The sequence below is a fragment of the Enterobacter cloacae complex sp. GF14B genome, assembly GCF_004136805.1.
Classification (GTDB): Bacteria; Pseudomonadota; Gammaproteobacteria; order Enterobacterales; family Enterobacteriaceae; genus Enterobacter; species Enterobacter hormaechei_C.
This window is the reverse complement of record NZ_QFRV01000019.1, coordinates 1-57,397: the sequence shown is the minus strand read 5'-3', so window position 1 is coordinate 57,397 and position 57,397 is coordinate 1. Positions and strand designations below refer to the sequence as shown.

Below are 57,397 nucleotides of genomic sequence, written 5' to 3'. Positions count from 1 at the left end.
CAATCAGTTCGATTTTATAACCGTCCGGATCTTCCACAAACGCAATGACGGTGGTACCGCCTTTAACCGGACCGGCTTCACGGGTGACGTTACCGCCATTGCTGCGGATACGTTCGCAGGCTTCGGCGGCGTTATCCACTTCCAGCGCGATGTGTCCGTAAGCCGTACCCAGCTCATAGCTGTCCACGCCCCAGTTGTAGGTCAGCTCGATGACCGCTTCATCAGATTCCGGGCCGTAACCGACAAACGCCAGAGAGTATTTATATTCCGGATTTTCGCTGGTGCGCAGCAGCTTCATGCCCAGAACGTTAGTGTAGAAATCGATGGAACGTTGCAGGTCGCCAACGCGCAGCATGGTGTGAAGTAGGCGCATAATTTCCTCATTAACCAGTGGAATGGATTATCTTTTTGAACAGAAACGATGTTTTAGTATAGCGGCGAAAGGTCGCCGCTATCAATGTACAAAGCGGGATTACAGTGAAGGGTAGTCGGTATAACCTTCCGCGCCGCCGCCATAGAAACTTTCAGGGCGCTGCGGGTTCAGTTCGGCTTTCTTCTGCAAACGGGCAACCAGATCCGGGTTAGCAATGTAGTCACGGCCAAAGGCCACGGCGTCGATCAGGCCTTTCCCGATCAGATCTTCAGCTTTCTCTGCCGTATACGCGCCCGCCCCGATAATCACGCCGTGGAAGCGCTCGCGCACTTTCTGGCGGAAGGCTTCACTATAAGGCTTGCCGCCTGCCCAGTCCGGCTCGGACATGTGCAGATAGGCGATACCACGTTTCGCCAGCTCTTCAATCAGATACAGCGCGTCTGCTTCTTCGTTCGGACCGTTGTCGACGTTCTGGAAAGTACCGATCGGGGAGACACGAATACCAATGCGGTCTGCGCTCCACTCATTACAGACAGCATCCACCACTTCAAGCACCAGACGCGCGCGGTTTTCAACGCTGCCGCCGTACTGGTCGGTACGCTGGTTGGAAGAAGGGGACAGGAACTGATGCAGCAGGTAACCGTGCGCAGAGTGCAGCTCAACCAGGTCGAAGCCCGCTTCACGAGCGTTGGCGACGGCCTGACGGAAATCATTCACAATACCCGGGATCTCGTCTAGCTCCAGCGCGCGTGGCGTGGTGGTGTCAACGCGGATCGCATTACCGTTTTCATCGCGCAGGGAAGTGCGGGTATTGGCGTTCAGGGCAGAAGCAGAAACCGGCGCCTGACCGCCAGGCTGGATGCTGCTGTGTGAGATACGACCGGTGTGCCACAGCTGAACCGCAATACGGCCATCTTCAGCATGAACACCTGCGGTGATTTTTTTCCACGCGGCGATCTGTTCCGGGCTGTGCAGACCCGGCGCACCGGCGTAGCCTTTTGCCTGGGCAGAAATCTGCGTGGCTTCGGAAATAATCAGGCCCGCGCTGGCGCGCTGACGATAATACTCACCCATCAATGGCGTTGGGATATCGCCCGGCTCGATGCTGCGCAGACGGGTGAGTGGGGCCATAAACACGCGGTTTGGGGCAGTAACGGCACCCACTTTCAGTGGGGTAAACAGCTTTTCAGCGGACATAATGGCTCCTGAGTAGACCAGTCGACTAGTAAAAGGGTAAATAAAAACGCCGGCTACACGCCAGGCGCGGTTATACAGTTTTTCACGTGCGCCAGCGCGCTTTCGAGCGGCACGGCGCTGCGAGACATTTTTGCTTGCAGGTTGGCGCCTAACCAGAGGGAATAGAGCACCTGTGCCTGCGTGAGCGGATCGCCGGAGAAGGAGAGCGTTTTTTCATTGCGCCCGCTCTCCAGCGCCTGAGCCAGCAGGGCAATCACGCCGCTGGCCCCTTTATCCATGGCGGTGCGCATATCTTCGGAGAGATCGCACACTTCGGCAGACAGTTTTACCGTCAGGCAGCCGCTGATGATGCCCTGCTGACAGAACTGCGTCAGCGTTTCCTGATAGTAGTTCAGAACACGATCCCGGTAGTCACCTTCACCGCTGGCGAAGTGGGCTGCCAGGCGCTGATGGTAGCTGGCGTAGTGCCGCTCCAGCATGGCAACGCCGAACGCCTCTTTGGAACGAAAATAGTGATAAAACGATCCCTTAGGTACTTCAGCGGTTTTTAACAACTCGCTAAGCCCCATCCCGGTAAACCCGCGATGCATGCAAAGGCGCTCGCCGGTAGCCAGCAAATGTTCTCGTGTATCGTGTTCAGTGTGTCTGCTCATGCCCTTACTCTAATAGACCGTTCGGTCTAATGCAAGCCCGCTTGGCGACGACACTGTGACAGAATATCCAGCTGCGGCTGATAAACCGCTGATTTCACGTCCATCATGCCCAGAACGGTGGCGAATAAATTGTCCTGTGAAACCGCCTCTTTTGCGGCATGGTCACGCAGGCAATCCGTGTTTACGCCGAAGTTTTTCGCATAATCCGGGGAGAGCCAGAACATAAAAGGAATATGCGTTTGCTGCTCCGGGGCCAGCATATACGGCGTACCGTGCAGGTAAATTCCGCTTTCGCCCAGCGATTCACCGTGATCGGAGAGGTAAATGAGCGCCGTGTTCATGTTGGCCTGCCGGGCTTTCAGTGCGTCGATGGTTCGGCTGACGACGCTGTCGGTATACAGAATCGTGTTGTCATAGGTATTGATCAGCGACTGATGATCGCAATCCTGAATTTCATTGGTATCGCAGGTTGGGGTGAACTTGCGGAAGCTGTCCGGGTAGCGTTTGTAATAGGCCGGACCGTGGCTGCCCATCAGGTGAATAACCAGAACCGTATCCTGCTTTATTCCATCCAGCACGTTGTCCAGGCGGTACAGGTTAACGTCGTCGATACAGGATTTGTCCTTACAGAACTGATCCAGTTTCCACTGGGTCATGTCCGTGTGCGGCACGCGGTCGCAGGCGCCTTTACATCCGCCGTCGTTGTCGCGCCACAGCAGGTTGAACCCGGCGTGGTTAAGCACATCAAGCAGACCTTCCTGATGATGGGCGAGGTCCGCGTCATATTTTTTCCGCGTCATGCCGGAGAACATGCAGGGGACGGAAACAGCGGTTTCCGTGCCACAGGAGGAGGCCCGCGGGAAGTTGATGACATCCTGCTTTTTCAGCTCGGGGTTGGTTTCACGCGGGTAACCATTTAACGAGTAGTTTGCAGCGCGGGAGGCTTCGCCCACCACCACAACCAGCACGGTTTTCTTGCGTTGGCTGGCAATCAGCGCGCCTTTATGAGCATCTTCGCCAATGCGGACCAGCGTCTGGTCGCCGGCAAACCAGCGCATTTTGCTGTATTTCACCACGGCGCTCACGTAATTCGCCGGGGTGACCATTTTTACGATGCTTTTGTTATTGCGGAACAGCGAAGCATAGTCTTTATAGAACACTGACGCGACCAGGATGATCACCAGCAGCGCACCCAGCATAGCGGCGAGGCGCGTCAGGAGGGCATACCACCATTTTCCGGTGCGAATGCGCGTCAGGGCTAACACAACAGATGGAACCAGACCCGCTACGACCAGCCACAGGATCATCTGCGGCGTCACCAGGGCTGTCGCTTCCTGAGAATTAGTCTCGAACACGTTCACAATCATGTTCTGATCGATAACCGCGCCATAGGTATACATAAACCAGGTCGCGGCGGCGCATCCCAGGGTCAGGACAATCAGGAGCGGCTTACGAATATAGGGGATATTTAACAGGCTGAAGACAATCACCCAGCCGCAGAACAGTACCAGCGGCACGCTGGCAGCAAACAGGACATCGTGCAGATGCGCAGGCGCAATAATTGACCAGCTGCGCTGGATAAACAGTGCATTCAGTACGGTAAAGAAAAATGCACAGCCCAGAGTAAATTTTATATCGTTACAGTGTAACTTTTTTGCGAACCACATGATAAGCAGACCATTCGTTATATCAATGCGGCGAGTATAAGAAGGGAAGATTAGCGAAACCTTAATGTCCTGTTTGTGGCAGACATCCTTGCATGCAAGCCATTTAGGGTCTTCACTGTAGGGAATAATGACGTTCTGGAGGTAGGTGTGGCAGAGCAACTGGAATTTTTCCCTGTCCAGAGCCCGTGCCGGGGTATTTGCCAGGTTGATGAACGAGGATACTGTCGTGGCTGCATGCGCACGCGCGATGAACGTTTTAACTGGCAAAATTTCAGCGACGCGCAAAAGCAGGAGGTCTTACGGCTTTGCCGACAGCGTCTGCTGCGTAAAATTCGTGCAAACAAAGCGGTTGAACCCGAAGAACCTCAGCAACCTTCACTGTTTTAGCAGGGTAATTGCGTATACTGGTGACATGACTTCCTTGAGGAAAATGTTATGGTTCAGCGTATTACCCTTGCCCCACAGGGCCCGGAATTCTCCCGATTTGTTATGGGCTACTGGCGTCTTATGGACTGGAATATGTCTCCGGTCCAGCTGGCGGACTTTATAGAAGAGCATCTCGATCTTGGGATCACCACCGTCGATCACGCTGATATTTATGGCGGCTATCAGTGCGAGGCCGCCTTTGGCGAAGCGCTGAAGCGAGCGCCAGCGCTGCGTGAACGTATGGAGATTGTGACCAAATGCGGTATTGCCACCACAGCAAAACCGGAGCATGCGCTTGGACATTACATCACTGACAGCGCGCATATCGTTAAAAGCGCCGAGCAGTCACTGGTCAACCTGGCCACCGATCGTATCGACCTGCTGCTGATCCACCGTCCCGATCCGTTGATGGATGCGGATGAGGTCGCGGAAGCCTTCCTGACGCTGCACCAGAGCGGCAAAGTGCGCCATTTTGGCGTGTCTAACTTCACCCCGGCACAGTTTGCGCTATTGCAGTCTCGCCTGCCGTTTACGCTGGCGACGAATCAGGTGGAGATCTCGCCTGTTCATCAGCCGCTGCTGCTGGATGGCACGCTCGACCAACTGCAACAGCTGCGCATCCGTCCAATGGCATGGTCTTGCCTGGGAGGCGGCCGTCTGTTTAACGATGAGGCATTCCAGCCGCTGCGTAACGAGCTTGAAACGGTGGCGCGCGAACTGAATGCGGAGAGTATCGAGCAGGTGGTTTACGCCTGGATCCTGCGCCTGCCGTCTAAACCGCTGCCAATTATTGGCTCCGGCAAAATTGAGCGTGTCCGCGCTGCGCTTGTAGCTGAGGAGCTGGATATGACGCGTCAGCAGTGGTTCCGCATTCGTAAGGCGGCGCTGGGCTACGACGTACCCTGAGCACGCCTGAACCTGACTTTCCGGTGAAATCTGCGCCTCTGGTATAGACTTAAGGTGCAAAAAATAACCCGTGGAGGTCATATGAAGCGTTTTGCTCTGGCAATGGTCACGCTGGTTGTTTGCGCAGGGGCGCAGGCAGCCAGCGAGGACGTTGAAATGAATCTCGTCACTTCTCAGGGGGTAGGTCAGTCCATCGGGACGGTGAAAATCACCGAAACCGATAAAGGGCTGGAATTTGCTCCCGATCTCAAGGCTCTTCCACCCGGCGAACATGGTTTTCACGTTCATGCCAAAGGCAGCTGTCAACCCGCGATGAAAGAGGGGAAACCAACCGCTGCGGAGGCCGCAGGGGGGCATCTCGACCCGCAGAACTCCGGTAAGCATGAAGGCCCGGAAGGGATGGGGCATCTCGGCGATCTGCCGGTGCTGGTGGTGAATAACGACGGTAAAGCCACCGATCCCGTTGTGGCGCCACGACTCAAAAAGCTTGAAGAGGTCAAAGGCAAGGCGCTGATGGTCCACGTGGGCGGCGATAACATGTCCGATCAACCTAAACCGCTTGGCGGTGGCGGGGCGCGTTATGCCTGCGGGGTGATCTGATCGCCAATCGTTCCGGGTGGCGGCGCCTGTTCAAGCTGTGACAGGGAGCAGTGCAGCCGCCAGATAATGGACGCCAGATCGCGGGCCGCAGGCTGATGATGGTGCGCCAGCGCGTCGCAAATACGCTGAAGCTCGGCGAGCGTGACGCTCAGGGGGCGCTGCTGCACCCCGCGCTCGCTCATCACATCGCGGAGCATGGAAATACAGTTATCACGGACCTGCGACAGCGGATCGGAACGCGTCTCCCAGGCGCGCAGCTGCCACACCACGTGCGAACAGTTTAGCAGCACCACGCCCCAGCGCAGTAGCCAGCGACGGGAGAGTGAATCCTGGCTGTTGTTCAGCTGGCTGACATGATGGTAAACCAGCGATTCATACTCGCTTTCGCGCAGATGCGGCCTGCGGCTCAGCTGATCGACAAAACCCCTGCGCAACTCCCGAATATGCCTGCGGCTTTTACGCGCGTCCGAGCCCGGGCGTAGCACGGCGAAAGCCAGCCACGCCAGCCCCACGCCGAGGATCTTCGCCAGGTTGTCGTTGAGAAAATCAGCGTAATCGTAAACCGGTGGATTCGTTACAGAGATAAATGAGCCCATAAAAACAATTAACTGACCCCACAGACCGGCCAGTTTAGGCATTTGCAGTTTGAGCAACTGCATGGTGGTTAATAGCGGGAAGAGAAACAGCAGAAATTGCCAGAGGTCGGTTATCTGCACCATCAAACCAAATTTCACCACGAAGCTGAACAGCGACAGCAGCACCAGCGTACGCAGCAGAAGCGTCAGGGAGTTAAAGGGGGAAGCGGCGACGGAATAGAGCACGCAGCTGATTGCCGCAAGCGTCAGGGCCGCACTGCCCGCATCCCATTGCGTGGTGATGGCCCATGCGCCTACAGCCGTCAACGCGCAAAACGTACGAAAACCGCTCCATAGCGCCTCCATTGCGTCGGTATGCCGCGCCAGAGCAGGACTACCGGGAACGGAAAATTCGGTGACGAGCGTGGCATTCTCGACGGCTTTTAACCAGCGGCTGCTGCGCAGATACAGGCGGCAGAAATAGTTTAGACGCTGCCAGAAGGCGCGATGCCGGTAGTCATATTCATCCGCTGGGGCGAGCGGCGCGATAATGCGGGCCACGGTATAAATATCGGCATCCGAACGCGCAAGGGTAGCGAGCAGCGCCTCGATAATCTCCCGGGTATGGGCTGGGGGGGTAGGCCAGTTCAGCAACATCCGACGAAGGCTCGAGATCGCGCTCGTCATCCGCAATTGCTGGTGCAGTAAATAGTTCAGAAGCGTGTTCTGGCGACGAAAACGGTAGTGGCTCCAGAAAGCCTGGATGCGCAACAGGTTCATGGTCAGGATCTGGCCGATGACCTTTTCGTGCGCGAGGCGGATGTCATCGCTGCTGTCAGGCTGCCAGAGCAGGCTGGCATGTTCCAGCAAACGTGCGTGCATCGTTTTAAGTGCGGTGATAAGCGTAGTGCCATCTGAGGTACTGGGCAGGATCATCATCATGACGCCCCCGCACAGAATGCCGACCATCACTTCACACACGCGTGCCTGGGCGATATCCCACAGCTCAGTGGTATCCAGCACGTTGACGACCGGAAAGGCGATAATGGCCGCGGTGTAACCCGCCAGTTGAAACGCATAGGCAACGTTATTGGTAAAATGAGCGCAGGCCCAGGTACACAGCCCCAGCCATGCCGACATGCTTAACAAAAAGAGCCAGGGATCGTTCAGAGTATGGCCGGCAAGAAGCAGTGCGGCGGTTGCCCCCAGCAGGCTACCCGCCACGCGCCCGAGGCTTTTACTGATAACGCCCCCGACGGTAGGGAAGCTGACGACCGCCGCAGAGGTCATCGCCCAGTAAGGCTCATCCAGATTCAGATAATAGGCAACCGTAAGCGCAAGGCACATGGCGATGCCGTTACGCAGCGCGTAACGCCACTGCGGCCGTGTCGCTTTTATCCACGGCGTATTGCGCCAGGAGAGAGCTCCCAGGTTCATCATCGCGATCCGATGGCGACAGTGCAGGTTGTGCCAGAGACCAGGGTAATGTCTTTCGGCAGTTGATCAAACTCGACGCGAACAGGCACCCGCTGAGCCAGACGCACCCACGGTACGTTGGGTTTGATGTCGGGCACCAGGCCAGAATCGGTTTCCACGCTCTGATCGTAAATTGCCCGACCTATGCTGCTAACGTGACCCTGTAACGTTTCTGCGCCGCTGTAAAGCGTGATTCGGGCAGGCGCTCCCTCGCGGATATGGCGCAGCTTGGTCTCTTCAAAATAACCTACAACATAGAAAGAGCGGCTGTCGACCAGGGCAAAGACCGGCTGGCCTGTGGTGGCGTAATCCCCCACACGGGTCGACAGGCTCGTGATCCATCCATCCACCGGAGCTTTGACAACGGTCTGGGTCAGTTGCCACTCGGCCTGTTTCAGCGTTGCCTCTGCAACCTTCAGGTTGGCCTGCATGGCTTTTACATTGATATTGGCGGTATCGAGATCTTCCGCAGAGATGTAATTCCTCGACAGATGTCGGCGACGTTCGGCTTCGTTATTGGCTTTTGCCAGATCGGATTGAGCTTTTGCGAGCTGCGCCTGGGCATTGAGCACCGCAATGTGAAAAGGGGTCTCGTCGATGCGGAATAACACATCACCCGCATGAACGAACTGGTTGTCCTTCACCAGCAGCGCGCTGATACTGCCGGACACTTGTGGCGTGATGCTGACCTGTTCCGCGCGGATCTTGCCGTCACGCGTCCAGGGCGACTGCATGTAATAATTCCAGAGCCACCAGCCGGCGATAAGCGCCAGCGCTAAGACGAAAAGAGTGGAAAAATATTTTAACGTTTTCAATGCTATTCTCACCACACGGTTAACACGGCAAGGCCAAGACAGACGGAGAGGGTAAACAGGGAGAGATCCATTAACATCGGGTGCCAGATTTCACCGGAATACATCCAGTCGCGCAGCAGACGATGCGCAATGAGCCAGATCACAAAACCGACCATCACGGCTTTAAACAGTGGCGGAAAGTAGACCGATGCGCCAACAATCAGATCCTGGAGGGGCAACCCTGCGGAGAAGGAAAACAACGTCACAAGCAGCGATCCTTTGCGGTGGAATGAGGGCCACAATGGCAGATTTCAATGCGATGGCGCATTACCGTTCAGTGTAAATCATCCTTTAAGGAATGATGAATACCGTGATTGCATTTGTTTTGGCAATACAAATACTGCAAACTATTCTAAAATCACTATAATCACTTAGCAAGCTAATTATAAGGAGATGAAATTGGAATCGCCATTAGGTTCTGATCTGGCAAGGTTGGTACGCATCTGGCGTGCTCTGATTGACCATCGCCTGAAACCTCTGGAACTCACACAGACGCACTGGGTTACGCTGCACAACATCCATCAGCTTCCGCCCGATCAGTCACAGATCCAACTGGCAAAAGCGATTGGTATTGAACAGCCTTCCCTGGTGCGTACCCTTGACCAGCTGGAAGAGAAGGGACTCATCTCCCGACAAACCTGCGCCAGCGACCGTCGCGCCAAGCGGATCAAATTGACGGAAAAAGCGGCCCCGATTATTACTGAGATGGAAACCGTCATCAGTAAAACGCGAGGGGAGATCCTGGCCGGTATTTCACCCGCTGAGCTGGAGATGCTGATCGGACTCATCGCCCGTCTTGAGCAAAACATCCACGATTTACAGTCGCGCGACTGACGTTGTTCACTGGCCTTGCTCGTGCAAGGCCTTTGTCATGTTCTGAACACCACCACCCGGTTGCGGCCCGTCTCTTTTGCCTCGTACATGGCTTTATCCGCGCTTTCCACACAGGTTTCAGCGCTGGTTTCCGGCGATGTTGCGGTGAATACTCCCATACTAATGGTAATCGGTTCCGGAAGCTGCCCACCGCTGCTGGCCTTGTCAAACCCGCTCAACTTGAGGCGAATACGTTCGGCAACCTGATGCGCGACATCGGACGGTGTATTTGTCAGCATGAGCACAAACTCTTCGCCGCCGATCCGCGCCGCGATATCCTGCGGTCGCACCGAATCGGTCAACAGGTTTGAGACAAACTGTAAAACCCTATCCCCCTGCAAATGACCGTAGCAGTCGTTAATGCGTTTAAAACGGTCAAGATCGCTCACGACCACCGATACCGGATGTGTCACCGTGGCCGTGTTTAGCGCGTGATTTAATGAATCATAGAAATAGCTGCGATTATAAAGACGGGTGAGGGGGTCGCGGATGGAATTTTGATAAGACTGCTGATATTTTACATGCGAGTCACGATACAAATTAAATACGTCGGAAAGTAAGATGAAAATAATCATTAACGTAGCGACAGTTTCGAATAACCGTGCCCGGTACCATGAAATATCTTCAGCGTGTCCGCCTAACAATAGCATGAGCAGAGTGACGATATAACAGACACATAAAAAATTGCCGCCGACCCAAAACAAATTCCTCACGCGGGTAATGGCCAACAGGGTGATTAACGTTACTACCCACAGAACGATCAAAATGATATTGATCGCCTGGCTCCAGAGAACCATAAACTGTCGGGTTTCATTATCCACCAGGTCCAGTGTGAGCAGGGTTGAATGGCTGGAATAGAACAATGCCAGCCCAAGCATACAGCCCGTAAAGAGCGAGGCGCCGACAACGATACCAACATGGGCGCTTCGTGAGAGCGCAGAATTGCGCAGGGTATACAGTAATGCTGCGACGATCATCAGCACCGCCATTAAAAAGTGGCGGAACATGTAGAAAATCATGGCGTCGTTATAGTTCGCTTCGTTGAACTGATAGAGATCAAGCCAGGCCGGGAAGCTGGCCAGTGTCCCCACCATCAGTAACGCCGAACCGGCAAAGGCCAGGGCAATGGGAACAAGATATAATCGCCTTTTGTCGCACCAGTATTTCATTGCCATAAAACAGGCAATAAACAGATGGAACACCAGAAGAAATATCGTCAGCGTAGGGAAAAACAAAGGTGAAAACGAAGGAACCCATTCAACAAGTTTTATAAAAAAACCTTGTAATACGGCAATGATAACAATGCACCCAAGCGCGAAGGCCACAAAGCGGTTCTTTACAAATCGACAGATCGCAAGCATAGAGAATTTAAAAATTAAAAAAGGAAAAAGAGATTGCGAAGAGTCTAAGCGAGGGAAATAAAAAATACTTTGCGCACGGACAAGAACGGGTGAAATGAATAATTCACCATGTGAATATATTGTGCCAATATATTATTGGAAATGATGATTTTGGTAAATGGATGCGGTCTGAAAGACCACATCCATCAGGATATTAACGCGGGGAGACGGTGACCTGGCTGCCGTTGCTTGCAAGAACAACACGCTGGCCAGCAGAGAAGCGGGTGTTACCCTGTTTCTGCACAACCATAATAGTGCTGCCATCGTCTTTGCGGATTTCCAGCTCAACGCCCTGAGTTTTGTTCATCGCACCCTGAACGCCCTGACCCGCTACGCCGCCTGCAACTGCGCCCGCTGCGGTCGCCAGAGAACGTCCGGTGCCGCCGCCAATGGTATTACCCAGGAAACCACCCAGCACAGCACCGCCGATTGCGCCCACCACGTTCGTGTCATCGCCACCCTGAATCTGAACAGGACGGGCATTAACGATAGTACCGTATGTCACGTTCTGTACCTGTTTAGCTTCAGAAGCACTATATACGTCGCCGGAGAGTGAACTGTCATTCACACAACCCGCCAGTGTTAAACCAATCAGCGAAACGCCCAGTACACGTAAAATCATTTGACTCTCCTGTTCACCAAAAAACGCCCGGTTGGGGCATCCGTTATGGCTAAATTATATGGCATTCCTGACCACAGTTCATATCTTTGCATGCCGAATAAATAAATTTTACCTGAACAGGGCTTAACGGGACATAAACAAACATCGCCTGTGCTACAGGTCTGAGATTGTTAAAAATTATTATCACCGCATAGCAAAGCCGCGTTATTTATGATGGAGTGTTTGCACTTAGCCCATGTAACGTAAGGAAAGCGCATGAAATCGGGTCGCTATATCGGTGTGATGTCTGGTACCAGTCTTGACGGTGTGGATGTCGTTCTGGCCGCCATTGATGAAAACATGGTGGCGCAGCAGGCAAGCCTGACCTGGCCAATTCCGGTCTCGTTAAAAGAAGAGATCCTGAACATCTGCCAGGGGCAACAGCTGACGCTTTCCCAACTGGGCCAACTGGATGTGCGTCTGGGGGCGCTGTTTGCTGATGCGGTACTGGCCCTGATGCAGCAGGAAAGACTCCACCCGCAGGACATCGTGGCAATAGGCTGCCATGGGCAGACCGTCTGGCATGAACCTGTCGGCGAGGCGCCGCACACGATGCAAATTGGCGATAACAACCAGATTGTGGCAAAAACCGGCGTAACGGTGGTGGGTGATTTCCGTCGTCGCGATATGGCCCTCGGCGGGCAGGGGGCGCCGCTGGTTCCGGCATTTCATCAGGCGCTGCTGGCGCACCCGGTAGAGCGCAGGATGGTCCTGAACATCGGCGGGATCGCCAACCTGTCGATGCTTATTCCCGGGCAGCCCGTGCGGGGGTACGATACCGGACCCGGTAATATGCTGATGGATGCCTGGATTTGGCGTCAGAGCGGTAAAGCCTATGACAAAGACGCGCAGTGGGCCAGCCAGGGGAAAGTGATCCTTCCCTTGCTGCAAACCCTGTTAAGCGATCCTTTCTTTGCTCTGCCTGCGCCAAAAAGCACGGGGCGGGAATATTTCAACTACGGCTGGCTTGAACGTCAGCTGGCGCGCTTCCCCGGCCTTGCGCCTCAGGATGTTCAGGCTACGCTGACGGAGCTCACCGCGGTGTCGATCTCTGAACAGGTGTTGCTGAGCGGCGGGTGTGAGCGCTTGCTGGTATGCGGAGGCGGAAGCCGAAACCCTCTGGTGATGGCACGCCTTGCCGCCTTGCTGCCGGGCACCGAAGTCACGACCACTGATGAAGCCGGGATCAGCGGAGACGATATGGAAGCGCTGGCCTTCGCCTGGCTTGCCTGGCGTACGGTTGCCGGTCTGCCGGGTAATTTACCCTCCGTAACCGGTGCGCGGGAGGCGAGCGTCCTCGGGGCCATTTTCCCCGCAAACCCGCGCCATAATCAGAGTTAACTGAAATTCAGCGGGAGGCGTAACCCGTAAAATAGGGAAAAACAGGAGGGCGGTTAGGCCCTCCAGGACCAGGATAGTCTTCGGAATCTGCCCATGAAAAAACTTCTTCTCATTGCTGTACCTTTTCTTATGACCGGATGCAGCGTCTATAACCAGTTCGTTGAGCGTATGCAAACCGATACGCTGGAATATCGTTGTGATGAAAAACCGCTGACGGTGAAGCTGAACAACCCGCGTCAGGAAGCCAGCTTTGTTTATGACAATAAGTTGTTGACGCTGAAGCAGGGAATGTCGGCCTCCGGTGCGCGCTACTCAGACGGGATCTACGTCTTCTGGTCGAAAGGCGACAGCGCCACCGTCTACAAGCGTGACCACATTGTGCTGAACAATTGTCAGCTTCAAAATCCGAAGCGTTGAGATTTTTGAAGGGGGCGCGCACAATAGCGCCACCCAATCTCACTTTCAGCTAACGCCATGTCAGATAACGACGAACTACAGCAAATTGCGCATCTGCGCCGTGAATACACCAAAGGCGGTCTGCGACGCCAGGATCTTCCCGCCGAACCGCTGGTGCTTTTTGAACGCTGGCTGAAGCAGGCCTGCGAAGCGAAACTGGCCGACCCGACCGCGATGGTTGTTGCCACGGTTGATGAAAATGGTCAGCCGTATCAACGCATCGTTCTTCTCAAGCATTATGACGAGAAAGGGCTGGTGTTCTACACCAACCTGGGCAGTCGTAAAGCGCATCACCTTGAAAATAATCCGCGTATTAGCCTGCTCTTCCCGTGGCATATGCTTGAGCGCCAGGTGATGGTTACCGGCAAGGCGGAGCGCCTCTCTACGCTCGAAGTGGTGAAATATTTCCACAGCCGCCCGCGCGACAGTCAGATCGGTGCCTGGGTCTCTAAACAGTCCAGCCGAATCTCAGCCCGCGGCGTGCTGGAGAGTAAATTCCTCGAACTCAAACAAAAGTTTCAGCAGGGTGAAGTACCGCTGCCGAGTTTCTGGGGCGGGTTCCGCATCCCCATTGAGCAGATGGAATTCTGGCAGGGCGGTGAACACCGTCTCCACGACCGCTTTTTATACCAGCGCGACAACGGTGGCTGGAAAATCGACAGACTGGCACCGTAATCCCCAAAATTTGTTGATTTAAGCGCTAGCGCACACCGCGCTGGCGCTTTATTCTATGGTCCTTTCGCATCAGGCGAAAAGTCGTGTACCGGCAAAGGTGCAGTCGTTTATACATGGAGAATTTGATGGCAAGCAGTAACTTGATTAAACAATTGCAAGAGCGGGGCCTCGTGGCCCAGGTGACGGACGAGGAAGCGTTAGCAGAGCGACTGGCGCAAGGCCCGATCGCGCTCTATTGCGGCTTCGATCCCACCGCTGACAGCTTGCATTTGGGGCATCTTGTTCCATTGTTATGCCTGAAACGCTTCCAGATGGCCGGCCATAAGCCTGTCGCTCTGGTTGGCGGCGCGACCGGTCTGATTGGCGACCCAAGTTTCAAAGCCGCTGAGCGTAAGCTGAATACCGAAGATACCGTGCAGGAGTGGGTGGATAAGATCCGTAAACAGGTTGCACCATTCCTGGATTTCGACTGCGGTGAGAACTCTGCGATTGCGGCGAACAACTACGACTGGTTTGGTGGCATGAACGTGCTGACGTTCCTGCGTGACATCGGCAAACACTTCTCTGTTAACCAGATGATTAACAAAGAAGCAGTGAAGCAGCGTCTTAACCGTGACGACCAAGGTATCTCTTTCACCGAGTTCTCTTACAACCTGTTGCAGGGGTATGACTTTGCCTGCCTGAACAAGCTGCACGGCGTATCTCTGCAAATTGGCGGTTCCGACCAGTGGGGTAACATCACCTCCGGTATCGATCTGACCCGTCGCCTCCACCAGAATCAGGTGTTTGGTCTGACCGTGCCGTTGATCACCAAAGCAGACGGTACCAAGTTCGGTAAGACCGAAGGCGGCGCGGTATGGCTGGATCCGAAGAAAACCAGCCCGTATAAATTCTACCAGTTCTGGATCAACACGGCGGATGCCGACGTTTATCGCTTCCTGAAGTTCTTCACCTTTATGGATATCGAAGAAATCAATGCGCTGGAAGAAGAAGACAAGAACAGCGGTAAAGCACCACGCGCCCAGTACGTGCTGGCGGACGAAGTAACCAAACTGGTTCACGGCGAAGAAGGTCTGGCGGCGGCGAAACGCATTACGGCGAGCCTGTTCAACGGGACCCTGAGCGATTTAAGCGAAGCGGATTTCGAACAGCTGGCGCAGGATGGCGTACCGATGGTGGAGATGGAAAAAGGCGCCGATCTGATGCAGGCGCTGGTGGACTCCGAGCTCCAGCCGTCTCGCGGTCAGGCGCGTAAAACCATCGCCTCTAACGCGATCACCATTAATGGCGAAAAACAGGCCGATCCGGAATACACCTTTACCGAGAACGACCGTCTCTATGGTCGCTACACGCTGCTGCGTCGCGGTAAGAAAAATTACTGCCTGGTCTGCTGGAAGTAATTAAAAGTATGCAGGGGCGTGGGAAACCACGCCCCTTTTGTTTTGACAGGGTTTGGTAAGTACAACATGAAGAACATCCTCGCCATTCAGTCCCACGTTGTGTTTGGACATGCTGGCAACAGCGCTGCGGAATTCCCGATGCGCCGCCTCGGCGTTAACGTCTGGCCCCTCAATACCGTCCAGTTTTCGAATCACACCCAGTACGGTAAATGGACCGGCTGCGTGATGCCGCCGTCGCATCTGACGGAAGTCGTTCAGGGGATTGCGGATATCGACCAGCTTAAACGCTGCGATGCCGTACTGAGCGGCTATCTGGGATCGGCGGAGCAGGGGGAACATATCCTCGGCATTGTGCGCCAGGTGAAAGCGGCAAACCCCGCGGCGAAATATTTCTGCGATCCGGTGATGGGACATCCTGAAAAAGGCTGCATCGTAGCGCCGGGCGTTGCGGAGTTTCATGTCCGTCATGCATTGCCCGCCAGCGATATTATTGCCCCCAACCTGATTGAACTGGAGATCCTCAGCGAGCATCCGGTTAACAGCGTAGAAGAGGCTGTAAGCGCCTCTCGCGAGCTGATCGCCCAGGGGCCAGAGATTGTACTGGTGAAACACCTGGCACGCGCAGGGTTGAGCCAGGACCGTTTTGAGAAGCTGCTGGTGACGAAGGATGAAGCCTGGCATATCAGTCGACCGCTGGTGGATTTCGGTGCACGTCAGCCTGTCGGGGTCGGGGACGTGACCAGCGGTTTGCTGCTGGTGAAGCTATTGCAGGGCGCGAGCCTGCGCGATGCGCTGGAGCACGTCACCGCAGCCGTTTATGAAATCATGATTGCGACGAAGACGATGCAGGAATATGAGCTCCAGGTCGTCGCGGCACAGGATCGCATCGCGAAGCCGGAGCACTATTTTAGCGCAACGCAGCTATAGACACTGCCCGGCGGCGCTGCGCTTGCGCGGGCCTACGGAATTTGTAGGCCGGGTAAGCGTCAGCGCCACCCGGCTCCTCAGGCCGCTCCGTTAATTCAACCCTTCCGCTTTCAGCGCCGCCGCCACCGCAGGACGCTCCGCCACGCGCGTCATATACGATGCGACATGGTCTAATCCTTCCATGTTCAACTTAACCGCGCGCGCCCAGCGCAGAACGGTAAACAGATAGGCATCGGCGATAGTGAAACGCGAGCCACAGATCCACTGGTCGTCTTTCAGCGCGTCGTTAACGTACTGCAACTTTTTCTCCAGCAGCGCGCGCACGGTAGGTTTGTACTCTTCTGGCGTGTCCGGGCGGAACAGGGGCGTAAAGCCTTTGTGCAGTTCGGTGGCAATATAGTTCAGCCACTCCAGCGTCTTATAACGCGCAATGCTGCCGGTGGGGGCAAGGAGCTGACGATCCGGTACGTTGTCCGCCAGGAATTGCATAATCGCCACCCCTTCGGTCAGCAGGGTGCCATCATCCAGCAGCAGGGCCGGAACCTGCCCTTTTGGGTTAATCGCAAAAAAGTCATCCCCGTTTTCCAGGCGCTTTTTCATCAGGTCAACGCCGTCCAGCGTGAAATCTTTACCGCTCTCGCGAAGCGTAATATGGGAAGCAAGAGAGCAGGCGCCCGGTTTATAGAACAGTTTCATCGGTAACTCCTTTTTGCTGAGGTTCCAGCTATGTTAGTGCGCGTTCGGATAAAAAAAAAGCCGCTAATCAATTAGCGGCTTCTGTTCAGTCGTTTCCCGATGACATTACGCGTTCGCGGTTTTAATCGCTTTAGCGGATTTGTCGTCGTCCTGCGTCATACGATTCAGTTTAGGTGCGGTCAGCAGCATCAGTACGGCAATCACGGCGGTCGCGATACCAATTTGCATGAACACGGTGCCGTAGACATTCAGGGAAACCAGCGGGTCGGTAACGTTGTCTGGTACCGCCATCAGGTTCGCAATCTTACCTGCGATGATGGCCGCGCCAGCGGTAGTCAGGAACCAGCTACCCATGATGAAGCCCATCAGACGCTGAGGGACCAGCTGCGCAACCATCGCCAGGCCCAGACCGGAGATCATCAGTTCACCGATGGATTGCAGCGCATAGCTCAGGATCAGCCAGTTAACAGAAACGATACCCGCGTCGGTCGCGAATTTCGTCCCCAGCGGCAGCACCAGGAATGCGCCAGAGCACAGCACCATACCGATAGCGAATTTGTGCGGCATAGGCAGACGGTCGCCCATCTTGTTATAGATAGCGGCCAGAATCGGGCTACCAATCATGATCCAGAACGGGTTCAGGGCCTGATACTGCTCCGGCTCGAACGCGATACCGAGGATGGAGTGCTCAACGTTGCGGATAGCGAAGAAGTTCAGAGACGTTGGCATCTGGCTGTACAGAACGAAGAAGATGATTGCTTCCAGCATCAGAATGAACGCCACAATCATCTTACGACGTGCCGCACCCTGCATCGCGAAGGCTTCTTTCGCGAAGATAATCACGATACCCAGCGCAACCACGCCCAGTACGGCACGTGCAACGCCCTGGTTATGCAGCAGCCAGGTGGCGACAGCGGCCAGGATCACGATGCCGACGATGGTTGCCAGCAGTTTGCCCATGTGCACGGGTTCGAAGTCTGGTTTTGAACCATAGTCTTTAACCCAGCTACGGCAGAACAGGAAGTTCACAACGGTGATCAGCATACCCACGAAGCTCAGCGCAAACGCTACGCTCCAGCCGAATTTTGCGGCCAGCCATGGGGTTGCCAGCATAGAGAAGAAGGAGCCGATGTTGATGGACATGTAGTACATGGTAAATGCACCGTCCAGACGTGGGTCATCTTTGCTGTAGCAGGTAGAGAGCAGGGAGGATGGGTTCGCCTTGAAGAGGCCGTTACCTACCGCGATGGTAGCCATGCCCATGTAAACCACACCTGCATCGTGCCCGGACCAGGCAACCAGCCCATAGCCAATCGCCAGAACAACGGCGCCCAGCATAATGACTCGTTTAGTACCGAGGACTTTATCGCCTAACCAGCCGCCGATAGCGACGAGGCCATACACCAGGGCGCTGAAGGAAGAGAATAGCGTGATGGAATCGGCTTCAGACATACCCAGCTGTTTAACCAGGTAAACCGCCATGATCCCTTGCAGGCCGTAGTAGCCAAAACGTTCCCATAATTCGATAGAGAAAATGAGATAGAACGCTTTAGGCTGTTTGAAAGCGTTAAGACTTACGCTCTCATCTGTTGGTTTATTGTTTGCAGTAGACACATATACCTCTTTTTTTACATCCCATATTAACGGGGGTGTTCATAGCGTGATGACCGTAGTACATCCGCTTTATAGTTATATTGGGAGGGGAAACGGCGGGTAATGTTCACTATCCAGCCCCATCTGGCAATACGTTTGTAATAATCTGTTACATATAACTCTGGCGGTATAATCATCGGTTCACGCAAATGTTATGCAGCTTTAAATTTCATTGGTTGAAAATTAGTGGTTTTTTTGACTGTGAGCGACCCTGTTTAATGGCTGTATGGCGATATGTTCTGCTATTTCGGGTGATTGGCAGTGATATAGCCCATGTTCTGAAAAATGACTGGTCTTATGTGCGGTGTTGAATAGACGAAATCTTGTCTGACAAAGGGGTTGGGCGGGTTTTAACAACAAAAATCCAACATCAGGTTATCAGAGTGATCGCGATCACAGATGTATAGAAATTTTTGGTGATGAAAAAACTATTAACCTGTTTGAGTGTTAAATGACCGAAGAATCGACAATGCGTAAAGGAGAAAGAGAGGGCAATTTATGGTCAATCGAGAAGATATCAGAGCCCTTGTTAATTCTAAGGGCTTGAACAGGTAAGAAGTAAGGTGGTTTACGCTCAGGGATAGACTTTTTCTTTGTATTCGCAGAGATCTTCGATAATGCAGGAACCGCAGCGTGGCTTACGGGCAATACAGGTATACCGTCCGTGCAGGATCAGCCAGTGGTGGCAGTCCACCTTAAATTCCGCAGGAACGACTTTTAACAGCTTCTCTTCAACCTCTTCCACGTTTTTACCCGGCGCGAAACGGGTGCGATTTGAGACGCGGAAGATATGGGTATCCACGGCGATGGTCGGCCAGCCAAACGCCGTGTTCAGCACCACATTTGCCGTTTTACGCCCGACGCCCGGCAACGCTTCCAGCGCGGCGCGATCTTCAGGGACTTCACCGCCGTGCTTCTCCAGCAGGATCCGGCAGGTCTTAATGACGTTTTCGGCCTTGCTGTTAAACAGGCCAATGGTCTTGATATAGGATTTCACACCTTCAACGCCCAGCTCCAGCATGGCCTGCGGCGTATTGGCGACAGGGTAGAGCAGGGCAGTGGCTTTATTGACGCTCACGTCCGTCGCCTGTGCAGAGAGCAGCACCGCGATCAACAGTTCAAACGGCGAGTTAAAGTTCAGCTCTGTCGTTGGATGAGGATTCTCATCGCGCAGGCGCGTCAGGATCGCAATGCGTTTCTCTTTATTCATACTGCTTTCTCGGGGATCCCTTCCTGTACGCTGCGTTCAGCGGCGCGGCGTTTACGTTTTTCATCAATCAGGTATTTTAACGCCAGCATCATCCCAAGGCCAATGAAGGCGCCAGGAGGTAGCATGGCCAGCAGGAACGGGGTGTCCGTATGGAACACCTCAATACGCAGCGACTTCGCCCAGCCGCCAAGCAGCGCGTCCGCACCGTCGAAGAGCGTACCGTTGCCCAAAATTTCACGCAGAGAGCCGAGGACGAACATGGCGGCAGTCGCGCCCATGCCGATGGAAAACCCATCCAGCGCGGATATGGCCGGATTGTTTTTCACCGCGAAGGCTTCAGCGCGGCCTACGACAATACAGTTAGTCACGATAAGCGGAATGAAGATCCCGAGCGACTGGTACAGGCCAAATGCGTAGGCGTTAATCAGCATTTGCACGACGCTGACCACCGACGCAATGATCATGACATAAATCGGAATACGGATTTCTGACGGCGTCCAGCGGCGCAAAACAGAAATGGAAAAGTTAGTCAGGGTCAGCACCAGCGTGGTCGCCAGCCCCAGCCCGAGCGCGTTGGTGGCGGTAGACGTCACCGCCAGCAGCGGACATAGCCCAAGCAGCTGCACCAGCGCGGAGTTGTTCTTCCAGAGACCCTGGACGATAACCTCTTTAACCTGGCTCATGGTCACTCCTCACAGGTGGAAAGATGATTGATCTGCGCGGGCAGCGTTTCGGCATACAGCCCGGCGCGCTTTACGGCGTTGACCACCGCGCGCGGGGTAATCGTGGCGCCCGTGAACTGGTCAAATTCGCCGCCATCTTTTTTCACCGCGAAAGCAGGATCGTCCTCGCCATGAATCACCTTTCCGGCGAAGTGTAAGATCCAGTCGCTTAAGCGTGTTTCAATTTTGTCGCCAAGGCCCGGCGTTTCGTGATGTTCCGTCACGCGCGTACCCAGTACGGTGCCGGAAAAATCGCTGCCCACCAGCAGCTGAATCGCACCGGAGTAACCGTCCGGCGCGGTGGCTTCCATGACGGCGCCCACGGGGTTATCGCCCTTGCGGGCAATATAAACGCGATGGGGTCCTTTACCAAGCTGCGGAGCCTGCACGACAAAGCAGCTTTTTTGCAGGTCATTATCGTAGAGATCGGATGGGATCACCTGATCGAACAGCGCTTTTTGCTGCTTCATTGCCTGCTCTGCAATGGTGGTTTTCGTCAGTTCATTTACCAGCGCGGTCAGCCCGGTGAGGGCGGCGGCGAAGATCGCCAGCGTGACGCCGTGTTTTTGCATTGTCTTTAGCATGGCGCGACCCTTAGCGATGACCGTACACGCGTGGACGCGTGTAGTAGTCGATGAGCGGAACGGTGATGTTAGCCAGCAGCACGGCAAATGCCACGCCGTCCGGATAGCCGCCAAAGCTGCGAATAAGCCAGACCAGCAAGCCTGCCAGCGCGCCGAAAATCAGACGACCACGGTTGGTGGTAGAGGCGGTGACCGGATCGGTCAGAATAAAGAATGCCCCGAGCATGGTCGCGCCGGAGAGCAGATGGAGCTGCGGGCTGGCCAGTGACTCAGGTGAGATAACCCAGCCGAGCGTCGAGCAGACGGCCAGCGTCACCAGGAAGCTCACCGGAATATGCCAGCGGATCGCCTTCTGTTGCAGCAGGAACGCGCCACCCAACAGGTAGGCCAGATTGACCCACTGCCAGCCAGCACCTGCCAGTACGCCGCTGTAAATAGACGATTTCATCACCTGCTCCACGCTTTGTCCGGCACGCAGGGAGGTTTTGAAGGTATCGAGCGGAGTGGCCTGACTGATGCCGTCCACGCCCATGCGAAGCGCGTTCATATCTGCGCCCAGCGCGGTGTGGCCGGTAAAGATAACGTGCAGGGCATCCATAAAGCCGGGCACCGTGGCGGCGATCTCATGCGGCGGCAGCCAGCTGGTCATCTGTACCGGGAAGGAGATCAGCAGTACTACGTAGCCAATCATCGCCGGGTTAAACGGGTTATGGCCCAGCCCGCCGTACAGCTGCTTGGCGATGATCACCGCAAACACCGTTCCCAATACCACCATCCACCACGGGGCGAACGGGGGAATGCTGATGGCCAGCAACAGGCCGGTCAACAGGGCGGAGTTATCGCTCAGGATGCGAGTCACCTCCATTTTGCGCAGCTTCAGGATCGCGGCTTCCGCTGCGACGGCACTGGCGCAACCCAGAACTAACTGGAAAAGCGTACCCCAGCCGAAAAACCAACACTGTACGGCAATACCTGGCAGCGCGGCCAGGCACACCAGCATCATAATACGCGATGTCTGGCGCTGGTTATGGGTATAAGGGGAACTTGCAATTCTGAAAACCATTTAATCCTCGTTAACGGCTTGCTGCGCGGCTTTCTTTGCCTGAACGCGCGCAATCGCGGCGGCGACTGCGGCTTTGCGTGGATCGTCATTAGCGGCCGCAGGCAGTTCGTCCTGCTGTGCCGCTTTTCGTGCTTTGGCACGGGCGATGGCCGCTTCAACGGCGGCTTTACGCGGATCGACAGGGGCTTCACTCTCTTCGGCAGGTTGTAGCTGTGCCGCTTTACGTGCTTTGGCGCGGGCGATAGCGGCTTCAACGGCCGCCTTGCGCGGATCCGTCGCTTCCTGTTCAACCACCACTGTCTGCTGACCGGCTTTGCGGGCTTTTGCCCTGGCAATAGCCGCTTCCACCGCCGCTTTACGCGGGTCGATGTCGGCTTCCGGTTTGGCGTTTTGCGCTTTCTCCGCCTGACGCGCGCGTGCTTCGGCTTTCCGCGCTTCGCGGACTGCAATCGCTTCGCTGTTGTCCGGTTTTTCTCCCGGAGCGATCACAACCGTCTGGGCGGCGGTGGCTTTCTTCTCGCGTACGCGGGCCAGGGCTGCGTTAATGGCATCCTGATCTTTCGCCGCAGGCTGCACGGCAGCCTGCTTATGGCGTTCCTGACGGGCTTGTTTCTCGCGCTCCAGTCGCGCCTGGCGCGCTTCAAAGCGGGCCTTCGCTTCAGCGGCACGTTTTTCTTCCATGGAGATGGCGTAGATTTCAGCTTTCTCCTGACGGAAATACTGCACCAGCGGAATATTGCTTGGGCAGACCCAGGCGCAGGCACCGCATTCAATACAGTCAGCCAGGTTATGCGCCTGGGCTTTATCGTGCAGCTGGCCTTTGCTGTACCAGTACAACTGCTGCGGCAGTAAATCTGCCGGGCATGCGTCCGCACAGGCGCTACAGCGTATGCAACCTTTCTCTTCCTGCGTTTCGCCCATCTCCGTCAGGGAAGGGGCGAGCAGGCAGTTGGTAATCTTCACCACCGGCACATCAAGCCACGGCAGGGTAAAGCCCATCAGCGGGCCGCCCATAATGACCAGTTGATCGCTACCCGGGCAGAAGCCAGCCTGTTCCAGCAGATGACGCACCGGCGTACCCAGACGCGCCCAGATGTTGCCGGGACGGGAGACGGACTCGCCGGTCAGTGTGACGACGCGCTCGGTCAATGGCTCGCCGTCAATCACCGCACGTTTCACCGCGTAGGCGGTCCCCACGTTTTGCATCAGCACGCCGATGTCGGACGAACGGCCTCCGTGGGGGACCTGTTTGCCGGTCAGGATCTGCGTCAGCTGTTTTGCCCCGCCGGACGGATATTTGGTCGGGATCACGCGCAGGGCGATATCATGGCTGTCCGCCAGAACCGCACGCAGCATCGAAATGGCCTGCGGTTTATTGTCCTCAATACCGATCAGCACTTCGCGGGGTTGCAGGATATGCGCAAGAATGCGAATACCTTCCACCACCTGCGCGGCACAGTCCTGCATCAGACGGTCATCGGCGGTGATGTACGGTTCGCACTCGGCGGCATTGATGATCAGCGTTTCGATTTTATCGCCGCCGCCATGAAGCTTAGCGCCGGTCGGGAAGCCTGCGCCCCCCAGACCCGCCACGCCGAACTGATGAATGCGTTCAATCAGCGCTTCACGGCTGTGGGAACGGTAGTCGCTCCAGCCGTCACGCTCGATCCAGCGGTCTTCACCATCGGCTTCAATGATCACGCTCAGCTCAGACAACGCCGACGGATGGGCAACGGTATGGGGGGCAACAGCCACCACCTTACCGGAAGTCGGGGCATGTATCGGCAACATCCGTCCGCGACCAAAGGTCAGCGGCTGGCCGCGAAGAACGCTATCGCCTTCTTTCACGCACAATTCGCCTTCCGCGCCGATATGCTGTTTCAGGGGCATAACGTAACGGGTCGCCAGCGGGATCTGGCGCAGCGGCGTGCCGTTAGACTGCGATTTCATCTCAGGCGGATGAATGCCGCCGTCGAAATCCCAGATCTTCTCTTTTCTGAAGGCAGAAAATAACTTAAGCATGTTGTTCCACAGGAATATTGCGAACCGGAATGGTCTGAAGGTCCCACTTCCAGTTTTCGGTAGTCGTTTCAACCGGGCGCAGTTCTATACACTGCGTCGGGCAGGGCGCCACGCAGAGATTACAGCCGGTGCACAGATCCGCCACAACGGTATGCATCGCGCGCGTTGCGCCCACAATGGCGTCAACAGGACACGCCTGAATACATTTTGTGCAGCCAATGCAGTTGGCTTCGTCGATAACAGCAAGGGCACGAACAGGCTCCTGGGCCTGTTCATCGCAGTCGACAGGCTGGGGATCGACGTTCAGCAGGGCAGCTATTTTAAGCATGACCGCTTCGCCACCCGGCGCGCAGCGGTTGATCTTTTCTCCCTGCACGCCCACCGCCTCAGCGTAAGGGCGGCAGCCAGGGTAGCCGCACTGCCCGCACTGGCTCTGGGGTAAAAGTTCATCAATTTTTTCAACCACCGGATCGTCCTCCACCGCAAACCGGCGGGAGGCGTAACCCAGAATGATGCCAAAGACGAGTCCCAGCACGCTGATGGACGCGATGGCAATCCAGATAGCACTCATTACAACTTCACCAGACCACTAAAGCCCATAAAGGCCAGAGACATTAAACCTGCGGTCACCAGAGCGATGGCGTTACCGCGAAACGGCGCGGGAATATCCGCCGCGGCCAGACGCTCGCGAATCGAGGCGAACAGGACCATAACAAAAGAAAAACCGACCGCGGCGGAAAAACCATACAGCGCCGATTGCAGGAAATTATGCCCAAGGTTGATATTCAGTAGCGCCACGCCCAGCACCGCACAGTTAGTGGTGATGAGGGGCAGAAAAATACCCAACAGGCGATACAGGGCAGGGCTGGTTTTCCGCACCACCATTTCGGTAAATTGCACCACGACCGCAATGACCAGAATAAAGGCCAAAGTGCGCAGGTAGAGCATGTCGAGCGGGATTAGGATCCAGGTATCAATCAGCCATGCGCAAATGGAGGCCATCGTCATCACGAAGGTGGTTGCCAGCCCCATGCCCATTGCCGTCTCCAGCTTTTTGGAGACGCCCATAAACGGGCACAGGCCAAGGAACTTCACCAGTACGAAGTTATTCACCAGCACAGTTCCGACAAAGAGCAGTAAGTAATCGGTCATTATTTAGCCTGAAATAAAATAGCCGCCTATTATCGGATAAACGACAACAGGCCACAACAGGTTAACTGTAAGGTTATTACGGGTTGACAAAGGTCTTCTTAACGCGCGTCGAACGCTTGAAATAAGGGACCAGAAGCGCCGTCGCCAGTAGCGGAAACAGTAACTGGCGAACCGCCAGCGCGTCAGACACAGGCGAGAAAGCGAACGCTTTGACAGCCAGCAGCACGGAGACCAGCAGCCAGATAATGTAATGCTTTGGCACGCTTTTGCGGCGTTTGAAGAAGGCGATAGTCAGCCACAGCGTGTAGTACCACATCGCGATCGCGAAAACGAACGACACAAACCACGTCGCAATATTGAGCGCACTCTGGGACATCAGTGTCTGGATAGCATGAGGCGTAACCAGTGCGGTGGTGTAAAGCAACAGCGCCAGTGAAGCGCTTAGTAATGCCACCAGCAGCCATGCCAGCGGGGCGATTAACCAGCCCCCAATTCTCTCTCCAGGCAATGCGGTCATACGCTCTCCCATAGTCTGCGCGAAATGTTATACAGAAATTTGCAGGGCGGAGAGTATATAACATTTCACGCCGAAGGCTACTTTCTTATACAACGTAACGCCATACGGATTTAGGCACTTCCCCCACATTGAACAGACGACCGCCAGAGACCAGTTCGGCGCGACGATGGTCAGCAGCGCGGTACATATTGATGATGTCCTGATTATCCGACAGCGTGTAGTTCAGATGGTCAAACAGTTTTTCCAGGCTTTCAAGGGAATTGATCTTGCGAAATTTTAATAAATAGTCCTGAACTGTCATATTAATAAGTTTCCATATAAAAGGGTAATACCCATAAAGGTAATGCGTTCGAATAATAAACGGATTAATAAAGACGTAAACTGTCCACTCGGGTAACGCGACGAAATTAGGAGTTTTCTTTGCGAAGAATCAGGCATCAGGAGATGCCTGAAAGAGAAGGGTAACCCCGTTCATTACGGCTGGCAATATGTTCCATGACGTAATGTGTCACGCTTTATGACGACACGGCTTACTTTTGTTGTGCGACAGTCACAGGCTCCGGCGGCTGGTAGTTATCGATATGGCTGGCAATGCCGAGCAACACGACTGAAACCCCAAGGACAATCCATCCCGCTAATTCAATGATTCGATTAATTATTGACGTCATAATTTGTGTTTGTAATTTATCCATAAATACAGATTACAAATGTTACAGCGCCCTTTTCTTCAGAGCAAGCGCTTTGGGAACGATTCCCCGGCCCCCTATGCGCACTTTAATGCGAGGTAACAAAAAACGCTGTCGTGAGATGCTATTTTAACTCACAGGGCACATTATTAATGTGTGCGTTAAGCACAAGGCCAGTGATAAATAAGCGCACAGCGAGGGGGCAAACGATGAGTGAAAACATCCGCGTCGGTCTTATTGGCTACGGGTACGCAAGCAAAACCTTTCATGCACCGCTGGTTGCCGGCACGCCGGGAATGGAACTGGCGGCCATCACAAGCAGCGATGAGACTAAGGTCCGCGCCGACTGGCCAGCTGTGCCGGTGGTAACGGAGCCTAAGCATCTGTTTAACGATCCTAATATTGACCTTATTGTCATTCCTACCCCTAACGACACTCATTTCCCCCTGGCGAAAGCGGCGCTGGAGGCAGGCAAACATGTTGTTGTCGATAAGCCCTTCACCGTGACGTTGTCACAGGCGCGCGAGCTGGATGCGCTGGCGCGAAGTCTGGGTCGGTTATTATCGGTCTTTCACAACCGGCGCTGGGACAGCGATTTCCTGACGGTCAAAGCGCTGCTCAACGAAGGCACGCTCGGCGAAATTGCCTTTTTTGAGTCGCACTTCGATCGTTATCGTCCGCAGGTGCGAGATCGCTGGCGCGAGCAGGCGGGACCGGGCAGCGGCATCTGGTATGACTTAGCGCCGCATCTTCTCGATCAGGCCGTTCATCTGTTTGGTCTGCCCGTAAGCATGACGGTCGATTTAGCGCAGCTCAGGCCGGGGGCGCAGACCACCGACTATTTCCATGCCATTTTGAGTTATCCGCAGCGGCGCATTGTGCTGCACGGGACAATGCTTGCGGCGGCGGAATCGGCCCGCTATATCATTCATGGGGCGCGCGGCAGCTATGTGAAGTTCGGCCAGGATCCGCAGGAAGAGCGCCTCAAAAATGGCGAACGCTTACCGCAGGAGGACTGGGGCTACGACATGCGCGACGGGGTGGTGACGCGTGCGGAGGGTGAGGCGCTGGTTGAAGAGACGGTATTGACCCTGCCGGGGAACTATCCGGCGTATTACGCCGCCATTCGTGACGCGCTGAACGGTTCAGGTGAAAATCCGGTTCCCGCAAGCCAGGCAATCCAGATTATGGAGCTCATTGAGCTGGGGATCGAATCTGCCAAACATCGCGCAACGCTCTGTCTGGCATAAGTGCCAAACGCTTTCGTAGGCCGGGTAAGCGCAGCGCCACCCGGCAGTAAAGAGGACTACTGAGCAACTTTATCGCGCAGCGCCTGTTTCTCTTCAGGCGTCAGGAAGGCGATCTCCAGCCCGTTGATTTGCGCCTGACGGATCTGCTCGCGGCTCAGCCCGGCCTGCGGCGCGGCGATGTTGTATTCGTGAATAATATCCACGCCCTGAACCGCCGGATCGTCCGTGTTCAGTGAAGCCAGCACCCCGTGTTCAAGGAAGGTTTTCAGCGGGTGTTGCGCCAGCGATGCCACTGTACTGGTCTGAATATTGGAGGTCAGGCAGGATTCGATTCCAATACGTTGTTCGGCGAGGAAATCCATCAGCGCGCGATCTTCAATGGCTTTCACGCCGTGACCAATACGTTCCGCACCCAGTTCACGAATGGCCTGCCAGATGCTTTCCGGCCCCGCGGCTTCGCCTGCATGAACGGTAATATGCCATCCTGCATCACGTGCGCGGTTGAAATGAGACAGGAACAGGCTGCCCGGGAAGCCCAGCTCGTCACCGGCCAGGTCGATGGCGGTGATCTGGTCGCGATGCGCCAGTAATGCTTCCAGCTCCTGAAGACAGGCCGCTTCACCGAAGGTACGGCTCATAATGCCGATCAAACGCGCCTGAACGTCAAAGGTTTTGCAGCCTTCACGCACGCCTTCAATGACCGCTTCAACCACGCCCGCTACGGGGAGATTGTGGGTCATCGCCATATAGCCCGGGGAGAAACGCAGTTCGACATAGTGCAGGCCGTTGCGCGCGGCATCTTCGATGTTTTCAAAGGCGACACGGCGACAGGCATCGACCGAGGCCAGCATCTTCACGCCCCAGTCGAGCTTGCTCAGAAAGCTCACCAGATCCGGTTCGTTCGACGTGACCTGAACATGAGGGATCAGGGTTTCAAGCGTTTCGGCAGGGAGGGTTAAATTGAACTGGCGACCAAGATCGAGAATGGTTTGGGCACGAATGTTTCCGTCGAGGTGGCGGTGAATATCAGTTAAAGGCAGGCGTGTATCAATCATGGTCGCACTCTTTGCTGGTTAAAGTGCGCCATATTATAAAAACAAAACGGGGTAAAAAGCTATTTGCGCAAGGGAATATTCCGTTGCGCAAATGATTTACAGCAGAGTGTTGATGCCAGCGATAAGGCGCTGAACGCCCTGTTCAAGCTTACTACGGGGGCAACCCGCGTTCAGACGAACGTAGCCTTTCCCTTCGGCTCCATAGGTATATCCCGGCATGATGGCCACTTTTTGCTGCTCAATAAGCACCTTTTGCAGCGTATTGTCGTCAATACCGAGCGGGCTGAGGTCGATCCAGGCGAGATAGGTAGCCTCAGGTGGTTGCCAGCTGAGTGCCGGAAAAGCACTGTTTAATTCGCGAGCAACATACCGCAGATTCTCTTCGAGATAGGTCCGCAGCGCGTCCAGCCAGGGTTCGCCCTGTCGGTAAGCAGCAATATGCGCGGTCAGCGCCAGCACGGAAGGGGAAGAGAGTCCGTCCCGACCTTTTAATGCATTCAGATAGGCGTTACGGCTGGCGTCATCGGCGATAAGCCCCCAGGCGCCCGTCAGCGCCGGAATGTTGAAGCTTTTGGAACCCGAGGTCAGCAGCGCCCATTTACCGCGCGCAACCTCATTCCACGGGGTATGACGATGCGTGCCCCATACCATGTCCATATGAATTTCGTCGCTGATCACCGCTACGTCATAACGTTCACACAGGGCCGCCATTGTGGTCAGCGCCTCCCGAGTCCAGACTTTTCCGGTCGGGTTTTGCGGGCTACACAGCAGCAACACCTTGTTTTCCGGTTTTGATAGCGCCGCTTCCAGCGAGGCCATATCCCCCTCCCAGCCATGCGCTGTTTTCTGCATCGGCACGGAAACAACGGTACGCTGGTTGCCTTCGATGGCTTTATAAAAGGCATCGTAAGCCGGAGTATGGACCACCACGCCGTCGCCAGGCGAGGACCAGAGGCGGATCAGCTCCGAGACCATATAAATGACCGACGGCCCATACACCACGGTTTCGGTATCAATCTGACTGTTAAAGCGTTGCCGGAACCAGTGCGCCACGGCGGCCAGAAATTCGTCATTTTTCCAGCGACTGTAACCAAACACCCCGTGGTTTATTCGCTGGTGCAGCGCATCGGTAATGCAGGGGGCGGTGGCGAAATCCATATCAGAGATGGTGAAGGGCAGCAGGTCGGCAGCGCCAAAACGGTCAGCGACATAATCCCACTGGGTACACCAGGTGCCGTGTCGATCCACGACGGTTGAAAAATCAAACATGACGGTGCTCCGTAAAGTAAAACCCCCTCATGACGAGGGGGGGCGAGGCATCAGGCTTCGACGGTTCGCATCAGGGTTGCCAGCTCATCCTTCACTGACTGTACCTGCGGGCCAATGACGACCTGCAAATTGTGTTGATTTAACTGTACCACCCCAATAGCCCGGTTAGCTTTAAGTGCGTTGGTATCCACTTTGGACATGTCTGCCACCGACAAACGCAGGCGGGTGATGCAGTTATCCAGAGAAGTAATATTATCCGCACCGCCCAGCGCCGCCAGAATAGCCGGCGTGTTATATCCGGATTTCCCAACGGTACCGGCCACCGCCTGTTCAACGCTGGTGGCCGTATCGGTATCGCGGCCAGGCGTTTTCAGGTTGAAGCGGGTGATGGCGAAGCGGAAGATCCCGTAGTAAACCGCGAACCAGATGGCGGCCACAACCGGCACCAGATACCACTTGGTGGACAGGCCGTGCAGGATACCGAATACCACGAAGTCAATCACGTTACCGTCGGTGTTACCGATGGTCACACCGAGCACAGCCATCACGGTAAAGCCCAGGCCCGTCAGTACGGCGTGGATGAGGTACAGTACCGGTGCCACGAACAGGAACAGGAACTCGATAGGTTCTGTCGTACCGCCCACCACGCAGGCAATAACGCCGGAGATCAGCAGACCTTTAATTTTATGACGATTTTCCGGACGGGCACAGTGGTACATCGCCAGCGCAGCACCCGGCAGGCCGCCGAGGAAGGCAGGCATTTTACCCTGAGAAAGGAAACGCGTCGCACTTTCAGAGAAGCCGTGAGTGGTCGGGCAGCTCAGCTGGGCCTGGAAGATGGTCAGCGCGCCGCTAACGGAATGACCGCAAACGTCCATGGTGCCGCCTGCTTCCGTAAAGCGGATCAGGGCAACCAGGATGTGCTGTAAACCAAACGGTAGCAGCAGACGTTCACCCGTACCGAAAATCATCGGGCCGAAATCACCCGCGCCGTTGATAATGCGGCCAATCCCGGTGATCCCCATGGCAAAAATCGGCCAAATCAGAGGGATGATCAGACCAAACAGACCCATCACAACCAGCGTAATGATTGGCACAAAGCGGGTCCCGCCGAAGAAGGCCAGCGCATCGGGCAGGCGGATGTTGTGGAAGCGCTCGTGCAGCATCCAGATAATCACCCCCGCGATCACGGCTCCAAGGATCCCGGTATCGATGGACTGAATACCAATCACGCTCTGAATGTTATTGGCTTTCAGTACCGCCGCGTCGGTCGTCGGCAGGATCCCTTTGGCGGTCAGCCAGAAGTTAACCGCAAGGTTCATGACCGCATAGCCAACGAAGCCCGCAAACGCCGCCACGCCTTTGTTTTCGCGCGCCAGACCCAGAGGAATGGCGATACAGAACATTACCGGCAGGAAGCTAAAGGCAAACGATCCGACCTTGCTCATCCAGATGAAGATCGCCTGAAGTACCGGATTTCCCAGGAAAGGGATCAGGGTAATGACGTCATGACTGCTTAACGAGCTGCCGATCCCCAGCATAATCCCGCAAAAAGAGAGAAGCGCCACGGGCAGCATAAAGGTTTTACCCAGTTGCTGGAAAAACTCCCACAGTGATATTTTTTGTGCTGCTTTCGTCGTCATAAAACGACTCCTTAAAGGGTAGAAAGAGATTTAACGACCTCGATGGGGCGAGAAGATAAAACGTTTTATCAAACTTTAGTGCGCGCTAAATCACATTCTCAGGCTTTTACTGGTAGTATAAAGATAACGTATTGATAAAACGTTTTAGCGATCTCATTATCAAGGAGTCACGCCACCACATGGCTGTAGCGAAAAAGATCACCATCAACGATGTCGCGCTGGCGGCGGGGGTTTCCGTCAGCACCGTTTCGCTGGTATTAAGCGGGAAGGGGCGCATCTCTCCTGCAACGGGTCAGCGCGTCAACGAGGCCGTTGAGCAGTTGGGCTTTGTGCGTAATCGCCAGGCGTCGGCGCTGCGCGGTGGGCAAAGCGGGGTGATAGGGCTGATTGTTCGCGACCTCGCGTCGCCGTTTTATGCAGAACTGACCGCCGGGCTTACCGAGGCGCTTGAAGCGCAGGGGCGAATGGTTTTCCTGCTCCACGGTGGGCGCGAACCGGAGCAACTGCTCTCCAGGCTGGATTTGCTGCTGACACAAGGGGTGGATGGGGTAATCGTGGCCGGCGCGTCCGGCGTGGGCAGTGAATTGTGTGAGCGCGCGGCGCAGAAAGGCGTACCGCTGGTGTTTGCGTCGCGCGCCAGCTATCTCGACGAAGCCGATACCCTTCGGCCAGATAACATGCAGGCCGCGCAAATGCTGACCGAGCATCTTATTCATCGCGGCCATCAGCGCATCGCCTGGCTCGGCGGTAAAAGCTCGTCCCTGACGCGTGCCGAGCGGGTGGGCGGTTACTGTTCCACGCTCATCAAATATGGCCTGCCGTTTCACAGCGAATGGGTGGTGGAGTGTGAATCCAGCCAGAAAAAAGCCGCGGAAGCCATCGGCACGCTGCTTCGCAACAGCCCGACGATCAGCGCGGTGATTTGCTATAACGACGTTATTGCGATGGGGGCGTGGTTCGGCTTGATCCGCGCCGGACGCCAGAGCGGTGAGGGCGGGGTAGAAACGTTCTTCGGCCATCAGGTGGCGCTGGGGGCGTTTGCAGATGTCGGTGAAAATGCGTTAGACGATCTCCCCATCGTCTGGGCGACGACGCCGGCTCGTGAAATGGGGTACACCCTGGCAGAACGAATTATGCAGCGCATTGAAAATACGGACGTGCAGGCCGGGCATCAGATTGTGGCTGCGCGCTTAGTGACGGTGAAGTAAACGCTTTGCTTGCACGGGCCTACAACGGCTCAGGATCGGAGGCCGGGTAAGCGTCAGCGCCACCCGGCAATAAAAAACCCCTCATGCGAGGGGTTTTTCGTTTACTGCTGCGGTACTGCCGGCGGCGCAGCCGGTTCGGCCGGTTCAGGCATGCCCAGCGTCGGCATACCAAACATACCGACAAACTCTTCCAGCGGCATTTTGTCGCCGTTGAGCGTCACCTGGCCATTAGCATATTGCAGGCTGGTGGAAATGGTGTTGTCTTCCACCTTCGTGATGCGGAACATCTGGCCCATCGCCGCCAGGCCTTTCACCTGTTGGTTTGCCAGTTTACCTGCATCTTCTTCACCATACCCTTCGAGTTTCGCAATCTGCGTCATGAACTCGGTTGCCATATCCATCGGGATGGTCAGCTTGCTGTCGAGCGATTTCACGCTGCGGTCAACTTCCTGCGCCAGGGTCTGCGGCTCGCCGGTCGTGGCTGCCGGATCCTTCAGGAACAGCGACAGGTTGAAGTTGGTTTCGCCTTTGCCGTTTTTCCAGCTCAGGGGCGCAACGGTAATCACCGGCTCGCCCTTCAGCAGGATCGGCAGGTTATTAAACAGCACCGTCATCGCCTGCTGCTGATAAGCCTGTGGGTTCTGTTGCAGGGCGGCATCGGTCAGCAGAGCCTGGCTCTCTTTACTGTATTTCTGACTGAATTCGTGCCACGCCTGGCCGTCAATGTTGCCGATTTTCAGAGACAACTTACCGGTACCCAGATCCTGATTCTGTACTTTCAGGCTTTTCAGGCTGTAATCCAGCTGGGTGTTGATGCTTTTACCGTCTTTGGACACGTCAGACTTACCGTCCAGATCCATGCCTTCAAGCACCGCCATCTCTTTGCCTTCGATCGCAATGGCGATCTTATCGAGGCTCAGTTTCTGGTCGCCGATACGCTCATCAAAATCAGTCATACGGCTATTGCCGCTGGCTTTCAGGTTGTTGAAGGTAAGCTGCACCTTCTGGTTATATTCATTGACTGAATTCACCAGGCCGCTGGCGGCATCGCCGGTCAGGGAGACATTCTTGCCGTCGCGATCGGCATCAAGCTGGAAATTACCGCCGCTGAAGGCGACTTTATCGGTGCCTTGTTCGTAATTCAGGGCTTTCAGGTCGATGTCGGAATGCGTATCACCGGCATAGCTGATGCGGGTATTGATCTCAAACGGCGACTCATTTTTCGCCATATCGAAAATCGGCTTCGTCACCTCGTTATTCACCAGTACGGTTCTGGCGGATGCCATAGAGGGGATCAGGTTAAACTTTTTCAACTGCGCCAGCGGGAACGGACCGTGGCTGACCACTTCATCCAGCACCACGCTCTGGCCCGGTTTCAGCCAGGCGTTCTGATTACCCGCAACCGGCTTCACCACCACCTGCATATGGCTGGTAAACACGCCACGCTGGTAGTTCTGATAGCTCAGCTCCAGACCTGCTTCAGGCGCGCTGCGCTTAATCTCGCTGTTTGCCTGCGTCATCATCTCTGCCAGACGGCTTTCCAGCTGTTTCCCGGTATACCAGGAAGCACCCGTCCAGATCACGCCTAAAGCAACAATCACTCCTACCGCTACGACCGATTTTTTCATTGCGATTATCCCTAAAATGAAACCAGGCGGTTAAAACCGCCTGGTGTTACAACGCCTGTTACTAGCTTAGCAAGAGTTGTTAAAAAATTCAGTAAGTCCCTAAAGCTTATTAAAAACACGCGCCAGGCGACCGGTGCCGCTCACCCGGACAGGCGACTCGTTTGCTGCGACAAAGGCGGATTCACCCGGTTTGAGCACCAGACGCTCGCTATCTTTGTGCAACGTCGCTTCGCCTTCCACACAGAACAGGATCGCGGCGCTCTCCTGTGCAATGGCGGTTTCGTCTGCGCTGAGGTCGTGCAGGGAGAAGGCAAAATCGTCAACCGGAATCGGGAAGTCCAGCTCTGCGCCGTTTTTCACCGGCTGAGTAAGCAGCTCCGCAGCAGGTTTCGCCACAAACTTCACGTTGGCAACCAGCTCAGGGATATCGATGTATTTTGGCGTCAGGCCCGCGCGCAGTACGTTATCGGAGTTAGCCATCACCTCCAGTGCCACGCCGTTGAGGTAGGCGTGCGGGGTTTCAGCGAACAGGAACATCGCTTCGCCCGGGTTGAGCTTCACCACGTTCAGCAGCAGCGGAGAGAAGAGGCCGCTGTCGTCCGGATAAAACGCGGAAATTACGCGAATGGTGTCCCATGGCTCACCCTGCTGGCTGTTCAGCGCGGCTTTCAGCACCGCCAGCGCGTGGGATTTTTCCTCGGCCTGCATATTCAGCAGGCTGGCAAACAGCTCGCTCAAGGTTTCTGCGTTCGGGTTTTCCAGGAAGTGGGCGATCGCGTTGTGAGCCCCGGCGACCGGTTGCAGCAGGGAGATGATCTCGGAAAACTCGCGGAAGGCATTCATCGCCAGAAAAGGGGTGAGGGCGAAAACCAGTTCCGGCTTGTGGTTAGGATCTTTGTAGTTACGCTCTGCGGCGTCTAACGGAATACCGGCGGCATTTTCTTTGGCAAAGCCCAGCTCAGAGGCTTTTTTGTTCGGGTGAACCTGAATGGAGAGCGGCTGGTCGGCGCACAATACCTTGAACAGAAACGGCAGCTCACCAAAACGATTCGCCACTTTATCGCCGAGCAGTGCGGCTTTGTCGGCGTCGATGACGTCACGCAGGCTGCGAACCTGACCGCTGGCATCTTCAATTTTTGAGCTGCTCTTCGGGTGCGCGCCCATCCACAGCTCTGCCATCGGCAGGTTGTCCGGGTTGGCGATACCGTAGAGATCCGTTAACGCAGTTTTACTTCCCCAGGCGTAGTTTTGCACTGAGTTGATGAGTTTTTGCATTATCAAGCCCTGATTCATATGTGGAATTAACTCCGCGTATTAAAGCAATAAACCGAATGGAAGTAACCTGCGGATGTAAAAAGTCGTACTAGTCTCAGTTTTTGTTAAAAAATTGTGTAGGATAAGCTGACTCGCTTTTAAGCCGGGCAGCGGAACATCTGCCCTGAATAAACAGACCGAAGCAGTAAGTGAGAGAACAATGTCGAATAAACCCTTCCATTATCAGGATCCTTTCCCGCTCAGTCAGGATCAGACCGAGTATTATCTGTTAACCCGCGATTACGTTACTGTCTCTGAGTTTGAAGGGCAGGAGATCCTCAAAGTTGACCCGCAGGCGCTGACGTTGCTGGCGCAGCAAGCCTTCCATGATGCTTCCTTTATGCTCCGTCCGGCGCATCAGCAGCAGGTTGCTGATATCCTGAGCGACCCGGAAGCCAGCGAGAACGATAAGTACGTTGCCCTGCAATTCCTGCGTAACTCTGATATCGCGGCGAAAGGCATTCTGCCGACCTGCCAGGACACCGGCACGGCGATTATCACCGGTAAAAAAGGCCAGCGCGTCTGGACCGGCGGCGGTGACGAAGCGGCGCTGGCGCGCGGCGTTTACAATACCTACACCGAAGACAACCTGCGCTATTCGCAAAACGCGGCGCTGGATATGTACAAAGAGGTGAACACCGGCACTAACCTGCCTGCGCAGATTGACCTCTACAGCGTCGACGGTGACGAGTACAAATTCCTCTGCATCGCCAAAGGCGGCGGTTCAGCCAACAAAACCTATCTTTACCAGGAAACCAAAGCGCTGCTTACCCCGGGCAAGCTGAAGAACTACCTGGTCGAGAAGATGCGTACCCTCGGCACCGCGGCCTGCCCGCCGTACCATATCGCATTTGTGATTGGCGGTACGTCTGCCGAAAGCACCCTGAAAACCGTTAAGCTGGCCTCAACCAAATACTACGATGGCCTGCCAACGGAAGGTAACGAACATGGTCAGGCGTTCCGCGACGTGCAGCTTGAGCAGGAACTGCTGGCCGAAGCGCAGAACCTGGGGCTGGGCGCGCAGTTTGGCGGTAAATACTTCGCGCATGACATTCGCGTGATCCGCCTGCCGCGCCACGGTGCTTCCTGTCCGGTGGGGATGGGCGTTTCCTGTTCAGCGGACCGTAACATCAAAGCGAAGATCAACCGCGACGGCATCTGGATCGAGAAGCTGGAGAACAACCCGGGCAAATACATCCCTGAAGAACTGCGTAAAGCGGGCGAGGGGGAAGCGGTTCGCGTGGACCTGAATCGTCCGATGAAAGAGATTCTGGCGCAGCTTTCGCAGTATCCGGTCTCGACGCGCCTTTCCCTGAACGGGACGATTATCGTGGGCCGCGACATCGCCCATGCGAAGCTGAAAGAGCGCCTGGACAACGGCGAAGGGCTGCCGCAGTACATTAAAGATCACCCGATCTACTACGCAGGTCCGGCAAAAACGCCTGATGGATATGCTTCCGGCTCGTTAGGCCCAACCACGGCGGGCCGTATGGACTCCTACGTCGACCAGTTGCAGGCCAACGGCGGCAGCATGATCATGCTGGCGAAAGGCAACCGCAGCCAGCAGGTGACGGACGCGTGCCACAAGCACGGCGGCTTCTACCTCGGTAGCATCGGTGGCCCGGCGGCGGTGCTGGCGCAGGGCAGTATCAAGAGCCTTGAGTGCGTGGAGTACCCGGAACTGGGTATGGAAGCGATCTGGAAAATTGAAGTGGAAGACTTCCCGGCGTTCATCCTCGTGGATGACAAAGGTAACGACTTCTTCAAACAGATCCAGTCTTCCCAGTGTTCGGCGTGTGTGAAGTAATTCTGTAAATTGCCGGGTGGCGCTGACGCTTAACCGGCCTACATACTCGTAGGTCGGGTAAGGCGCAACCGCCACCCGACATCAAAAAGAGCGCACAAAGCGCCATAACGTTTCTCAGAAGTCATCAATACTTATCTCTTAAGCATGTGAGCAATCCCATCTTTGTTATCAAGGAGTAAGTAATGACAATGCATCGCCGCGAGAAAGACTCCATGGGCGCCATCGACGTCCCGGCCGACAAGCTATGGGGCGCACAAACCCAGCGTTCGCTGGAGCATTTCCGCATTTCGACAGAGAAAATGCCCGTCTCGCTAATCCAGGCGCTGGCGTTGACCAAACGCGCTGCCGCCAAAGTCAATCAGGATCTGGGCCTGCTGGATGCCGAAAAAGCCACCGCCATCATCAATGCCGCCGACGAAGTGCTGGCGGGCAAACATCCCGACGAATTCCCCCTTGCCATCTGGCAGACCGGCTCAGGCACCCAGAGCAACATGAACATGAACGAGGTGCTGGCGAACCGCGCAAGCGAGTTGCTTGGCGGCCTACGCGGCATGGAGCGCAAGATCCACCCGAACGATGACGTGAACAAAAGCCAGAGTTCCAACGACGTGTTTCCGACGGCCATGCACGTGGCGGCCGTCATCGCAATCCGCGAGCAGCTTATCCCGCAGCTCAACGTGCTTAAATCTACGCTTAACGAGAAAGCGCAGGCCTTCCGCGACATTGTTAAAATTGGTCGTACGCACCTTCAGGACGCCACGCCGCTGACGCTCGGCCAGGAGATCTCCGGCTGGGTGGCGATGCTGGAGCACAACCTTAAGCATATCGACAACAGCCTGCCGCATCTGGCGGAGCTGGCGCTCGGCGGAACGGCGGTGGGCACTGGGTTAAACACCCATCCCGAGTACGCGGTGCGCGTGGCCGAAGAGCTGGCGAAGATTACCGGGCAGCCGTTTGTTACCGCTCCGAATAAATTCGAAGCGCTGGCGACCTGTGATGCCCTGGTGCATACCCATGGCGCGCTGAAAGGGCTGGCGGCCTCGCTGATGAAAATCGCCAACGACGTGCGCTGGCTGGCCTCCGGCCCGCGCTGCGGCATCGGCGAAATCAGCATTCCGGAAAACGAGCCGGGCAGCTCCATTATGCCGGGCAAAGTGAACCCGACCCAGTGCGAAGCCATGACCATGCTGTGCTGTCAGGTGATGGGTAATGACGTGGCGGTTAACATGGGCGGCGCGTCGGGTAACTTCGAGCTTAACGTCTATCGACCGATGGTGATCCACAACGTACTGCAATCGATTCGTCTGCTGGCCGATGGCATGGAGAGCTTTAACGAGCACTGCGCGGTGGGCATTGAGCCTAATCGCGAGCGAATCAGCCAGCTGCTGAATGAGTCTCTGATGCTGGTAACGGCGCTGAACACCCATATTGGTTATGACAAAGCGGCCGAAATCGCTAAAAAAGCGCACAAAGAGGGGCTTACCCTGAAAGCCTCTGCGCTGGCGCTGGGCTACCTGACGGACGCCGAGTTTGATGCCTGGGTCCGACCGGAAGCGATGGTGGGCAGCCTCAGATAATCACTGCGCCACATACAGGTGCAGCCGCGGAATAATCAGCTGTAGCGGCTGCGCCTGGGGTTTATATCGATGCTGAACGTTTTCAGCATCGTAGTTCAGCAGTTCCCCGATATCCGGCACCACCGCACCCTGATCGGCATCATAGAGCGCAATCAGCGGCGTCGGGCAGGCGTATTGCACCTGCTTTTGTTGACCGGCATACCAGACACGGGCGATAGGCTGCACCTTCACCGGACGCTTTATTTTAAGACGGGTATCAGCTGGCAGGGAGGCAATGCTGTGGTACTCCTGCTCCAGCCGTTCAATCCACTGTTCCCGCGACCACGGGGCGACCGTTCGCGGCGATTTCAGGCTTTTTTCCAGCTGCGCCAGGATCTCGTCCCGCGCGAAATTTTTAATGATGTGCTTGTTGGCCCAGCCGAAGCGCAGCGTGGCGGGATGGCGCAGTACCGTCAGCGTGCGGTAGGCATTCAGGGTGATCAGCCCCGGAAGCTGGCGATGCACCCATTCAAAACGGGCAGCCGGTGCCAGCCCGGACTCAACGGTTACAATCTTCTCAAAGGCGGCTTTCAGCGTATTGATATGCGTAATCTGCGCCTCAATTCCTTCACGCGTTGCGGCATCCGTTTGCAGGCAGATGACGCCGGGCAGGCGAACGGCGGCCTTACTGCTGCGATTTTCGGACTGCTGCTGGATGAAAAGGCGACGATAGTGCTGCAACGTCATTTCCAGCGCCGCCTTGCCAACATGCTGCGTCACCTCAATGGTGTTCAGCGGGTCGTGCTCTGCGCCTTTTGCCACCTCGGGCAGGGAAAAGACGCGGGCGGCCAGCAGGCGGCAGTCCTGAAGTTGCCCCGTGAGGGTCAGTAACGCCTGCTCTATTTCCCGAAATGTGGTGTTAAGCCTTTCGATGAGATCGTAAGTTGTCATGGCAGCCCTTAATTAGTTACAACATACTATTGATATAGCACAACACGCCGGGTCAGGCCAGCGTGCGGTTTAGGTCAGGCAGGTACGGGAAGGGGAATGTTGTGATAGATCGGCCAGCTAAAGACGAACCGGGCCCCACCCAGCTCGCTCGCTTCGCAGCGAACCGAACCGCCCATCGCCTGGGCAATAGAACGGACAATAGCCAGCCCCAGACCACAGCCGCCGGTAGCCCTGTCGCGGCTGGGATCGAGGCGCACAAACGGCTCAAAAACTTTTTCACGCTCCGCCGGCTCAATGCCGGGGCCATCGTCTTCCACACACAGAATCGCCTGGCTTCCCTGCAAATCTAAACCTATGCGCAGCGTCGTTTCGCTGTAGCGCATGGCGTTGTTCATCAGATTATCCAGCACGCGTTCCATCAGGCGCATGTCCAGTGCGCCGTACGCGCCGGGGGTAATGGCTGTCAGCAGTTTTCGCTGAGGGTTAACGCTCTGCACATCGTTAATATGCGTCTGTAGCCAGACGGGGAGATCCGGTGTACTGAGGTGCAACTCCGTCTGAGGCCGATCGAGGCGGGCATAGGTCAGCAGCTCTTCAATTAGCGCTTCAAGCTGGCCAATATCCCGATTGAGCGCCTGCGATTCCGCCCCGGTGAGGTTCTCGCTCATCTCCAGGCGATAACGCAGGCGTACCAGCGGAGTGCGCAGTTCATGCGCAATGCCATCGATCAGCTGCTTCTTGCTGGCAATCAGGGCGTTGATGTTATCGGCCATCTGGTTAAAGGCAATACCGAGCCGGTCAAAACTGGAACCACTGTCGAAATGTATGCGTTCAGTTAAATGACCCTCCCCAAAACGCTGTGCGGCGGATTCCAGTTTCAGCATGTCCTGCCAGTGCGGTCGCATCCAGATGAATACAGGGAAAGCGAGCGAGATGGCAATAAAGCCCAGCAGGGCGAGATCCAGCAGGCGCATCTGGTGCAGGTAATAGAGATAGGGCACCGGCCCGACGGCCAGGACATAATGGCTGCGCGGAATACGCTGAATGAAGGTATATTTCTCGTCCAGCGCGACGATGTCTCCATCGCGCAGACGCTGCATCGCAGGCGGCGCTAAGTCAAAATCCTTCATGGGTTCGATACGCAGATCAAACGACAGATTCAGATCCAGCTCTTTTAACGTGCGCGCCCAGTCATGAGGTGGTATTTCTCGCAACTCGCTACGCATCAGGTAGAGCGAGCTTTTCATCAGATCGTCGAGGGATTGTCTGCCCGCGCGCTCTGCGGTGAATTTGTAGACCAGCCCGACCAGCATGGTCATCACCAGAAAGCAGACAAACAGCAGAAGGTAAAACTGCACAAACAGCTTTTTCATTAATCTCACCGAAACAGGGGCTTCACTACACGTCTTTTACCAGCAGGGTCGCCATGGGCGCAAGTCAGGCATGATGAGTTGAAAAGGGTAATTGTCGAGAGGTATTTCAGCGCGGCATCGCTTTATTCCATCAATGCCCGGAAAATCCGTTTACGTTTCAGTTAAACGAGTTTATTTACGATTGCGTATTATTGATCCGTAATAACAATGACAAAGGCCACCTGCGGGTGGCTTTATTTAATGGCGTTAACCAGCGAGAGGGATCCGGCACAAACGGTGCGACAGAAATAATTAGCGTTGTAACCTGAGCATTATCGATCTTCGTTAATGTCTGGATTTAGCTGTGCTGACAATCAGTGGATTCGTGGTAAACCCATGCGGGCATTTCCGCGCGTTGCAATGCACCGCGTATGTGCATATCTCTTCTTGCTGGTTTCGGTTGTATGGGCATGCCATCTTGTTTTTAATTTCACTCCACAACATCTCGTTATAAGGTGATATGTTATATATCGATATAGGCTTGAACACACCATTAATGAAGACGCCATTTTTTGTCGGATATATTCTGTCACCGGGGTACAAATAGACATCGCTTTCATACCAAATAATGAGTTTCAAGAACTTGAGGCCCAAGATGCTTGAATAAACGATTCCCGTGTTAGGACAAATTACCGAGCTAATGACTCTCCATGACATTGCTATACCTCTTTCATTAAATAATTGAGAGAGTATAAGGTTTAGCATGAGAATTAGATATCTGCAAACACGTAAGCTATTGAAAAAGATCGATATTATTTATACGCTTTCCACTATCCCCTTTGTTTTCAAAAGGATAAGATAATGATTAAAGCAATTGTAAAGATTATTTTTAGCCCAATGTGCTTTTAAGTGACGGATTTTTGATCGATGATGGCGCCTGCACTGCTGAATATATATTGTACTACAGCACTGAAATACATTAGGAATACTTTTGTTTAGGCGAAAAATGCCCAGCGAAATAGCATACAAGGAAGGAATGAGAACAAGGGATATTTTATAACTGACGATGCATATAATCGATAACTTTCGACGGGTACTGATAATAATTCCGATGCATCGTGAGTTATTTTTCGAATATTCCTGTTTTGTTCCTTTTTTCAGGTTTCCCAGGCGTGCGGTGCAAACAGATAGCCCTTATTGCGTACGGTTTTAATGCGGTAAGGTTCCGTGGCGTTATCCAGCAGTTTTTTACGCAGACGCGAAATCGCCACATCAACGCTACGATCCATTCCGTCGTAACTTACGCCGCGCAGATTTTTCAGTAATGCATCCCGGTCCATAATTTGACCGGCATGGGTTGCCAGCTCCCACAGCAGGTCAAAATCTGCGGTTGAGAGCGCAATCAGCTCCCCGGAAAGCATAACCTGTCGGTTGACCGGGTCGATAGAAAGCGTGCCGAAGCGCATCGCTTTGTGCGGCGTTAAAGAGGGGGCAGACGCTTCACGCTCCGCGCCGCTGGCACGCTGACGCAGATGGAGGCGCAAACGGGCAAGCAGGACTGCTGGCGGCGTGGTTTTCAGGATGTAGTCATTCGCGCCCATCTCAAGCGACAGAATATGATTCATATCGCTGTCGAGAGAGGTCAGCAGCACGATCGGACCGTCCCACTTCGTGCGCAGATCCCGGCATAGCGTCATACCATCTTTTCCGGGCAGCATGATGTCCAGCAACACCAGGTCCGGATTTTCGCGGGTCACGACGTCTTCAGCGCGATCGCCACGAGGCTCGACAACCACTTCCATATCATGTTTACCCAGATAAGCGGCGATCAGTTGCCCCACCTCGGGTTCATCTTCAACATAAACAATCTTATTCATACAACGTCTGTCATCGCAAAAAACGTCAACATACACCGCGCAATCTTAACCTTCCATTAATCTTTCAAAATTAGCCGGACTTCCGTTATCCTGCACGGGAATGTTATTTGATTGTTAAGGGAAAAGAATGGGGCTGGTGATAAAAGCCACGCTGGGTGCGCTGGTCGTGCTGCTGATTGGGGTGCTGGCTAAAACGAAGAACTACTACATTGCCGGGCTGATCCCGCTGTTTCCCACCTTTGCGTTAATCGCGCACTATATTGTGGCCTCTGAGCGGGGTATTGAGGCGCTGCGCGCCACCATTGTGTTCGGGATGTGGTCGATCATCCCGTATTTTATCTATCTGCTGTCGCTGTGGTACTTCACCGGTTTTCTGCGTCTGCCCCTGGCGCTGGGCGGGGCGGTGGTCTGTTGGAGCCTCAGCGCCTGGGTGCTTATCTTCTTCTGGAGCCGCTTTCACTAGCGCAGCGGGCGGCCACCGTCCACGGCAAACGTTCGGCCCGTGACGTAACAGCTGGTCAGCAGATAATCGATCAGGTCGATCACCTCTTTCTCACCGGGCGCAATTTTCATTAACGACTTGTTGAGCGCCTGCTGACGATACTCGGCATCATCGCCTTCGTTAAATAAAATCATCGCCGGAGCAATCGCGTTGACCTTTACCTCGGGCGCCAGCTTGCGTGCGAAAGAGCGGGTCATATTATCCAGGGCGGCTTTGCTGGCCGCATAGGCGATGTGTTTGTCGCTTCCTCGCTCTACCACGTAATCGGTGAAATGGATAATGTCGCCTGCGGCATGACCGTGTCCGCGCAGCAGATCCTGTAGGGCATGGTTGAGCAGATAAGGCGCATTAACGTGGATCTGCATCATGCAGGCGAGCGTTTCGCTGAGCGAATGTCCTGCTTTTTCAGGAAGCCAGGTACTGGCATTGTGAATAACCGCCCGCAGCCCGTGGGTGGTCGATTTCACTTTGTCCGCGAAGGCGAGTATACCTTCATTTGTGGAGAAATCCGCCTGAATGCAGACTGCTCCGGCATTTCGTAGACCTTCAATGGAGGGATATTCCGTGCGGTAACTGACGATAACCGGATGGCGAAGGTTGAGAAAGTGATGGGCGAGGGCGAGGCCGATGCGACGGCCTGCGCCAGTGATCAATATTGGGCGTTGCTGCGTGTGTCCCATCGTAATCTCCTTTTCAGTTCAACAATGGGACAGGCGACGCTATCCCATTAACATCCACGTTGCCGGTACGGCAGCGACTAACAGCAAACCTATCAACGCCATTTCGCGGCGCTTAAGGGCATTATCAAGCTGATGCGTACGGCGAGCGTAGATAAACACCAGCAGGCCCGGTGCGTAGAGCACCACGGACAGCAGCAGATGCATCGGTCCGGAAGCATACAACAACCATAGACCGTAAATACAGGCGCCGACACCTACCGCATAGTGTGCCGGGCGGGTCGCAATTTTTAACAGATATGCGCCCACTAAGAAATAGGGTACCAGAATCATCTCGGAGGCGATGGTCAGCAGCGTGTTATAGTCCGATCCTGTGAGCCAGATCAGCACCAGACAGACCTGCACGCTGATGTTGGTGAGCCACAAAGAGGCCGATGGCGCACTGTTTTTGTTCTGACGGGCAAACAGGCGCGGGAACGCTTTATGCGTGGCGGCCAGGAACGGCACTTCCGCTGCCATAATGGTCCAGCTCAGATAGGCGCCGCAAACGGAGACAATCAGACCCGCCGCGATAATCACGTCTCCCCAGGGACCCAACATTTTCACCATCAGCCCGGCCATGGACGGGTTACGCATTTCCGCCAGTTCAGGGCGTGCCACCACGCCGAGCGACAACAGCGTCACCAGCAGATAAACGCCCAGCGCCGCCAGTACGGCCAGCAGCGTGGCGCGTCCCACGTCGCGCTTGTTACGCGCGCGGGCAGAGACTACGACGGCACCTTCAACGCCGATGAACACCCACAGGGTGATCAGCATGGTATTTTTCACCTGTTCCCAGACGGGAACGCCCAGCGCAATGCCGCTGAAATCGAGCGTAAAGACATCGAGACGGAAGGCGAGGAAGGCCAGCACGACGAACAGGCCAAGCGGCACAAGCTTGGCCAGCGTTGCCACGAGGTTAATGCTGGCCGCGGTCTGGACGCCGCGCAAAATCAGCCAGTGAACAATCCACAGCAGTACCGAGGCGCCGACGATGGACTGCCAGGTATTACCGTCGCCAAACAGGCGCAGTTCGGGCGTATCGGTAAAGAAGCTGAGCGCCGAGAAGACGATAACCAGATAGGAGACGTTGGCGATCACCGCGCACAGCCAGTAACCCCAGGCGGAGCAGAAGCCGATCAGCTCGCCGAAACCTTCCCGGGCGTAAGTGAATATTCCGCCGTCCAGATCCGGTCGGATACGGGTCAGCAGCAGCATGGCGAATGCCAGCAGCAAAATCCCAACACCGGTAATGCCCCAGCCAATCAGTAATGCGGCCGGGCTGGCGACGGCCGCCATGTTCTGCGGCAAACTGAATACGCCCGCGCCCAGCATTGAGCTCAATACAAGTGCAGTTAACGCACTCAGGCCAAGTTTCTTTTCCATTGGCTTCCTGTTATGAAAAGTCCAAATCCAGAATAATTATTTCGCTAAGGCGCATAAAAATGGTGGATCACGCTAAGGCGCGGGATTTTACGGAGTGTGAAGGATGCATGCAATGACGTGTGGCAGAAATCAGAAAAAAAGTAACAAAAAAGGCGGCACTGCGCCGCCTTTATGAAACCGTTTTGTTACTTGTACAGATCGGCGCTGATGGTCAGGTTGTTACCACGTTCCTGCCACTGACGGGTGATGTGGTAATACTTCGCGCCTTTCTTCGCAGCACGCTTCGCCACCTGATAGGAGATTTCCGTCATGTTGCCATAGTTGCCCGTAAACTTGATGCTGTCGAACGGCACCATCTGCGCGGCAGTGGCTTTGTTCAGCTCTTCAATTTTCGTGCCGTCTGGTAATGTAACGGTATAACGACCGCCTTTGGTGGATTGGGTTTCAAAGAAACGACCCACTTCAGCGCTTGGTGCCGCAGACGTTGCTACGCCCGGAATTTCCACTTTCTTCGCTTCTTCACCGCCTTTCGCTAACGCGGCACGTCCCGCATCTGAATCCGCTGGAATGGCATCCGGGCTTTGCACTACGCGTTTTTTCGCATCTTGCTTATAGATGAAAGCGGTGATGCGCTGGTTTCCGCCCTGGTTGGCATCAACCTGACGCACGATATAAAACGCGTAAGCGCCTTTTTCTCTCGCGGCTTTGGTGATGGCATCGTTAACTTCAGGCTGGCTGCGGTAGAAGCCCTGAACGGTCACGGTGTCATACGGTTCCAGCTGAACAGCCTGATCTTTAGGCAGTTCAACAATGCCGTTAATCACGCGGTTTTTCTGTTCATCTGCTTTTGGGGCATTCTCTTTGTACAGCGCAATCGTCACGCGCTGGTTGCCGCTGTTGCCTTGATCGGACTGGTCAACAACGTAAAACGAGGCAGCGCCGTTTTTATCGGCGGCTTTTGATGCGGCGGCGACGGCATCGCCAATAGAGTTATAGCGACCCACAATGACCGTATGGTCAAAAGGTTTTAACGCTGCCGCTTGCTCCGGCGTCAACTCTGTCGCGGCATTCGCAGACAGGGCGGTCGCGGAAAGAAGTGCGGACGCCAGGAGTGTGTTCTTAAGCTTCATAAAAATAATCCTTCGCCTTGCGCAAACCATGTACTGGTGTTGTTGTTAATTTGAGACGGTCCCGATTATGGCATTTAACACCCATCGCTGTCTGCGGCATTTTTCACAGCCTGTGCTCACCAAAGGACCTGATTCGATAACATTTTGTGATATGTGGAAAAAACAGGCGTTTCACAAGAAAAACTGATTAAGCATATGACTTTTACAAGTTAATTTAATGTTAATGAGTTGTTCTATTATGGCGCTATATCATGTTTTTACCGCTTCGCTTGCGCGATTTATCGGTCCTGAAGGCGAATTTAAGGTAAATATCTCTGTCAGTAACCCCGATCGCTTATTTTTCACAGATAAAGTAAGAAATAGTGTTTTCTGGCGGTAGATCACGGGCGCTATTTTCAGTAGGTTATAGAAAGTTTGTTACTGTTTTATTTTCCGGGGTTAATCATTCTCCGTCGTTATCTCGATGGTGAAAATTGATACAAACCGCGGGCAATTATCGACAAACCATCATCAAAAACCGATGGAAGGGAAAACTATGCGTATTGGGGTACCAAAAGAACGGTTAGCCAATGAAACCCGCGTAGCGGCAACACCAAAAACGGTGGAGCAACTGCTTAAACTGGGTTTTACCGTCGCGATTGAAAGCGGCGCGGGCACACTGGCGAGTTTCGATGACGAGGCCTTTACTCAGGCTGGCGCGGACGTCGTGGACGGTGCTGAGGTCTGGCAATCACCCATCATTCTGAAGGTAAACGCACCGGAAGAGGGTGAAATTGAACTGCTGAACGCGGGCACTACGCTGGTGAGCTTTGTCTGGCCAGCCCAAAACCCGGAGTTGATGGAGAAGCTGGCGGCACGCGGTGTCACCGTGATGGCGATGGACTCCGTGCCGCGTATTTCGCGCGCGCAGTCTCTGGATGCGCTGAGCTCCATGGCGAACATTGCCGGCTATCGCGCCATTGTCGAAGCTGCGCATGAGTTTGGTCGCTTCTTTACCGGTCAGATTACGGCGGCAGGTAAAGTTCCACCCGCGAAGGTGATGGTGATTGGTGCCGGTGTGGCAGGTCTTGCCGCTATCGGGGCCGCAAACAGCCTGGGCGCTATTGTTCGCGCGTTTGATACCCGGCCGGAAGTGAAGGAGCAGGTGCAGAGTATGGGCGCCGAATTCCTTGAGCTGGACTTCAAGGAAGAAGCGGGCAGCGGTGATGGTTACGCGAAGGTCATGTCTGAAGCCTTTATCAAGGCGGAAATGGCGCTCTTTGCGGCGCAGGCAAAAGAGGTAGACATCATTGTCACCACCGCGCTTATTCCGGGTAAACCGGCGCCGAAGCTGATCACCCGTGAGATGGTGGATTCCATGCAGCCGGGCAGCGTTATAGTCGATCTGGCGGCGCAAAACGGCGGTAACTGTGAGTATACCGTGCCAAATCAGGTCACGACGACCGCGAACGGCGTGAAGGTGATCGGTTATACCGACCTGCCAGGGCGTCTGCCAACCCAGTCCTCTCAGCTGTACGGCACGAACCTCGTTAACCTGCTGAAGCTGCTCTGCAAAGAGAAAGACGGCAACATTACCGTTGATTTTGATGATGTGGTGGTGCGTGGCGTTACCGTGGTGCGTGAAGGGGAAATCACCTGGCCTGCACCGCCGATTCAGGTTTCCGCTCAACCTCAGGCTGCGCCGAAAGCGGCACCAGAGCCCGCGGAGCCAGCAAAACCTGCGTCGCCGTGGCGCAAATACGCCATCATGGCGCTGGTCATAATCCTGTTTGGCTGGCTGGCGGACGTCGCGCCAAAAGAGTTCCTTGGCCACTTCACCGTCTTCGCGCTCTCCTGCGTGGTGGGTTACTACGTCGTGTGGAACGTTTCCCATGCGCTGCATACCCCGCTGATGTCGGTCACCAATGCCATCTCCGGGATTATCGTGGTCGGGGCATTGCTGCAAATTGGTCATGGCGGCTGGATCAGCTTCCTGAGCTTCATTGCGGTGCTGATCGCCAGTATCAATATTTTCGGTGGTTTCACCGTGACTCAGCGCATGCTGAAAATGTTTCGTAAAGGCTAAGGGGTAGCATATGTCTGGAGGATTAGTTACAGCCGCATACATTGTTGCTGCAATCCTGTTTATTTTCAGTCTGGCGGGGCTTTCCAAACACGAAACGTCTCAGCAGGGAAATAACTTCGGTATCGCCGGTATGGCGATTGCGCTGATTGCCACCATCTTTGGGCCGGACACCGGCAACGTGGCGTGGATCCTGGTGGCGATGATCATCGGCGGCGCGATTGGTATTCGTCTGGCGAAACGCGTTGAAATGACCGAGATGCCGGAGCTGGTTGCTATTCTGCACAGCTTCGTGGGTCTGGCGGCGGTGCTGGTGGGCTTCAACAGCTACCTGTACCACGAACCGGGCCTGGAGCCGATTCTGGTGAACATCCATCTGACCGAAGTGTTCCTCGGCATCTTCATCGGTGCGGTGACCTTCACCGGGTCGATTGTGGCGTTCGGCAAGCTGCGCGGGAAGATCTCTTCCAAACCGCTGATGCTGCCTAACCGCCACAAGCTGAATCTGGCGGCGCTGGTCGTTTCCTTTGTGCTGCTGGTGGTCTTCGTGCGTACCGAAAGCGTAGGCTTGCAGGTGCTGGCGTTACTGGTGATGACCATCATCGCGCTGGCGTTCGGCTGGCATCTGGTGGCGTCTATCGGCGGAGCAGATATGCCGGTAGTCGTTTCCATGCTGAACTCCTACTCCGGTTGGGCGGCGGCGGCGGCAGGCTTTATGCTGAGCAACGACCTGCTGATTGTCACCGGTGCGCTGGTCGGTTCTTCCGGTGCGATCCTGTCTTACATCATGTGTAAGGCGATGAACCGTTCGTTTATCAGCGTCATCGCGGGTGGCTTCGGTTCTGACGGTTCATCAACCGGTTCTGATGAGGAAGTGGGTGAACACCGTGAAATCAGCGCGGAAGACACCGCAGAGATGCTGAAAAACTCGCATTCCGTCATCATCACCCCAGGCTATGGCATGGCGGTGGCGCAGGCGCAGTATCCGGTGGCGGAAATCACCGAGAAACTCCGCGCGCGCGGTATCAAGGTTCGCTTTGGTATTCACCCGGTGGCGGGGCGTCTGCCAGGCCACATGAACGTGCTGCTGGCGGAAGCGAAGGTGCCTTACGACATCGTGCTGGAAATGGACGAGATCAACGATGATTTCGCCGACACCGACACCGTGCTGGTGATTGGCGCCAACGACACCGTTAACCCGGCGGCGCAGGACGATCCGCGTAGTCCGATTGCGGGTATGCCTGTTCTCGAAGTGTGGAAGGCGCAGAACGTTATTGTCTTCAAACGCTCTATGAACACCGGCTATGCTGGCGTGCAGAACCCGCTGTTCTTTAAAGATAACACCCACATGCTGTTTGGCGACGCCAAGGCCAGCGTGGATGCGATCCTGAAAGCGCTGTAATTTCGCTTCATCCTGACAAACCGCCCCCTGGGGCGGTTTTCTTATTTCTGCGGCCAGCTTTTCTCCTCTGTCTATACTTTACCCTTTGTGTAATACGAGGAGGTGTAATGCGATTTTTGTCCCGCTTCGACATCATCGAGCTGATGATGACGCCGTCTTTCTGGATCGGCGTCGCCACGGTGGTCTTTGTGACTCTGCTGGTGTACTGGCTGCTGACGCGCCTGATCGCCTTCGTTAAGAAAGGGATCACCACCTGGGGCGACAAGCACCCCAGCACCAACCGGATGCGCTTTATCCTGACGGATATGCTTAACCGCACCAGCCGCGTCCTGCTTTTTGTCGTGGCGCTGTTGTTCAGCCTGCGTTTCGTCGACTTACCGGATCATCTCTTTGGTACCGTGAGCCACGCCTGGTTCCTGGTCTTCGCTATCCAGGTGGCGCTGTGGATGGATCAGGGGGTGGTGTCGTGGCTTCGTCACGTCATGCTGGCGCCGGGAAGCCATAAAAACCCGGTGACGCTGGTGATCACGGGGCTTATCCTCCGTGCCATTGTCTGGTCAGTGATGCTGCTGTCTATTCTTGCTAACGCGGGCGTCAACATCACTGCTCTGGTTGCCAGCCTTGGGGTAGGGGGTATTGCTATCGCCCTCGCGGTGCAAACGATCCTGAGCGACGTGTTTGCATCGCTCTCCATCGGTTTTGATAAGCCGTTCGAAATCGGCGATTTTGTGGTGTTTAACGATGTCGCCGGGACGGTAGAGCACATTGGTCTGAAAACCACCCGTATCCGCAGCCTGAGCGGGGAGCAGATTGTCTGCGGGAACGCCATCCTGCTGCAACAGACGCTGCATAACTACAAGCGGATGCAAACGCGGCGGATTGTTTTTACCTTCGGAGTCGCCAGCGACACGGCGCCGGAAAAACTGCGTTCAGTGGGTGAGATGGTCAAACAGATCATTACCGACGTCGGGGAAACGAAGTTTGACCGCGCCCATTTCCTGGGCTTCGATCGCGATCGCCTGACCTTCGAGGTGGTTCATATTGTTAATACGGCGGATTACAACAAGTACATGGATATTCAGCAGGAGATCAATATTCGTATCCTGGAGGGGCTGAACCAGCAGGAGATCAAGCTGGCGCTACCGAGCATGGTTCTGCACGCGCCCTGGATGAATGCCGGCGACGAGGCATCTGCGCAACGGTTGAGCGAAGCGCAATAAAAAAGCCCGCCGTTACCGGCGGGCTTTCATTTTGGGGTCAATCGTCTTCCTCATCGTCCAGCTCAACCGGCGTCTGATATTGATCCGGTTTGATGACCAGAAGGTCGCAGCGCAGATGGTCGATCACCTGCTCGGCGGTATTTCCCAGGAACGCGGCAGAAATACCGGTCCGGCCGATGGTGCCCAGCACCACAATCCCGGCCTGCAAATGCTCCGCCAGATCCGGAATAACCTCTTCCGGTAACCCTTTTTCTACGTGGGTCATGTTCTCATCGATACTGAATTTCTGGCGCAGCGCTTTCATGGCCAGCAGATGCTGACCGCGAATCGCGTCGTTATACACGCTCGGGTCAAATTCAGGCAGCTCGATGGCGATATTGATTGGCGTAACCGGATAGGCGCCCACCAGATGGACTTCAGTATGGTTAACCTGGTCGGCAAGCTGAAGCGTCTCCTTCACCAGTTTCTCGTTCAGCGAATTGTGATAATCCTCTTCGCTGGCCAGATTGACCGCCACGACGGCTTTCCCGCCCTCAGGCCACGGCTGATCTTTCACCATCCATACCGGACAAGGGCATTTGCGCAGCAGGTGCCAGTCTGTTGGAGTGAAAATCACGGATTCCAGTTTGTCATGCTGGTGCGCCATTTTCAGCAGCAGGTCATGCCCACCGGCCACCACTTCCTGAATAATGGCTTCGAAGGGGCGGTTGTGCCAGACTACTTTAATATCAATCGGTACGCCCGCTTCCAGGTAATACTTCGCCTGCTCGCGGATCCACGCGGTACGCTGGCTGATCACTCCCTGACGCATAGCGGTGCGCTCGTCAGGCGACAGAAGGGTGGTCATCTCGTATGAGAAGTCATAAATCGGCAAAAAGGCTTTAATTTTGCCACCAATCCGTTGATGTAAATACACAGCACGTCGTAATGCCGGCTGATCGTCCTGATTAGGATCGATAGCCACCAGCATGTTTTGATACTTTGCCATACAGGTCTCCTTACTACTGTCACCACAGTCTGTAAGTAAAAGAGTAACCTATATATCTTGAATGAAACAGGGGGGAAGTTTTTGCCAGATCAATAATCATGAAAATTTATCGACCTGGCATAAGATATCCGGGAGAGTTATGCCACGTTACGTGAGTGACCCGCCAGAATGGCCAGAGCTTCACCGTTTTCGATGGTGATATACTTACCTTTAACCGCCAGCATTCCGCTCTTCTGGAAGCGACCCAGCAGACGGCTGATGGTTTCCACGGTCAGGCCCAGATAGTTACCAATATCACCGCGCGTCATGGTCAGACGGAATTCACGCGGGGAGAAGCCACGTTCCGCGAAACGGCGGGAGAGGTTATAGATAAAGGCGGCCAGACGCTCTTCGGCATTCTTCTTAGAAAGCAGCAGGATCATATCCTGATCGCCTTTGATCTCACCGCTCATCAGACGCATCATCTGCTGACGCAGGTTCGGCATCTTACCGGACAGATCGTCCAGCGTCTCAAACGGAATTTCGCAGACCATAGAGGTTTCCAGCGCCTGAGCAAAGCTCGGGTGATGGCCACTGCCGATGGCGTCAAAGCCGACTAAATCGCCTGCCAGATGGAAGCCGGTGATCTGCTCGTCGCCCTGTTCGGTAATGGTGTAGCTTTTGATGGTGCCAGAACGGATAGCATAGAGCGATTTCAGTTCGTCTCCCGCCTTAAACAGCGTCTGCCCTTTCTGAATAGGCTTTTTGCGCTCGATGATATTGTCAAGCTGATCGAGTTCGTGCTCATTCAGAGTAAACGGGATACAGAGCTGGCTGATGCTGCAATCCTGGCAATGGATAGCACAACCGCCAGACTGAATGCGTCGTATAATTCGCTTTTCCGGGATCATAGGTTTGCTCAAGCCTTAATTGATATTGGTCAATTTTAACATCTTTTTGGTAAGGACGTAAGTCTGGCAAACCCCCAATAAAGACAAGAGACGGCAGCGTGTTGCCATCTCCTTGAAATTCCACAGAATGATTAAGGATTATGAACCTAACAGGAAGAAAATTAAGCACAAAAAGCCTGGGAATTACAGCAGAAAATACCCTTCGTGACGCAGCAGCCACTCTTTGCGCTGTACGCCCCCGGCATAGCCGGTGAGGGTGCCGTTGCGCCCAATCACGCGATGGCAAGGCACCACAATGCTGACGGGGTTAGAGCCATTTGCCGCACCGACCGCGCGCGCCGCGCCGGCACGACCAAGCTGTTCTGCCAGCTGACCGTAGTGCATCACCTGCCCGCAGGGAATATTACGCAGCGCCTGCCACACCTCGCGCTGGAAAGGGGTGCCCGCCGTGGCGGTTGGCAGGGTATTAATAATGCTGAGATCGCCCTCGAAGTAGGCCGTCAGTTTATCGCTCAGCCCGCCAGGATTACGGGCAGTAACACGCTCGTATCCCTCGGCGCGATAATGGATGTTGAGCAGCTCAACCATCCGGTCGCTGTGCTCTTCCCATTCAACCGCGCGAAGATTGAACGCTTCATCCGCGATAACCCACAGCGGCCCTAGCGGCGTCGCAATCTTATCTTCGAGTAATCTCAGCATCAGTACTCCTTAGTTCAGCCTCGGGTAAACACCCGGTCCAATCGGCAGGCCGACAAGATACCACGCCACCAGCATCACCAGCCATACCCCTAAGAAGATAAGCGGATAGGGCAGAACCAGCGAATAGTAGGTACCCAGCTTAGCCTCCGGTCTGTAGCGTTGCAGGAAGCCTAAAAACAGCGGAACGAAGGGTGACACGGGCGCCAGCGGGATCACCGAGGAATCGGCGACACGGAACAGGATCTGGGCGAACGCCGGATGGAAGCCGAGCATCATAAACATGGGGACAAAGATGGGCGCCAGAATCGACCAGATAGCCGACCCGCTGGCAATAAACATGCACAGCAGGGACGACAGCAGCGCCAGGCCGACAAACGCCGGAACACCGCTCAACCCCGCCGCCTCCAGCGCGTCCGTCAGGCTCACGGCCATAAACTTGCCCATGTTGCTCCAGTTAAACATGGCGACAAACTGCGCCAGCGGGAACACCATCACGATAAAACCCGCCATCTCCTTCATCGGCTCGATCATCAGGTGCGGCAGATCTCCCTGACGGCGGATTTTGCCGGTGGCGATGCCGTACGCGAGCGAAACGACGAAGAAGAAGAGAATTATCAGCGGCACAATGCCCTGAATAAACGGCGAGGGCAGTACGGTGTGTTTGATCGGATCGCGCAGCACGCCATTTTCCGGTACCACCATCAGCGCCACCACCGCAATGAACGCCAGCGAGACGATCCCGGCTACGCGCAGGCCGAACTGCTGCTCTTTGCTCAGCGTCTCCAGCTTTTCATCGCTCCGGCCTTCCCATTTACCCAGGCGCGGCTCAATGATTTTATCGGTAATCAGACCCCCGACAATCGTCAGGACAATCACTGAACTGGCCATAAAGTACCAGTTGTCGATCACGCTGACGTGCATGGTCGCATCGATGGTGCTGGCTGCCTCTGTGCTGATGCCGGATAGCAGCACATCGGTGGTCACGATAAGCAGGTTAGCGGTAAACCCACAGCCGACGCCCGCAATCGCCGACAGCAGGCCCGCAACAGGATGACGACCAACGGCGAGGAAAATCAGAGCCCCCATCGGCGGCATGATCACCAGTGCCGCGTCGGACGAGATATGGCTGAAGAAGGCAATAAACAGCACCATATAGCTGGCATAACGCGCGCTGACGTGCGAGGCCATTTTGACCATCAGCGCGGGCAGGAGACCCACGCGCTCGGCCAGTCCCGCGCCTAACACCAGCGCCAGGATGGCGCCCAGCGGCGCAAAACCGCTGAAGTTTTTAATCACGTTCGGCAAAAACCAGTGCAACCCTTCAACGCTGAGCAGGTTTTTCACTGCCACCATGCTGCCGTCGGCCGGGCTGCGCACGCTCACCTCAAAGGCGGACAGCACGGCCGTCGCGACCATCAGGATGACAATTAAATAGATAAAAAGCAGGAAAGGGTGCGGCACTTTATTGCCGATCCTTTCAACCCAGCCATAGAGCTTACCGGATGGGGAATGCGAAGGTATGGAAGACATACTCATGGGCGTTCCTCGGGACTGTTGTTGTGTTGTTGTGTTGTGTTTTTTTATTTTAAAGGTGACGGTGTCACGCCCTGCGGGATCGGACACTCGTACGGTTTTTCTGTTATGTGTTGTTCGAACTCTTCCCGGCATTTTCGCAACAGGTCGGCATCCTGAAGCAGATGCAGCGCGGTCGCGCCCATCACTTTTCCGGCCAGCAACATGCCTTTATGGGCAATAGAGGTACGCCCCTGCGCCACTAATTGCCAGGTATGCAGCGGGGTGCCCACGGTAAAACAGGGGCTAAAGCACTGTGCGACAGGCATCTTCCAGCTGACATCCCCCACATCGGTGGAGCCTGCCAGCACGTTATCGGTGATGGCATAAGGGGCAACTTCATCCACCAGCAACGTCTCCTGATGGCGTCGGGCAAACGCTTTTCCCTCTTCGGCCCCCGTTGCGGCAATGTTTTTCAGGCTGTTTTGCAGATCGTTTGCCGTGAGCGTAGCGCGGATTTTACGGGCAAATTCGCGTTCCTCTTCCGTCCAGGCCGGCGTGCCGTAATGCTGCAATGCGCGGTACATCGCCGCTTCGAGCGTTCGGTTCGGCAGATAGCTGGAGCAGGCTTTATCAAAGCGGCACTCGACGGTGGTTTCGGTCATCATCGCCGCGCCCTGGGCGATTTTCTCGATGCGCGCGTAGATCTGCTGCGCATCGGCCATCTCCGGGGCGCGGATCAGGTACAGCACCTCGGCCTGGGCCTGCACCACGTTAGGCGAAATTCCGCCGGTATCGGTGATGGCGTAATGAACGCGCGCTTTTTCAATGATGTGTTCGTTGAGGAAGTTTGTGCCGGTGGTCATCAACGTCACGGCATCCAGCGCGCTGCGTCCCAGATGTGGGGAGTTAGCGGCATGGGCGGCGATCCCCTTAAACCGCCAGGCGGCCTGAATATTGGCCAGCGTGCTGACGTTAAACATCCCGGCAAAGGCTTCCGGGTGCCATGTCACGGCAGCGTCCACGTCGTCAAATAATCCTTCACGCACCATAAAGGTTTTACCGGAGCCGCCTTCCTCGCCGGGACAGCCGTAAAAACGCACCGTTCCGCTGCCGCCGTGCTGTTCCAGCCAGCTTTTCACCGCCACCGCCCCGGCAAAGGCAGCCGTGCCTAAGAGGTTATGCCCGCAGCCGTGGCCGTTCGCCCCCGGGGTG

At 55.1% G+C, this 57,397-nt stretch carries 55 protein-coding genes (1 of these 55 cut by a window edge); 17 read left to right on the top strand and 38 right to left on the bottom strand.

What is annotated here, in order from left to right:
* The 4 genes from gloA to eptA all read right to left on the bottom strand — a co-directional run.
* On the bottom strand, positions 1-373 hold the 5' portion of the coding sequence (gloA, locus tag DD606_RS09115; protein WP_003857623.1) for a lactoylglutathione lyase. Its footprint begins 35 nt before the window's first position; 373 of the gene's 408 nt are visible here — the first part of the coding sequence; the start codon lies at positions 371-373; its stop codon lies off the left edge, out of view.
* Between the two features lie 99 nt (positions 374-472).
* A complete protein-coding gene (locus DD606_RS09110) occupies positions 473-1,570 on the bottom strand; it encodes an alkene reductase (RefSeq protein WP_015570682.1) in 1,098 nt (365 codons plus the stop codon).
* A 53-nt stretch (positions 1,571-1,623) separates the two neighbouring features.
* Positions 1,624-2,223 carry a TetR/AcrR family transcriptional regulator gene (locus DD606_RS09105; protein WP_003857618.1) on the bottom strand — a complete coding sequence of 200 codons (600 nt, stop codon included), beginning with the start codon at positions 2,221-2,223 and terminating at the stop codon, positions 1,624-1,626.
* A 26-nt stretch (positions 2,224-2,249) separates the two neighbouring features.
* On the bottom strand, positions 2,250-3,890 hold the full coding sequence (gene eptA / locus DD606_RS09100) for a phosphoethanolamine transferase EptA (protein ID WP_129258546.1): 1,641 nt from the start codon (positions 3,888-3,890) through the stop codon (positions 2,250-2,252).
* A gap of 147 nt (positions 3,891-4,037) precedes the next feature.
* On the opposite strand from eptA, the gene DD606_RS09095 reads away from it, so the two are divergent.
* The 3 genes from DD606_RS09095 to sodC all read left to right on the top strand — a co-directional run bounded on the left by DD606_RS09095 (position 4,038) and on the right by sodC (position 5,822).
* Entirely contained in the window at positions 4,038-4,277 is a 240-nt protein-coding gene (locus DD606_RS09095; protein ID WP_003857614.1) for a DUF1289 domain-containing protein, read from the top strand.
* Between the two features lie 48 nt (positions 4,278-4,325).
* A complete protein-coding gene (locus DD606_RS09090; RefSeq protein ID WP_003857612.1) occupies positions 4,326-5,222 on the top strand; it encodes an aldo/keto reductase family oxidoreductase in 897 nt (298 codons plus the stop codon).
* A gap of 81 nt (positions 5,223-5,303) precedes the next feature.
* Positions 5,304-5,822 (top strand): superoxide dismutase [Cu-Zn] SodC, encoded by a 519-nt coding sequence (sodC, locus tag DD606_RS09085; RefSeq protein WP_058647754.1) that lies wholly within the window; start codon positions 5,304-5,306, stop codon positions 5,820-5,822.
* Here the strand turns inward: sodC and DD606_RS09080 are convergent.
* The 3 genes from DD606_RS09080 to DD606_RS09070 are packed head-to-tail and all read right to left on the bottom strand — an operon-like array spanning position 5,801 to position 8,933.
* On the bottom strand, positions 5,801-7,834 hold the full coding sequence (locus DD606_RS09080) for an FUSC family protein (RefSeq protein ID WP_129258550.1): 2,034 nt from the start codon (positions 7,832-7,834) through the stop codon (positions 5,801-5,803). The two genes, sodC and DD606_RS09080, sit on opposite strands and share 22 nt — an antisense overlap.
* On the bottom strand, positions 7,834-8,694 hold the full coding sequence (locus DD606_RS09075) for an HlyD family secretion protein (protein WP_045346515.1): 861 nt from the start codon (positions 8,692-8,694) through the stop codon (positions 7,834-7,836). Before DD606_RS09075 ends, DD606_RS09080 begins: the two co-directional genes overlap by 1 nt.
* A 2-nt stretch (positions 8,695-8,696) precedes the next feature.
* On the bottom strand, positions 8,697-8,933 hold the full coding sequence (locus DD606_RS09070) for a DUF1656 domain-containing protein (RefSeq protein WP_003857607.1): 237 nt from the start codon (positions 8,931-8,933) through the stop codon (positions 8,697-8,699).
* A gap of 187 nt (positions 8,934-9,120) precedes the next feature.
* Between DD606_RS09070 and slyA the strand changes: the two genes are divergently transcribed.
* The gene (slyA, locus tag DD606_RS09065; RefSeq protein ID WP_006808997.1) at positions 9,121-9,561 is read left to right on the top strand and encodes a transcriptional regulator SlyA; all 441 of its coding nucleotides are present in this window, start codon (positions 9,121-9,123) and stop codon (positions 9,559-9,561) included.
* A 35-nt stretch (positions 9,562-9,596) separates the two neighbouring features.
* Here the strand turns inward: slyA and DD606_RS09060 are convergent, their stop codons facing one another.
* Positions 9,597-10,961, bottom strand: a complete 1,365-nt coding sequence (locus DD606_RS09060) for a GGDEF domain-containing protein (RefSeq protein ID WP_023313968.1) — start codon at positions 10,959-10,961, stop codon at positions 9,597-9,599.
* Between the two features lie 193 nt (positions 10,962-11,154).
* Positions 11,155-11,622, bottom strand: coding sequence for an outer membrane lipoprotein SlyB (gene slyB, locus DD606_RS09055; protein WP_003857604.1), 468 nt, complete (start codon positions 11,620-11,622; stop codon positions 11,155-11,157).
* A gap of 255 nt (positions 11,623-11,877) precedes the next feature.
* On the opposite strand from slyB, the gene anmK reads away from it, so the two are divergent.
* From anmK to pdxY, 5 genes are all read left to right on the top strand, one after another.
* Entirely contained in the window at positions 11,878-13,002 is a 1,125-nt protein-coding gene (gene anmK / locus DD606_RS09050; protein ID WP_022650944.1) for an anhydro-N-acetylmuramic acid kinase, read from the top strand.
* A gap of 87 nt (positions 13,003-13,089) precedes the next feature.
* Positions 13,090-13,419 carry a C-type lysozyme inhibitor gene (mliC, locus tag DD606_RS09045; RefSeq protein ID WP_086598549.1) on the top strand — a complete coding sequence of 110 codons (330 nt, stop codon included), beginning with the start codon at positions 13,090-13,092 and terminating at the stop codon, positions 13,417-13,419.
* Positions 13,420-13,476: 57 nt separating this feature from the next.
* A complete protein-coding gene (gene pdxH / locus DD606_RS09040; RefSeq protein ID WP_003857601.1) occupies positions 13,477-14,133 on the top strand; it encodes a pyridoxamine 5'-phosphate oxidase in 657 nt (218 codons plus the stop codon).
* Between the two features lie 125 nt (positions 14,134-14,258).
* Positions 14,259-15,533: a tyrosine--tRNA ligase gene (gene tyrS, locus DD606_RS09035; RefSeq protein WP_003857600.1), complete on the top strand. Its 1,275-nt coding sequence runs from the start codon at positions 14,259-14,261 to the stop codon at positions 15,531-15,533.
* A gap of 66 nt (positions 15,534-15,599) precedes the next feature.
* A complete protein-coding gene (gene pdxY / locus DD606_RS09030) occupies positions 15,600-16,460 on the top strand; it encodes a pyridoxal kinase PdxY (protein WP_048240908.1) in 861 nt (286 codons plus the stop codon).
* 90 nt (positions 16,461-16,550) lie between these two features.
* Here the strand turns inward: pdxY and gstA are convergent, their stop codons facing one another.
* The 12 genes from gstA to blr form a co-directional block, all read right to left on the bottom strand.
* On the bottom strand, positions 16,551-17,156 hold the full coding sequence (gene gstA / locus DD606_RS09025; protein ID WP_003857598.1) for a glutathione transferase GstA: 606 nt from the start codon (positions 17,154-17,156) through the stop codon (positions 16,551-16,553).
* A gap of 105 nt (positions 17,157-17,261) precedes the next feature.
* On the bottom strand, positions 17,262-18,770 hold the full coding sequence (dtpA, locus tag DD606_RS09020; RefSeq protein WP_003857596.1) for a dipeptide/tripeptide permease DtpA: 1,509 nt from the start codon (positions 18,768-18,770) through the stop codon (positions 17,262-17,264).
* Positions 18,771-19,383: 613 nt separating this feature from the next.
* On the bottom strand, positions 19,384-20,019 hold the full coding sequence (gene nth, locus DD606_RS09015) for an endonuclease III (RefSeq protein WP_003857594.1): 636 nt from the start codon (positions 20,017-20,019) through the stop codon (positions 19,384-19,386).
* Positions 20,016-20,702 carry an electron transport complex subunit E gene (locus DD606_RS09010; RefSeq protein ID WP_003857592.1) on the bottom strand — a complete coding sequence of 229 codons (687 nt, stop codon included), beginning with the start codon at positions 20,700-20,702 and terminating at the stop codon, positions 20,016-20,018. The genes nth and DD606_RS09010 overlap by 4 nt, the downstream gene beginning before the upstream one ends.
* 2 nt (positions 20,703-20,704) lie before the next feature.
* Entirely contained in the window at positions 20,705-21,325 is a 621-nt protein-coding gene (rsxG, locus tag DD606_RS09005; protein ID WP_129258544.1) for an electron transport complex subunit RsxG, read from the bottom strand.
* A 10-nt stretch (positions 21,326-21,335) separates the two neighbouring features.
* Positions 21,336-22,388, bottom strand: a complete 1,053-nt coding sequence (rsxD, locus tag DD606_RS09000) for an electron transport complex subunit RsxD (protein ID WP_003857588.1) — start codon at positions 22,386-22,388, stop codon at positions 21,336-21,338.
* The gene (gene rsxC, locus DD606_RS08995; RefSeq protein WP_129258542.1) at positions 22,389-24,410 is read right to left on the bottom strand and encodes an electron transport complex subunit RsxC; all 2,022 of its coding nucleotides are present in this window, start codon (positions 24,408-24,410) and stop codon (positions 22,389-22,391) included.
* Positions 24,403-24,981, bottom strand: a complete 579-nt coding sequence (rsxB, locus tag DD606_RS08990) for an electron transport complex subunit RsxB (protein WP_129258540.1) — start codon at positions 24,979-24,981, stop codon at positions 24,403-24,405. The genes rsxC and rsxB overlap by 8 nt, the downstream gene beginning before the upstream one ends.
* The gene (rsxA, locus tag DD606_RS08985) at positions 24,981-25,562 is read right to left on the bottom strand and encodes an electron transport complex subunit RsxA (RefSeq protein ID WP_003857582.1); all 582 of its coding nucleotides are present in this window, start codon (positions 25,560-25,562) and stop codon (positions 24,981-24,983) included. Before rsxA ends, rsxB begins: the two co-directional genes overlap by 1 nt.
* A gap of 76 nt (positions 25,563-25,638) precedes the next feature.
* A complete protein-coding gene (locus tag DD606_RS08980; RefSeq protein WP_015570663.1) occupies positions 25,639-26,079 on the bottom strand; it encodes a DUF2569 domain-containing protein in 441 nt (146 codons plus the stop codon).
* Positions 26,080-26,164: 85 nt separating this feature from the next.
* Positions 26,165-26,380: a transcription modulator YdgT gene (gene ydgT / locus DD606_RS08975; protein ID WP_000217941.1), complete on the bottom strand. Its 216-nt coding sequence runs from the start codon at positions 26,378-26,380 to the stop codon at positions 26,165-26,167.
* A gap of 229 nt (positions 26,381-26,609) precedes the next feature.
* On the bottom strand, positions 26,610-26,735 hold the full coding sequence (gene blr / locus DD606_RS08970; RefSeq protein ID WP_151884424.1) for a division septum protein Blr: 126 nt from the start codon (positions 26,733-26,735) through the stop codon (positions 26,610-26,612).
* 239 nt (positions 26,736-26,974) lie between these two features.
* On the opposite strand from blr, the gene DD606_RS08965 reads away from it, so the two are divergent.
* Positions 26,975-28,015, top strand: a complete 1,041-nt coding sequence (locus DD606_RS08965; protein WP_047653378.1) for an oxidoreductase — start codon at positions 26,975-26,977, stop codon at positions 28,013-28,015.
* A 56-nt stretch (positions 28,016-28,071) separates the two neighbouring features.
* On the opposite strand, the gene add is transcribed toward DD606_RS08965, so the two are convergent.
* From add to malX, 3 genes are all read right to left on the bottom strand, one after another.
* Complete coding sequence (gene add, locus DD606_RS08960; protein ID WP_015570661.1) at positions 28,072-29,070, bottom strand: adenosine deaminase; 999 nt, start codon at positions 29,068-29,070, stop codon at positions 28,072-28,074.
* Between the two features lie 96 nt (positions 29,071-29,166).
* Positions 29,167-30,339, bottom strand: coding sequence for a MalY/PatB family protein (locus DD606_RS08955; RefSeq protein ID WP_129258538.1), 1,173 nt, complete (start codon positions 30,337-30,339; stop codon positions 29,167-29,169).
* A 50-nt stretch (positions 30,340-30,389) separates the two neighbouring features.
* Positions 30,390-31,982: a maltose/glucose-specific PTS transporter subunit IIBC gene (malX, locus tag DD606_RS08950; RefSeq protein WP_023324552.1), complete on the bottom strand. Its 1,593-nt coding sequence runs from the start codon at positions 31,980-31,982 to the stop codon at positions 30,390-30,392.
* 179 nt (positions 31,983-32,161) lie between these two features.
* On the opposite strand from malX, the gene DD606_RS08945 reads away from it, so the two are divergent.
* On the top strand, positions 32,162-33,190 hold the full coding sequence (locus tag DD606_RS08945; protein ID WP_003857568.1) for a Mal regulon transcriptional regulator MalI: 1,029 nt from the start codon (positions 32,162-32,164) through the stop codon (positions 33,188-33,190).
* A 101-nt stretch (positions 33,191-33,291) separates the two neighbouring features.
* Here DD606_RS08945 and DD606_RS08940 read toward each other — a convergent pair whose 3' ends face one another.
* Together DD606_RS08940 and manA are read right to left on the bottom strand one after the other, a co-directional pair.
* Positions 33,292-34,818, bottom strand: a complete 1,527-nt coding sequence (locus tag DD606_RS08940; protein WP_023324553.1) for a YdgA family protein — start codon at positions 34,816-34,818, stop codon at positions 33,292-33,294.
* A gap of 99 nt (positions 34,819-34,917) precedes the next feature.
* Positions 34,918-36,093 (bottom strand): mannose-6-phosphate isomerase, encoded by a 1,176-nt coding sequence (gene manA, locus DD606_RS08935; RefSeq protein WP_129258536.1) that lies wholly within the window; start codon positions 36,091-36,093, stop codon positions 34,918-34,920.
* 199 nt (positions 36,094-36,292) lie between these two features.
* On the opposite strand from manA, the gene fumA reads away from it, so the two are divergent.
* Positions 36,293-37,939 carry a class I fumarate hydratase FumA gene (fumA, locus tag DD606_RS08930; protein ID WP_023314046.1) on the top strand — a complete coding sequence of 549 codons (1,647 nt, stop codon included), beginning with the start codon at positions 36,293-36,295 and terminating at the stop codon, positions 37,937-37,939.
* A 182-nt stretch (positions 37,940-38,121) separates the two neighbouring features.
* Complete coding sequence (gene fumC, locus DD606_RS08925; RefSeq protein ID WP_129258534.1) at positions 38,122-39,516, top strand: class II fumarate hydratase; 1,395 nt, start codon at positions 38,122-38,124, stop codon at positions 39,514-39,516.
* On the opposite strand, the gene tus is transcribed toward fumC, so the two are convergent.
* From tus to rstA, 4 genes are all read right to left on the bottom strand, one after another.
* Complete coding sequence (gene tus / locus DD606_RS08920; protein ID WP_023314048.1) at positions 39,517-40,446, bottom strand: DNA replication terminus site-binding protein; 930 nt, start codon at positions 40,444-40,446, stop codon at positions 39,517-39,519.
* Between the two features lie 74 nt (positions 40,447-40,520).
* Complete coding sequence (gene rstB, locus DD606_RS08915) at positions 40,521-41,819, bottom strand: two-component system sensor histidine kinase RstB (RefSeq protein WP_003857557.1); 1,299 nt, start codon at positions 41,817-41,819, stop codon at positions 40,521-40,523.
* Between the two features lie 324 nt (positions 41,820-42,143).
* The gene (iraM, locus tag DD606_RS08910) at positions 42,144-42,515 is read right to left on the bottom strand and encodes an anti-adapter protein IraM (RefSeq protein WP_003857554.1); all 372 of its coding nucleotides are present in this window, start codon (positions 42,513-42,515) and stop codon (positions 42,144-42,146) included.
* Positions 42,516-42,955: 440 nt separating this feature from the next.
* A complete protein-coding gene (gene rstA, locus DD606_RS08905) occupies positions 42,956-43,675 on the bottom strand; it encodes a two-component system response regulator RstA (RefSeq protein WP_003857553.1) in 720 nt (239 codons plus the stop codon).
* A gap of 127 nt (positions 43,676-43,802) precedes the next feature.
* Between rstA and DD606_RS08900 the strand changes: the two genes are divergently transcribed.
* Positions 43,803-44,138, top strand: coding sequence for a GlpM family protein (locus tag DD606_RS08900; RefSeq protein ID WP_003857551.1), 336 nt, complete (start codon positions 43,803-43,805; stop codon positions 44,136-44,138).
* Here DD606_RS08900 and folM read toward each other — a convergent pair.
* The 3 genes from folM to ydgH form a co-directional block, all read right to left on the bottom strand.
* A complete protein-coding gene (gene folM / locus DD606_RS08895; RefSeq protein WP_126517043.1) occupies positions 44,135-44,857 on the bottom strand; it encodes a dihydromonapterin reductase in 723 nt (240 codons plus the stop codon). The genes DD606_RS08900 and folM overlap by 4 nt on opposite strands.
* A 39-nt stretch (positions 44,858-44,896) precedes the next feature.
* A complete protein-coding gene (locus DD606_RS08890; protein WP_003857548.1) occupies positions 44,897-46,279 on the bottom strand; it encodes an amino acid permease in 1,383 nt (460 codons plus the stop codon).
* Between the two features lie 185 nt (positions 46,280-46,464).
* Positions 46,465-47,409, bottom strand: a complete 945-nt coding sequence (gene ydgH / locus DD606_RS08885) for a DUF1471 family protein YdgH (RefSeq protein ID WP_000769339.1) — start codon at positions 47,407-47,409, stop codon at positions 46,465-46,467.
* A gap of 535 nt (positions 47,410-47,944) precedes the next feature.
* Here ydgH and pntA point away from each other — a divergent pair.
* From pntA to DD606_RS08870, 3 genes are all read left to right on the top strand, one after another.
* Complete coding sequence (gene pntA / locus DD606_RS08880) at positions 47,945-49,474, top strand: Re/Si-specific NAD(P)(+) transhydrogenase subunit alpha (protein ID WP_023324557.1); 1,530 nt, start codon at positions 47,945-47,947, stop codon at positions 49,472-49,474.
* A 10-nt stretch (positions 49,475-49,484) separates the two neighbouring features.
* Entirely contained in the window at positions 49,485-50,873 is a 1,389-nt protein-coding gene (gene pntB, locus DD606_RS08875) for a Re/Si-specific NAD(P)(+) transhydrogenase subunit beta (protein ID WP_003857541.1), read from the top strand.
* A gap of 107 nt (positions 50,874-50,980) precedes the next feature.
* A complete protein-coding gene (locus DD606_RS08870; RefSeq protein WP_003857538.1) occupies positions 50,981-52,093 on the top strand; it encodes a mechanosensitive ion channel family protein in 1,113 nt (370 codons plus the stop codon).
* Between the two features lie 37 nt (positions 52,094-52,130).
* Here the strand turns inward: DD606_RS08870 and uspE are convergent, their stop codons facing one another.
* The 5 genes from uspE to DD606_RS08845 all read right to left on the bottom strand — a co-directional run.
* On the bottom strand, positions 52,131-53,081 hold the full coding sequence (uspE, locus tag DD606_RS08865; RefSeq protein WP_003857535.1) for a universal stress protein UspE: 951 nt from the start codon (positions 53,079-53,081) through the stop codon (positions 52,131-52,133).
* A 137-nt stretch (positions 53,082-53,218) separates the two neighbouring features.
* Complete coding sequence (gene fnr, locus DD606_RS08860; protein WP_000611906.1) at positions 53,219-53,971, bottom strand: fumarate/nitrate reduction transcriptional regulator Fnr; 753 nt, start codon at positions 53,969-53,971, stop codon at positions 53,219-53,221.
* Between the two features lie 183 nt (positions 53,972-54,154).
* On the bottom strand, positions 54,155-54,670 hold the full coding sequence (gene ogt / locus DD606_RS08855; protein ID WP_003857532.1) for a methylated-DNA--[protein]-cysteine S-methyltransferase: 516 nt from the start codon (positions 54,668-54,670) through the stop codon (positions 54,155-54,157).
* 9 nt (positions 54,671-54,679) lie between these two features.
* Positions 54,680-56,206: a p-aminobenzoyl-glutamate transporter gene (gene abgT / locus DD606_RS08850; RefSeq protein WP_022651040.1), complete on the bottom strand. Its 1,527-nt coding sequence runs from the start codon at positions 56,204-56,206 to the stop codon at positions 54,680-54,682.
* Positions 56,207-56,250: 44 nt separating this feature from the next.
* The coding region (locus DD606_RS08845; RefSeq protein WP_139158314.1) for an amidohydrolase at positions 56,251-57,397 on the bottom strand (1,147 nt) is incomplete at its 5' end.

What these genes read in the sequence shown, in the direction of transcription:
- rstB (WP_003857557.1), bottom strand. Translation starts at nt 41,819, where the DNA reads ATGAAAAAGCTGTTTGTGCAGTTTTACCTTCTGCTGTTTGTCTGCTTT.
- uspE (WP_003857535.1), bottom strand. Translation starts at nt 53,081, where the DNA reads ATGGCAAAGTATCAAAACATGCTGGTGGCTATCGATCCTAATCAGGAC.
- pntB (WP_003857541.1), top strand. Translation starts at nt 49,485, where the DNA reads ATGTCTGGAGGATTAGTTACAGCCGCATACATTGTTGCTGCAATCCTG.
- rsxA (WP_003857582.1), bottom strand. Translation starts at nt 25,562, where the DNA reads ATGACCGATTACTTACTGCTCTTTGTCGGAACTGTGCTGGTGAATAAC.
- rsxB (WP_129258540.1), bottom strand. Translation starts at nt 24,981, where the DNA reads ATGAGTGCTATCTGGATTGCCATCGCGTCCATCAGCGTGCTGGGACTC.
- DD606_RS09010 (WP_003857592.1), bottom strand. Translation starts at nt 20,702, where the DNA reads ATGAGCCAGGTTAAAGAGGTTATCGTCCAGGGTCTCTGGAAGAACAAC.
- eptA (WP_129258546.1), bottom strand. Translation starts at nt 3,890, where the DNA reads ATGTGGTTCGCAAAAAAGTTACACTGTAACGATATAAAATTTACTCTG.
- iraM (WP_003857554.1), bottom strand. Translation starts at nt 42,515, where the DNA reads ATGTCATGGAGAGTCATTAGCTCGGTAATTTGTCCTAACACGGGAATC.
- pntA (WP_023324557.1), top strand. Translation starts at nt 47,945, where the DNA reads ATGCGTATTGGGGTACCAAAAGAACGGTTAGCCAATGAAACCCGCGTA.
- malX (WP_023324552.1), bottom strand. Translation starts at nt 31,982, where the DNA reads ATGACGACGAAAGCAGCACAAAAAATATCACTGTGGGAGTTTTTCCAG.
- DD606_RS09110 (WP_015570682.1), bottom strand. Translation starts at nt 1,570, where the DNA reads ATGTCCGCTGAAAAGCTGTTTACCCCACTGAAAGTGGGTGCCGTTACT.
- sodC (WP_058647754.1), top strand. Translation starts at nt 5,304, where the DNA reads ATGAAGCGTTTTGCTCTGGCAATGGTCACGCTGGTTGTTTGCGCAGGG.
- DD606_RS08965 (WP_047653378.1), top strand. Translation starts at nt 26,975, where the DNA reads ATGAGTGAAAACATCCGCGTCGGTCTTATTGGCTACGGGTACGCAAGC.
- rsxG (WP_129258544.1), bottom strand. Translation starts at nt 21,325, where the DNA reads ATGCTAAAGACAATGCAAAAACACGGCGTCACGCTGGCGATCTTCGCC.
- tus (WP_023314048.1), bottom strand. Translation starts at nt 40,446, where the DNA reads ATGACAACTTACGATCTCATCGAAAGGCTTAACACCACATTTCGGGAA.
- DD606_RS09060 (WP_023313968.1), bottom strand. Translation starts at nt 10,961, where the DNA reads ATGCTTGCGATCTGTCGATTTGTAAAGAACCGCTTTGTGGCCTTCGCG.
- ydgH (WP_000769339.1), bottom strand. Translation starts at nt 47,409, where the DNA reads ATGAAGCTTAAGAACACACTCCTGGCGTCCGCACTTCTTTCCGCGACC.
- DD606_RS09080 (WP_129258550.1), bottom strand. Translation starts at nt 7,834, where the DNA reads ATGAACCTGGGAGCTCTCTCCTGGCGCAATACGCCGTGGATAAAAGCG.
- DD606_RS08890 (WP_003857548.1), bottom strand. Translation starts at nt 46,279, where the DNA reads ATGGAAAAGAAACTTGGCCTGAGTGCGTTAACTGCACTTGTATTGAGC.
- nth (WP_003857594.1), bottom strand. Translation starts at nt 20,019, where the DNA reads ATGAATAAAGAGAAACGCATTGCGATCCTGACGCGCCTGCGCGATGAG.
- rstA (WP_003857553.1), bottom strand. Translation starts at nt 43,675, where the DNA reads ATGAATAAGATTGTTTATGTTGAAGATGAACCCGAGGTGGGGCAACTG.
- pdxY (WP_048240908.1), top strand. Translation starts at nt 15,600, where the DNA reads ATGAAGAACATCCTCGCCATTCAGTCCCACGTTGTGTTTGGACATGCT.
- slyA (WP_006808997.1), top strand. Translation starts at nt 9,121, where the DNA reads ATGAAATTGGAATCGCCATTAGGTTCTGATCTGGCAAGGTTGGTACGC.
- rsxC (WP_129258542.1), bottom strand. Translation starts at nt 24,410, where the DNA reads ATGCTTAAGTTATTTTCTGCCTTCAGAAAAGAGAAGATCTGGGATTTC.
- DD606_RS09090 (WP_003857612.1), top strand. Translation starts at nt 4,326, where the DNA reads ATGGTTCAGCGTATTACCCTTGCCCCACAGGGCCCGGAATTCTCCCGA.
- DD606_RS08945 (WP_003857568.1), top strand. Translation starts at nt 32,162, where the DNA reads ATGGCTGTAGCGAAAAAGATCACCATCAACGATGTCGCGCTGGCGGCG.
- DD606_RS09105 (WP_003857618.1), bottom strand. Translation starts at nt 2,223, where the DNA reads ATGAGCAGACACACTGAACACGATACACGAGAACATTTGCTGGCTACC.
- fumC (WP_129258534.1), top strand. Translation starts at nt 38,122, where the DNA reads ATGACAATGCATCGCCGCGAGAAAGACTCCATGGGCGCCATCGACGTC.
- abgT (WP_022651040.1), bottom strand. Translation starts at nt 56,206, where the DNA reads ATGAGTATGTCTTCCATACCTTCGCATTCCCCATCCGGTAAGCTCTAT.
- pdxH (WP_003857601.1), top strand. Translation starts at nt 13,477, where the DNA reads ATGTCAGATAACGACGAACTACAGCAAATTGCGCATCTGCGCCGTGAA.
- add (WP_015570661.1), bottom strand. Translation starts at nt 29,070, where the DNA reads ATGATTGATACACGCCTGCCTTTAACTGATATTCACCGCCACCTCGAC.
- rsxD (WP_003857588.1), bottom strand. Translation starts at nt 22,388, where the DNA reads ATGGTTTTCAGAATTGCAAGTTCCCCTTATACCCATAACCAGCGCCAG.
- DD606_RS08900 (WP_003857551.1), top strand. Translation starts at nt 43,803, where the DNA reads ATGGGGCTGGTGATAAAAGCCACGCTGGGTGCGCTGGTCGTGCTGCTG.
- manA (WP_129258536.1), bottom strand. Translation starts at nt 36,093, where the DNA reads ATGCAAAAACTCATCAACTCAGTGCAAAACTACGCCTGGGGAAGTAAA.
- tyrS (WP_003857600.1), top strand. Translation starts at nt 14,259, where the DNA reads ATGGCAAGCAGTAACTTGATTAAACAATTGCAAGAGCGGGGCCTCGTG.
- fnr (WP_000611906.1), bottom strand. Translation starts at nt 53,971, where the DNA reads ATGATCCCGGAAAAGCGAATTATACGACGCATTCAGTCTGGCGGTTGT.
- folM (WP_126517043.1), bottom strand. Translation starts at nt 44,857, where the DNA reads ATGGGACACACGCAGCAACGCCCAATATTGATCACTGGCGCAGGCCGT.
- ydgT (WP_000217941.1), bottom strand. Translation starts at nt 26,380, where the DNA reads ATGACAGTTCAGGACTATTTATTAAAATTTCGCAAGATCAATTCCCTT.
- slyB (WP_003857604.1), bottom strand. Translation starts at nt 11,622, where the DNA reads ATGATTTTACGTGTACTGGGCGTTTCGCTGATTGGTTTAACACTGGCG.
- DD606_RS08980 (WP_015570663.1), bottom strand. Translation starts at nt 26,079, where the DNA reads ATGACCGCATTGCCTGGAGAGAGAATTGGGGGCTGGTTAATCGCCCCG.
- fumA (WP_023314046.1), top strand. Translation starts at nt 36,293, where the DNA reads ATGTCGAATAAACCCTTCCATTATCAGGATCCTTTCCCGCTCAGTCAG.
- gstA (WP_003857598.1), bottom strand. Translation starts at nt 17,156, where the DNA reads ATGAAACTGTTCTATAAACCGGGCGCCTGCTCTCTTGCTTCCCATATT.
- DD606_RS08955 (WP_129258538.1), bottom strand. Translation starts at nt 30,339, where the DNA reads ATGTTTGATTTTTCAACCGTCGTGGATCGACACGGCACCTGGTGTACC.
- ogt (WP_003857532.1), bottom strand. Translation starts at nt 54,670, where the DNA reads ATGCTGAGATTACTCGAAGATAAGATTGCGACGCCGCTAGGGCCGCTG.
- DD606_RS08870 (WP_003857538.1), top strand. Translation starts at nt 50,981, where the DNA reads ATGCGATTTTTGTCCCGCTTCGACATCATCGAGCTGATGATGACGCCG.
- anmK (WP_022650944.1), top strand. Translation starts at nt 11,878, where the DNA reads ATGAAATCGGGTCGCTATATCGGTGTGATGTCTGGTACCAGTCTTGAC.
- DD606_RS08940 (WP_023324553.1), bottom strand. Translation starts at nt 34,818, where the DNA reads ATGAAAAAATCGGTCGTAGCGGTAGGAGTGATTGTTGCTTTAGGCGTG.